We start from the raw sequence: 55,642 nt of genomic DNA, 5'->3' as shown, positions 1-55,642 counted from the left end.
GGTAGACGCGCGGCAACCGCGTCATGATCGTCTCGCGCGGCAGGTGGGACACATCCAGCCAGACGCCGCCGTTCGGGGTCCCGCGGCCTTGTTTGATTTCTGTGTACGCGGCCAGCGAGACGCGGTCGCGCGTGGACAACTCCATGCGCTCGGGGTCGTACCGGGACATGAACCGCTCGCCGAGCTGGTTACGCAGGATTCCGCCCTCGCCCCGGGCCGCTTCGGACACCAGGGTGCCGGCCGCGTTCTCGGGTGCGATGAGCCCGGACGGGTGGAACTGCACCAGCTCGGCGTCGCGGATGCGGCAGCCGGCCAGGACGGCGAGGCGGAAGGAGTCGCCGGTGTTCTCGTCCCTGCGGGAGGAGGTGCGCCGCCAGATCCGGGTGTGGCCGCCGGCGGCCAGGATCACGGCGTCGGCATGGATGACATAGCGGCTGCCGTCGGTCAGGTCGAACCCGTAGGCGCCGAAGACCGCGTTGTCGCGGACGAGGATGCGCGTGATGTAAACGGTGTCGAGGACCGGGACATCCAGCTGCGCCGCGCGGTTGATCAGGGTGCGCTGGATCTCGAGTCCGGTGTAGTCGCCGGCGTAGGCGGTGCGCCGATAGGTGTGGGCGCCGAAGAAGCGCTGCGAGATGCGCCCATCCTGCTCGCGGGCGAACGGCATGCCCCAGCGCTGGAGGTCTTCGATGCCCCGTGCGGCCCCCTCGGTGACGATTTCCACGGTGTGCGGGTTGGCCAGGAAGTAGCTCTCCTTGAGGGTGTCCGCCGCGTGCTGTTGCCAGGTGTCCTCGGGGTCCATCGTGGCGAGTGCCGCATTGATGCCGCCTGCCGCGAGCGAGGTGTGCGCGTCCGCCTTCGGCCGTTTGCCGACCGCCAGGACGCCAACACCGCGCTCGGCGAGTTCGATGGCGGCCCGCAGCCCGGCTCCTCCCGTACCGATGACCAGGACCGACGTGGCGATCCGTTTCTCTGGCGGGTGCATGGTGCTCCTTTGGCGACATCGAAGAAGGCGATTCCGGAAACAAGACCGGGTAGCAGCGTGATTTGTGACAACCATGCCGATGTGAGCCTCTGGTCAGCGGAAACGCCGGCCAGGCGCGGCTACCATGTTTGGTCGCCGGCACGGACCAGCATCTCGTTGACGGCGACCCGCCGCTCTCGCGTGACGATGTAGCTGATTGCGTCCGCGATGTCCTCCGGCCGCAGCGCTTCGATTCCGCCGAGCTGTCGGCGGGCCGCGTCCTGGGTGATGTCGCTGAGGTGGTTCACCGGTTCGGTGTCCACGGTGCCCGGCTCCACCACGCTGACCCGGACGCGTTCGCTGAGCAGTTCTTGGCGAAGCGATTCGGTGAACGCGTTCAGGCCGGACTTGGTGAGGCCATAGACGCTGCTCCCCGGCCGGGCGACTCGCCCGGCCGTCGAGCTGACGTTCACCAGATCCGCCACCTGCCGCGGGGATGTCGACGCCGCGTAGATCAGGTGCGGGATGGCGGCGTGCGTGACGCGCAACAACGCCGCCACGTTGAGCGAGATCATCCGATCCCACTCCTCGATGGTGGTGTGCAGCGCCGAGTTGAGCAGCATGATCCCGGCGTTGTTGACCAGGATGTCCAGGCGCCCGAACCGATCCAGCGTGTCCTGCACCATGTCGTCGGCGCGTTCGGGCTCGGTGATGTCGGCCTCCAACGCGACCGCCTCTCCTCCCAGCTTCGCGATGTCGCTCACGACCTGGTCCAGGCGTTTCCGGCGACGGGCGACCAGGGCTACCGCCGAGCCCTCACGGGCGAGGCGGCGCGCGGTCGCAGCGCCGATTCCGCTGCTGGCGCCGGTGACGAGCGCGACGGCTCCGTCCAGCGGCCGATCGTACATGTCTGCCTCATTCCCTTGGGTCGAGGACGACGCGGAAACGGGCGTCGCCGCGGATCATTTGCTGAGGGGCGGAGCCGCTCACGACGGCAGTTCGGTTCCGGCCTGTTCGCTCGCCATGTAGCCGGCGTACCAGTCCGGCCAGTTCGGGTCCTCCGCACCACTGCGCCTCTCGTGCTCGCCGTGCGCGGCCGCGGCACGGCGCAGCGCGGCCGCGAGGTCCGACGTCGTGGCGAACGTGGTGACCGACGGGTCCAGCCGTCCCGGGCGCCGGGCGGTCACCTCCTGCAGCACCCAGCCGTTGCCGTCCGGGTCGCTGAACGACAGGAACGAGCCGTAGCTTCTGCGCTGCGGTGCCGGGCCGGGCACCCGGGCGTCGGTCCCGGCGTGATGGAAGACGCCGCCGGCATCGTGGAACACCTCACTCGGGTCGGCGCCGAGCCGCTTGAGCTCGTCGTACGCGGCGTGGATGTCGTTGACGACCAGGTGCAGGCCCTGAGCCGTGCCCGGCACCTGAGACGTGACCGACGTGCCGAAGGTGATCGACGCCGACGAGCCGGGCGGGGTCACCTGCACCACCCGGAAGTCCTCGCCGGTGGTGATGTCGACATCGAGCCGCCAGCCCAGCGCCGTGTAGAAGTTCTTGGCTCGGTCGACGTCCGAGACCGGCACCACCACGACTTCAAGCTTCATGTCCATGACCGCTCCTCCTGCGTTCCGACGAAATGCCGACACGCGAGAATCGCGTAGCCGGCTGCCGGATCGCACCAGGGAGTGTCACTGGTCAACCAGGACCAGGGACTGCGTCATCGCTACTGTCCACGGGACAGGGCGTCGCCGAGCTCCCTTCTGGAGCTGATCCCGAGCTTGGCGAAGACCTTGCGGAGGTGCCACTCGACCGTACGCGGGCTCAGGAAGAGACGAGCCCCGATCTCCGGGTTGGACAGGCCGTCCCGCACGAGCAGGGCGATCTGTTTCTCCTGCGCCGTCAACTCGTCACTCGTCGAGGTGCCGTTCTTGCGCTTGCGGACGGTCTCGCCCGTGGCGAGCAGCTCGCGGCGGGCCCGCTCGGCGAACGCCTCCATCCCGATCGACACGAACATCTCGTACGCGGTACGCAGGTGAGCCCGCGCCTCGGCCCGCTGACGGTTCCTGCGCAACCACTCGCCGTACAGCAGGTGAGCGCGCGCCAAGTCCGGACGCAGCAGCGTCCGTTCCAACCGCTCGATCGCTTCGCGGTAGAGGCCGTCCGCGGCGGCGGCGTCGCTCAGCAGTGCCCGGCAGCGAGCCAGCAAACCCTGAGCCCAGTCGGTGTCGCACGGCTCTGCCGCGTCCGCTATACCGTCGAGCGCACCCTGTGCGACCGTGTGGTCTCCGACGCGCGCTGCCGCCTCGACGAGCTCGGGCAGCATCCACTGGGAGAGAATCAGGTTGGCGGTCCCGGCGCCGGCCTGGGCCGCCGGCAACGCTTGCTCATATCGGGCGAGACCGTTGTAAAGGACCGCGGCCGCCCACTGAGCGCCCGCGACGGCATTCAACTGGCCGTCCGCGCCTGCCTGTTCGATCGCGGCGGCGATCAGCGCCGAGGCCTCGGCCTCCTTTCCCTGCATCGCCGCCAAAAAGAGCTTGGTGTACTGCGCCATGGGCACGCCCGTCTCGGCGTCGACGGCTTCGGATTCGGCGACGATCGCGGCCGCGGCGGCGAAATCGCCGTTCAACACGGTCATGGTGCCCAACCCGGAAAGATAGAGGGGAAGCTCGGTCAGGGCGCCGGCCGTGCGCACCTCCGCGACCACCCTGAGGAAAAGCTCGCGCATGCCCCGGTCGTCCCAGAGGATCGGGCTCGCGCTACAGGCCGCCCAGCCCCACTTCAGGAAGTCCTGCACGGGATGGTTCTTGAGCGCGGTCATCGCCTTTTGCAACGGGGGCAGCGCGGCGCTCCGGTCGTCGGTGATGAGCAGCGCGTAGCCCTCGATCACGAGATCGAGGGCACGCGGACCACCGTGCGGAGGGGCAAGTTCGCGCATCGCCCGGGAGATCGCCGTGACGCTGTCCGGATCCGCGGTGGCCAATGCCGCCGTACACCACGCGGTCAGGTAGGTCTCCCGCGCGAGGTCCATGTCGAAGGGTTCGAGCCGCTGCGCGGCCGTCAGCAACATCGGCGGCGCCTCCTTGTTGAGGCCGGCCGCGAACGTGATCATACTTCGTACCAGATGTGATCGAGCGCGCTGATACTCGCTCTGCGCGCCGCCGTCCGCGAAGTCGACGAATCGCCGCGCGGCGTCGAGGTCACCGGCTTGAAGGCTCGCGTCCGCAGCCGCCAGCGCGCGGTCGACGCTCCGCGATGTGTCGATGGTCAGTGTCACGGATCGCTGCAGGAACGCCGCCGCGGCGGCCAGCCCACCGCGCGCCTGCGCCCGGTCGGCGGACCGTTCAAGTTCGGCGGCGACGGCCTCATCAGGTCCGGGCGCGGCGGACGCGAGGTGCCAGGCACGGCGATCCGGGTCGGTTCCCGCGTCGGTGAACTCCGCCAGCGCCAGATGCACCGCCCGGCGATTCGCTGCCGTCGCAGACCCGTACACGGCCGAGCGCACGAGCGGGTGACGGAAGATCACCCGTACGTTGAACTCCAGCAGCCCGTCCGTCCCGCCCGCCAGGGCCGTCGCCGGCGTGATGCCGAGTCGTTCGGCGGCACGCCACACCAGCGAGGGGTCGCCGACCGGCTCGGCGGCGGCGATCAGCAGGAGCAACCGGGTCTGCTCCGGCAAGCCTTCGATCCGGGCCAGGAAGCTCTGCTCGATCCGGCCCGGCAGCGTGTCGGTGCCCAGGAGGCCGAATCCGCCCGCCATCCGGGTCATGGCCAGCTCACGCGGTAGCTCCAGCAAGGCAAGCGGGTTGCCCTTGGTCTCGGCCACGAACCGATCGCGGATCTGCTGATCGATCCGGACGCGCGTCACCGAGCTGAGCAGAGCGTGTGCGTCTGCGGCCTTCAGCCCGGTGACCTCCAGCTCTGGTAGGCCGAGCAAATCCTTGGACCGCTGCCGAGAGCCGAAGACGAGGGCGACAGACTCCGCCAGCAGTCGCCGGGCGACGAAGCCGAGGACCTGCGCCGAGGCCCGGTCCATCCACTGCGCGTCGTCGACCGCACAGAGCAGGGAACCCCCCTCCGAGGCGTCCGACAGCAGACTCAGTACGGCCAGCCCGACCAGGAAACGTTCGGGCGGCGAGCCCCCACGCATCCCGAACACCGTCTCGAGCGCCTGGCGCTGCGGCTCGGGAAGGTTCTCCAGCCGATCCAGCAGCGGCGCACATAACTGATGCAATGTGGCGAAAGCCAATTCCATCTCGGACTCGACACCGACCGCACGCAGCACCCGCATGCCGGCCGCCGCGTTCTCCGCGTACTCCAGCAGCGCCGACTTTCCGACTCCCGGCGCGCCGTGCACCACGAGCACGCGACTCTCCCCCATGCGGACGGCCGCGATCAGCTGATCGAGGAGAGCACACTCCGACCCCCGGCCGAGCAGCCCGACGTTCTCACCGTGCCCGGCGCCCCACTTACGTTGGTCCACGGTCCCCCGCCTTTTTGGCCCAATTACATGACTCTGCATACACCCCAGATACCCGCCAGGCCAAGTAGCTCCCACCGGGGACGTTGGCCCCAGCGAGCGCGGGAGGACACGCATACGTTTGGATGCTCACGACCACCAGCAGGAAGAAGCGAAGTCCTACTCCCCGGAAGACATATGAAAAGACACATCTTCGCAACCGCCATCACCGCGCTGACCGCATCATGTCTCGGAATGCTTCAAGGTCCTTCCCCGGCCGCCGCCGCCCCGGCCGCGGACCCGGCGCGGACGATCATGACCGACGCTGCGACCAGGTGCGCGTCGCTCACGGGATTACGCGTGGACACTGCGGACATAGGCCTGCCCACCCGCGGCGGCGAGGTCGACTCCGCGACGCTCAACAGCGCCGACCCGGCCGCCGGCCGGCCCGAGTTCTGCCTGGCCCGGGGCAGGGTGCACAGCTTCGATACCACGGCACCCGACATCACCTTCCAGGTCAACCTGCCGACCTCTTGGAACAGGAAGTCGGTGCAGTTCGGCGGCAGCGGCTTCAACGGCATCGTCGTCACCGGGCTCGGCGTGGCCCCCGGCTTCATCAATGACGACCCGGCGCAGGGACAGCCGCCGATCAACCGTGGCTACGTCACGTTCGGGAGCGACGGAGGCACCGCCGTGGGCACCAGCCCCACCGGGTCCTTCGCTTTGAACAAGGAGGCGCTCGCCAATTGGTCCGGACAGAGCGTCAAACGCACCCGTGATGCCGTCATCACCATCGTGAACAGGTACTACGGCAAACGCCCCGGTAAGCAGTACTACGTGGGAGCCTCCAAGGGAGGGCACGAGGCACTCATCGCCGCCCAGCGATACGGTGACGATTACGACGGGATCATCGCCTACTACCCGGCCATTGAGAACCAGGCGATGGTGCTCAGCTGGTACCACATATGGCAACAGGCATACGGCCGTCCCGGCGGCTATCTCAACCCCGCAAAACAGCAATTGGTCACCGACGCCGTGTACGGCACGTGCGACAAACTCGACGGTGCCGTCGACGGGGTGATCTCCAATGTCCGGGGTTGCGACGATGCCTTCTCCGTCGAGTCGCTCCGCTGCCCCGGCGGAACCGACAGCTCAGACACCTGTCTGTCCGAGACCCAGATCCAAACCCTGCGGACAGCGTCCTCCCGCTACAACCTCGCGTTCTCACTGGCGAACGGAGTCACCGGGATAGGCCCCTATCCCGTCTTGCGGGGCGCCGATCTCGCCCCCCTGATGCTCGACAGCGCGGGAAATGGTGAAGCCACCGGCTACCACACGCTCTTCGCTCCGGTGATCCGTTACTTCATTCAGCAGGACGCCGACGGCTCCTTGGTGAATTTCGACTATCGCCAGTACGAGAAGCGCGTCAAGGAACTGTCCGGGCTCCTCAACACGACGAACCCCGACATCGACCGTTTCGCACACCACGGGGGCAAGCTCATCATCGTCCAGGGCACCACCGACATGGCGGTCCCGGAAGCATTGACCAACGCCTACTACGAACGGATGGCCGAACGCTACGGCCCATCGATCCGCCGCTTCGTGCGCTACTACGTGGTGGGAGGCTACGCCCACGGGACCGGCCGCTTCGACCTGGCCTGGGACTCTCTCACAGCCCTGGACGACTGGACGAGCCGAAACAACCCTCCGGCCAACCCAGTGGCGACCGACGCCAACCCCGCCACGAAGAACCGCACCCGCCCGTTGTGCGAATACCCGCTGTGGCCGAAGTACAAAGGCCATGGTGACGTCAGCCAGGCCAGGAACTTCTCGTGTGTGGGCCAAGGGCAACGCTGACTCCACCCACGCGCGTTCATCGTTCCCGAACATGAAGAGACGACTGGGCGGCCGCACCGCGCGGCCGCCCATCGTCACGTGTTGTGATCAATTCCGAGGGCCGCCAGCGCCGTTTTCAACTCGTCAAGCGAGCTGGCCCCCCAAACTCTGTACTTATCCTCCAGCTCGATCGCCCGCGTCAGGTGCTCGCGGGCTTCGCTGGTCACACCGAGCCCGGCATATGCCCGGCCCAGCGCCCAGCGCATGTTCATGGTCCAGATGCTGCCCTGCTCGATGCTCTCGGCCAAGGCCGGCTCCGCCACGTCGATGGCCTCCTGCCAGCGCTGCGCAGCGAGCAGAGTTCTGGCCAGGCCCTGCAGGGCAGCTATGCGTGAGTGCTGTGCCGCAGCAGAGGCGACCGGTTGTTCGTCAATTTCCCTTACCACGCCCCGATACGCCTCAATGGCCTCGTCCAGCCTGCCGAGACGGGCAAGCGTGCGCGCCCGTCCGCTGGCGGCCCAGTAATAGGTGTGGTGGTAACCGGCGGCTTCGGCCAGCTCTTGCCCCCGGGTATACGCCCACAGCGCCTGATCGAAGTCGTGGAGGACCCGCCAGGCCTCGGCCGCGTTGCACACAGCGTCGGCCTGCTCTCTGACGGCGCCGAGGCTTTCGGCGAGCCGGTAGACCTCCATCGCCCGCTCCGCGCATTCCCTGAACGCCGCGTCTCCGCGGGGTCCGTAGGCGACGAGGAACGCCCAGACATGGCGGTTCCTGTGCCATAGCTCCCGGCGGCGGTCGGACAGCCGGGCGGCGGCGGCACGCGTCAGCCCGAACACCTCCAGCCAGTCGCTCAACCAGTGCGGCGTGTGGGCGGCGAACCAGCGCATCGCCTCACCGAGTTCGGCCACCTGCTCGTGCCGGTCGGCGGCGGCCGCCATCCGCAGCGCGGCCAGCCAGGTGTCCCTTTCGACCTCAAGCCAGGCCCGCGCCTCCTCCTGGGTGGCGAGCGGAACCAGGCCCTTGTAGTCGGGCGGTGGTGCTCCGTAGTCGGGTTCGAACCATCGCCCGGCCACGGTCGCGATCTCCAGCAGCCAGTCGGCCATGCGCCGCGCGGCCGCCGCATTGGACTCGGCGGGTTCCTCGTCGCGCAGCCGGTGGCTCGCATACAGGCGGATCAGGTCGTGGAAGCGGTAGCGGTCCGCGCCTTCGTGCTGCAGCAGGCCCAGCTCGACCAGCCGATCGAGCTGATCCTCGGCGGCGAACAACTCGGTCTGGGTGAGCACCGCGGCGATCGGCGCGGCGAAATCCACCGCAGGAACAAGGGCCAGCCGCCGGAAGGTCACCTTCGCCCACGGCGACAGCACCGCGTACGACAACGCGAACGCCGCCTCCACTCCCAGATCGCCCACCGCCAGGTTCGCCAGCCGGCGATCCTCATCCGACAGCCGCTCCGCCAGGTGCCGCATCGTCCATCCGGGCCGGGATGCCAGCCGGGTGCCGGAGATCCGCAACGCCAGCGGCAGGTGTCCGCACAACCGCGCCACCTGCGCTGTCTCCGCTGCCGCGTGATCGGCGGCCTCCCGCACAATGGCCTGCAACAGCTCCGCCGACTCCTGCGGCGAGAACGGCGCGAGCGCGATCCGCGTCACCCCTTCCAACCCGCCCAGCGTGCGGCGGCTGGTCACGACCACCATCCCCGCTCCAGCGCCCGGCAGCAGGGGCCGTACCTGGGCCTCGTCGGCGGCGTTGTCCAGCACCAGCAGGCACCGCCGCTCCGCCAGGATCGCCCGCAACTGGCTGGCCCGCTCCTGCTCCTCCTCGGCGATCGCGCGCGGGTCCAGGCCAAGCGCCCGCAGCAGCCGGCGCAGCGCCTCCGCCGCCGGCATCGGCTCGGCGTCGATGCCCCGCAAGTCCACGTAGAACTGCCCGTCCGGGAACACCTCCCGCAACAACTCGGCCGCCCGCACCACGCACGCCGTCTTGCCCAGCCCCGCCTGGCCGTGCACCACCACGACCGGTGTGGGGCCGTCCGCGGACGCCGCCCGCCCTTGCTCGCACAGCAGCTCCAGCTCCGCCACCCGGCCGACGAAGTCGCCGAGCCCGCGCGGCAGCTCATACAGCCGCGGCCGCCCCACCTGGTTCTCCGACCGCTCCGCCCCCGGGCCACCGGGCCGCGGCCGGCCCGCCCTGGCGGCCTCGGCCAGCTCCGCCCGCTGCTCGTCATCGAGCCGCAACGCTTCGGCCAGCGCCTGCACTGTTCGCCGTTGTGGGCCACGGCTGATGCCGCGTTCCATGTCTCCGATGGCTCGCACGCTCACGCCGGAGGCGTGGGAAAGCTCTTCGATCGTCAATTGCGCGGCCTGGCGCAAGCTCCGCAGGAGCGGGCCGAACGAGTTGGCCATCCATCCTCCTCGCTGCCTGCACAACCTAGCGGGCGGCGTCGGCGGCGAGCAGGTCTTCCAGGTCGGCGAGGTCGCCGTTCTGCGCGGCTGCGAGGAACGCCCGTACGAGGCGCCGGTGTGCGGCGGTGCTCACCTGGTGGCGTCGCTCGTTGGCGAGGTGATCGCGGGCGCGTCGCACGAGTTGCCGCGCGTGGTCTTCGCCCAGGTCGAGGATCTCGGAGATCCGGCGGTAGGGGTATTCGAAGGCTACGCGTAGGAGATAGACCGCTCGTTCGGCGGGGGTCAGTCTCTCCAGCAGCAGCCGGATCACGGTGTCGACCGCCTCGCGTCGTTCGGCTGCCGTCTCGGGGCTGACATCGCGGTCCGTCGTCTCGGGAAGCCAGGGGCCGGCGGAGGTCTCGCGGCGCCAGCGGGCGGACTGGGCGACATTGATGGCGAGCCTCGTGGTGGTCAGCGCGAGGAATGCGGGCGGGCTGACGACGACCGAGCGGTCGGCGCGGGCCCATCGCAGCCACGTCTCCTGCACCACGTCCTCGGCCTCGCCCACGTCCTGCAGGACGCGCAGACCGATCGCGAAGAGCCGGGGCGCTGCGCTGACGAACACCGAAGTGGCTCCGTCGCCTCTTCTGATCGACCGGTCATCGGTCTGCTCCACGTGGTCTCTGTACGACTCCAACACGTTCATGGTCACGATCGGCTCCGTTCGCCCCCAGCATCCGGCGATGCCACTGTGACCACGGTCGTTTCCCTGGCCCCTCTGTCGCGCCCTGGGGAGAGCCTGGTGGGTACCCTGGTCCGGAGACTGGGGTCCCGTGGTGTGTGCCGTTCACGGCAGGTGTCAAGGGCAAATTGCCCGGCTTAACATCAGAACGGTAGGCTGCCCGTCGATCCAAGACGTAGCGCCGGTAGCCTCCTATGTTCGGCAGTCATCGATCAACGGGCAGACGGTCGGCGGGGGGCAGTGCCCATGGCAAGCAGGGATCCCGGGTTGCAGCTTCGTGGGCGGCAGCTCGAGTGCGAGACACTGGACCAACTCGTGGCGACGGTGCAGGCCGGCCATAGCTCGGTCCTCGTCCTGCGCGGCGAGGCCGGCATCGGCAAGACGGCGCTGCTGGAATACACGCGGAGCAGCGCGTCCGGCTGCCGGATCACGAGGGCGGCGGGCGTCGAGTCCGAGATGGAGCTGGCCTTCGGCGGCCTGCATCAGCTGTGTGCCCCGTTTCTGGATCATCTTGATCACCTGCCGGAGCCGCAGCGCCACGCGCTGGAGACGGCGTTCGGCCTGAGCGCGGGGACTCCACCGGACCGCTTCATGGTCGGGCTCGCGGTGCTCAGCCTGCTCGCCGACGTGGCCGAGAAAGAGCCGCTGATCTGCCTCGTCGATGACGCCCAGTGGCTGGACAAAGTCTCCGCGCAGACCCTCGCCTTCGTCGCCCGGCGCCTGCTCGCGGAGCGGATCGGGCTGGTGCTCGCGGTGCGCGAGCCCTGCCTCGAACCCGAGTTGACGGGGTTGCCGCAGCTCGAGGTGGGACGGTTGAGCGACAGCGACGCCCGCGCCCTGCTGGACTCCGTGATTCCTGGACGACTCGACGAGCGGGTCCGGGACCGGATCGTCGCCGAGACGCGGGGAAACCCGCTGGCCCTGCTCGAGCTGCCTCGGGGATTGACGCCGGCGGAGCTGGCGGGTGGGTTCGGGCGGCCCGACGCGCGGCCGCTGGCCAGCCAGATCGAGCAGAGCTTCCTGCGACGGATCCGATCGCTACCGGCCGAGACGCAGCAGCTGCTGCTCATCGCGGCGGCCGAGCCGGTGGGCGATGTGACCGTGTTGACGCGAGCGGCAGAGCTGATGGGCATCGACGTGGCCGCGGCATCGCCGGCCGAAGCGGCGGGGCTGATCACCATGGGAACCCGGGTGCGTTTCCGTCATCCCCTCGTGCGCTCGGCGGCCTATCGCGTGGCGGCCTCGCAGGATCGGCTGAGCGTGCACCGCGCGCTGGCCGACGCGACCGACCCCCAGTCGGATCCCGACCGCCGGGCGTGGCATCTGGCCGGCGCGACGGCCGGCCCGGACGAGACGGTGGCCGCCGAGCTGGAGCGCTCCGCCGATCGGGCGCAGGCGCGCGGCGGAGTCGCGGCGGCGGCCGCGTTCCTCGAGCGGGCGGCCCAGCTGACCCCCGATCCCGCACGCCGCGGAGCCAGAGCGCTGGCGGCGGCACGGGCCAAGTATCAGGCCGGTGGGTACGACACCGCACTCCAGCTGCTGGACGCGGCGGAACTCAGCCCCCTGGACGCACGCGGACTCGCCCAGTCCAAGCTGCTGCGCGGTCAGATCGTGTTCGCCTCCACCAGTGCCGGCGCCGCCTTGCCGCTGTTGCTCAGAGCCGGCAAGCAACTCGAGCCGCTGGACCCCGGACTGGCCCGCGAGACCTACCGTGACGCACTGAACGCGGCGATGACGGCCGGCCGGCTGCCGAGTGGCGCTCAATTGGTGGACGTCGCCAAGGCGACGCTCGCCGCACCGCCGGGGCCGCCACCGGCGCGCAACGATCTGTTCCTGAAAGGCGTGGCCGTGGTGGCCACTGAGGGTTACGCGGCGGGCGTGCCGATGGTGCTGCAGGCCCTGAACGCCTTCCGCGCCGAAGGGGTCTCCAGGGAAGAGGGCCTTGGCTGGCTCTCGTTCGCATGCCGCATGGCCCATAACGTCTGGGACTTCGACAACTGGTCGGTGCTCTCGGCGAGGCTGGCCGACCTGGCACGCGAGACGGGGGCTCTGTCGGTGCTGCCGTTGGCTCTCCACATGCTCGTGTCGAATCGGGCACTCGCCGGCGAGCTTGCCGCCGCCGATGCGCTGCTCGCTGAGGCGGTGACGATTGGCGAGGTGACGGGCAGCCGCTTCTTCGCCCAATACGCAGCCCTGGTGCTCGAGCCCTGGAGGGGCCGGGAATCCGCGACACGTCAGGCGATCGAAGCGCTCACGCGAGAGGCGGCCCTGCAAGGGGAAGGCAAGGTGGTGACCGCTACCCAATGGGCGAGCTCGGTGCTCTACAACGGCCTTGGTCGCTACGAGGAGGCGTACGCCGCGGCCGAGCGAGGCGCCGAGCACCCACAGGAGCTCGGAGGCCCGTACATCAGGTCCTTGATCGAGCTGGTCGAGGCCGCGGCCCGGAGCGGAAGGCCGGCCCGCGCTGCCGAAGCCGCCCAGCGACTCGACGAGATGGCACAGGCCAGTGGCACCGACTGGGCCCTCGGCACCTCGGCGAGCGTGCGTGCCCAGGTCAGCGACGGCCCGGCCGCCGAGGCTCTCTACTGTGAGGCGATCGAGCGGCTCAGCCGCACCGAGGTCAGGGTGACGCTGGCCCGCAGCCGGCTGCTCTACGGCGAGTGGCTGCGCCGGGAGAACCGCCGCGTCGACGCACGCGAGCAACTGGGCATCGCCTACGAGATGTTCAGCCAGATGGGGGCCGAGGCTTTCGGGGAGCGCGCCCGGCGCGAGCTTCAGGCCACCGGCGAGACGGTACGCAAGCGCACCGCCGAGGAGCGCGTCACTCTCACCGCCCAGGAAGCGCAGATAGCGCGCCTGGCCGGTGAGGGGCTGACGAACCCCGAGATCGGTGCCCAGCTCTTCATCAGCCCGCACACCGTCGAATGGCACTTGCGCAAGGTCTTCGCGAAGCTCGGCATCGTGTCCCGCAAACAGATCCGCACCTCGCAGATCGAAGGCACGGCGGCCACCGCCTGAGGCTCTGCGCCGACCAGAGCGATCCATTCCATCTTTCTCGATTCCCCGCTGTCACGGATTCAGGGGGCTGCCCTGTCTAAGTGGGCGAATCACTCCCAACCCTGGTGAGTGAGATGGAATGGAGAATTCCGCATGAATGACTACATCCTGGAGCCGGCGGCGCAGGAGCTCGCCGACGCGACCTCCAAGCCTCCCTTCCTGTACGAGCTGGGGACCGACGGCGCCCGCAAGGTGCTCGATGACCTGCAGGCCGCCCCGATCGACAAGCTCGAGGTGGACGAGAAGTGGATCATCGTCCCGGCCGAGGTCGGCGACGTGCGCGTACGCATCGTCAAGCCCGCAGGAACGACAGGTGTGCTGCCCGCCGTCCTGTACGTGCACGGTGGCGGGTGGGTTCTCGGCAACGCCGGCACCCACGACCGGCTCGTACGCGAGCTCGCCGTCGGGGCCGGCGCCGCGGTGGTCTTCGTCGAATACGACCGCTCGCCCGAAGCCCGCTACCCGGTCGCGATCGAGCAGGCCTACGCCACCGCCCAATGGATCACCAAGCGCGGCGCCGAAGAGGGCCTGGACGCCTCCCGGCTGGCGGTCGCCGGTGACTCGGTCGGCGGCAACATGACCGCCGCGCTGACCATCATGGCCAAGCGGCGCGGCGACGTGACCTTCGTGCACCAGTCGCTGTACTACCCGGTCACCGACGCCGCCCAGGACACCGACAGCTACCGCGAGTTCGCTAACGGCCCGTACCTGACCGCCGGGGCGATGGCCTGGTTCTGGGACGCCTACACCACCGACCCCGCCCAGCGGGCGGAGATCACCGCCTCGCCGCTGCGTGCCAGCCTGGAAGAGCTGGCCGGACTGCCGCCCGCGTTCGTCATCGTCGACGAGAACGACGTGCTGCGTGACGAGGGCGAGGCCTACGCCCGCAAGCTCACCGCGGCCGGCGTCCCCACCACCAGCGTCCGCTACAACGGCACGCTGCACGACTTCATGATGCTCAACCCGCTGCGCGACACCCAGGCCTCCCGCGGTGCCACCGCCCAGGCCATCGCATTCCTCAAGACCGCCCTGAACACCGGAAAGGCCACCTCATGAGCGAGCAGCCCGTCATCGTCCTGGTCCACGGCGCCTTCGCCGAGTCCGCGAGCTGGAACCGCGTCATCCAGCGCCTGCACACCAACCAGCTCACCGCTGTCGCCGTCGCGAACCCGTTGCGCAGTGTGGAGGGCGATGCCGCGTACGTGCGGGACGTGATCTCCGGCATCGGCCGCCCGGTCGTGCTGGTCGGCCACTCCTACGGCGGCTTGGTGATCACCCAGGCCGCGGCGGGCAACCCGGCGGTGCGCGCCCTGGTCTACGTCGCCGCCTTCGCCCCCGAGCCAGGCGAGAGCGCGTTCCTGCTGTCCGGCAAGTTCGAGGGCAGCACCCTGGGCGGCGCGCTGGAGGCCTACCCGGTCGCCTCCGGCGGCAACGAGTTCCGCATCGCCGCGGACAAATTCCACCATCAGTTCTGCGCCGACCTCGAGGCCGGCGAGGCCGCGCTGATGGCCGCGACTCAGCGGCCGGTCACCGAGCAGGCGCTGACCGACGCCCTGACAGCGGACGAGCCCGCCTGGCGCACCACACCGTCCTGGTTCGTCCACGGCGAGCGCGACCTCAACATCCCGGCGGCGGCTCTGCGCTTCATGGCCGAACGCGCCGGCTCCCGAGGCACCCGTGAGGTCGCCGGCGCCTCCCACGCGCTCGCCGCCTCCGAGCCCGACGCCGTGACCGCCGCCATCCTCGACGCCGTCCACCACGCGCAGGAGTGACACTCCCATGCCCGCGATCCTCATCCACGGCGTCCCCGCCCGACACCCACCGCGTCTGGGCAGGCGTCCGCCGGCACCTGACGCGCACGGACGTGGAAGCCTGGGACCTGCCGGGCTTCGGCGCTCCACGCCCGGACGGCTTCGGCAGCACCAAGGAGGAGTACGCCGAGTGGCTGATCGGCCGTCTGGAGAGGATCGGCGAGCCGGTCGACCTGGTCGGCCACGACTGGGGCTGCATCCTCACCGCCCGGGTCGCGTCCTTGCGTCCTGACCTTGTACGCACCTGGGCCGGCGGCAACGGCCCCATCAGCGCCCGGTACGTCTGGCATCCGCTGGCCAAGGTCTGGCAGGACCCGGTCGAAGGGGACCGCTTCATGGCCGAGCTGACGCCGCAGGGCTTCGCCGACGACCTGATCACCGGCTTCGAGGTGCCAGATGACCTGGCCCAGGAGATGGTGCGGCACGTGGACGCGCCGATGAAGGACAGCATTCTCAAGCTCTACCGCTCCGCGGTGCGGATGGGCACCGAGTGGGAACCCGAGCTGGCGAAGATGACCGCGCCCAGCCTCGTGTTCTGGGGCGCACGCGACCCCGCCTGTCAGGTCGAGTTCGCCGACGAACTTGGCCGGGCCATCCGGGCGGAACGTGTGATCAAGCTCGACTGCAATCACTGGCCGGTGCTGCAGCGGCCGGCGCAGGTCGCCGCCGCCCTCGAAGAGCACTGGCAGCGCCACCAAGCCGCCTGATCCGGCGGCTCTCTTGGGCCGGCGCCTGATCCGGCGCCCCCTTGGGCCGGCAGCCGCGCCGATGAGACCCATCCGGCCCCGGCTCGCCTGCCGGCCCCACGCGCTTCACACTCCTTCGCCCGGTGAGGCGAACCATCGGTGAGAACGGCTCCCTGTTCCGGCCCGCCACCGAAGGCAGGCGCACACCTGAAATGACCACACCGACCCATCGCTCATGAGGTGGAGATCATGACCGTCCATCAGATTCATCAGCATCGAGAGCCTCGATCCCCTCTGCGCTGGATGGCCCGTGCGGCCTGCCTGGATGCGGACCCCGGCCTCTTCTTCCCGATCACGTGGGACGACCATCCCGGTCAACGCGAGGAGCAGGCACGGCACATCTGCCAGACCTGCCCCGTACGAGCGGCCTGCCTCGATTGGGCCGTACGCACCGGCGAGGCGGACGGTATGTGGGGCGGCACCACTCCGGAGGAGCGCCGCCGGATACGCGCCCGCCAACGGCTGGCCACGGCCTGACGGTGGCCGATGCGGAACTCATGGATGTCAAGGAAATCCCCGGGAGCTGTCACGCGTGCGGAGGGCTGTCCGGTCTTAGCTGGCGACAATGGAGGTAGGACTCTGATGAAGAATGTGGAACCACAGGGGACTGTCGCTGTTCCCGGGTCAGCACGGATCGACACCCTCGACAGCCTGCGTGAGCATCTGCAGTGGGCGGTCGAGCTGGAACACGCGACCTTGCCACCGTACTTGTGCGCGTTGTACTCCCTGGACCCCGAGCGCAACCCCGAGGCAATGGAGGTGGTGGGCAGCGTCTTCGCCGAGGAGATGCTGCACCTGGCTCTGGTCGCGAACCTGCTCAACGCCGTCGGCGGGCGGCCGCGCCTCGACATGCCGGGGATGTTGCCGCCCTATCCCCGGCCGCTGCCCCACAGCGATTTGGAACTGTCGCTGCTCCCGTTCGGCCCGGAGGCCCTGGAGATGTTCCTGCGCCTGGAACGGCCTGCGCCGCCCGGCGCCCCGGCGGAAGGCGACGGCTACGAGACGATCGGGCAGTTCTATGACGCGATCGAACAAGGGCTGCGCCACCTGTGCAAGAAACTCGGCGAGCGGGAGGTCTTCGGCGGCGACCCGGCCCGCCAGGTGAGCGGCAGCCATTTCCGGCACACCGCGGGGTCGCTGTTCGCGGTGGAGGATCTGGAGTCGGCGCTGGGGGCGCTGGAGGAGATCGTCGAACAGGGCGAGGGCACGGCCCGGGGCGAGGTCTGGGACGGCGACCAGGACATTTTCCACCCTGATCGGGACGAGGTCGCCCACTACTACCGCTTCCAGGAGCTCAAACTCGGCCGGCGCTACCGGCGTGGCGACAGCCCGCAGTCCGGGCCTACCGGCGAGCCGATTTCGACGAACCTCGCCGCCGTGCGCCCGATGCGGCCCAACCCGCGGCTGTCCGATCACGCCCCGGGCAGCGCGATCCGTACCGCGCAGGAAGAGTTCAACCGCACCTACTGCACCTTGTTGAACCAGCTGGAGCAGGCCTTCAACGGCGACCCGAAACTGCTCGGGTCCGCTGTCGGCACCATGTACACGCTCAAGGGCCAGGCCAACGCCCTGATGCTGATGCCCGACGAGGACGGCACCATGGCCGGCCCCACCTTCGGCTACGTGCCACCCGAGCAGCGCTCATGAGCCTCGAGCTCACCGCCTTCTCCCTGCGCGACGTGGACAACCCTCTGAGGATCGGCGCCGAACTCGTCGACTATGCGCTGATCTTCGTCTACTTCGCGGTCGTCCTGCTGGTCGGAGTGGCCGCGCGCCGGAGGATCTCCAGCAGTCTCGACTTCTTCCTGTCGGGGCGGTCGCTGCCGGCCTGGATCACCGGGCTGGCCTTCATCTCGGCGAACCTCGGCGCCGTCGAGGTCATCGGAATGTCGGCCAACGGCGCCGAGTACGGCATGCCGACCATGCACTACTACTGGATCGGCGCGGTCCCGGCCATGCTGTTCCTCGGCATCGTGATGATGCCCTTCTACTACGGGTCCAAGGTGCGCAGCGTCCCCGAGTTCATGCGCCGCCGCTTCGGTCCGGGCGCACACCTGGTGAACGCGATCACCTTCGCGCTCGCCCAGGTGCTCATCGCGGGGATCAACCTGTTCCTGCTGGCCACGGTGGTCAACGGCCTGCTCGGCTGGCCGCTGTGGGTGGCCCTGCTCCTCGCCGCCGCGATCGTCCTCAGTTACATCACCCTCGGCGGGCTGTCCGCGGCCATCTACAACGAGGTCCTGCAGTTCTTCGTCATCGTCGCCGCGCTGCTGCCGCTCACCCTTATCGGGCTGCACCGCGTCGGCGGTGTCAGCGGCCTGGTCGACAGGGTGCGGACGGCCGTAGGGGGCGGCGCTGAGCAGCTCAACTCGTGGCCGGGCAACGAACTGGCCGGGTTCGGCAACTCGGTCCTGTCCGTCATCGGCATCGTCTTCGGCCTGGGCTTCGTGCTGTCCTTCGGCTACTGGACGACGAACTTCGTCGAGGTCCAGCGCGCGATGGCCACCAGCTCGATGTCGGCCGCGCGCAGCACGCCGATCATCGCCTCGTTCCCGAAGATGTTCATCCCGTTCATCGTGGTGATCCCCGGGATGATCGCGGGGGTGCTCGTGCCCGAGGTGGTGCGGCTCAAGGCCGGCGATCAAAGCTCGGGCATCACGTACAACGACTCGATCCTGCTGCTCATGCGCGACGTGCTCCCCACCGGGCTGCTGGGCATCGCCCTGACGGGCCTGCTCGCCGCGTTCATGGCCGGCATGGCGGCCAACATCTCGGCCTTCAACACCGTCTTCAGCTACGACCTGTGGCAGCAGTACGTGAAGAAGGGCCGCTCCGACGGCTACTACCTGAAGGTCGGCCGGTGGGCCACGGTCGGCGCGACGCTCCTGGCCATCGGCACCGCGTTCATCGCCGCCGGCTACGGCAACCTGATGACCTACCTCCAGACCCTGTTCGGCTTCTTCAACGCTCCGCTGTTCGCCACCTTCATCCTCGGCATCCTCTGGAAGCGGATGAGCGCGACCGCGGGATGGGTGGGACTGGTATCCGGGACTCTGGGCGCGGTCACCGTATGGCTGCTCAACGAGCTGGGCGTCATCGACCTGCCCGGACAGGGAGCGGCCTTCGTGTCCGCGGGAGTCGCGTTCGTCGTGGACATCGCGGTGAGCGTCCTGGTCAGCCTGATGACCTCACCCAAGCCGGCGAGGGAGCTCAGCGGGCTCGTCTTCTCCGAGACGCCCAAGGCGGTGCGCACCGATCCGGCGGCGAGCCGCCTGCCCTGGTACCAGGCGCCGGCGAAGCTCGCGGGCATCTCCCTGGTGCTCGTCACCGCCCTCAACGTGATCTTCCGATGACCACCCTTCTTCACCGGAAAGGAGCCGCTACATGACCGACGACCAGCTCGCCACGAGCCGGCACGGCGCCGCGAGTGAAAACGCCGGCCCCCGCAAGGCCGGCGCCTTCGACATCCGCGTCGTCATCGCCGGACTGATCAGCTTCTACGGCACCGTGCTGATCATCATGGGGCTCGTCATGGACTCGGCCGCGAACCGGGCCAAGACCGGCGACGTGAACGCCAACCTGTGGGCCGGCATCGGCATGGCAGCCGTCGCCGCCGCTTTCGCGATCTCGGTACGCCTACGCCCTGTCATCATCGAATCCCCCGCACAACCGATGGAGTCCGTTGGGCCGCCTCGGTGAACCTCGCGCGCATGGGCTATCCGGTGCCCGGCGCCGCGTGCTCGAGCTCCGCGAGCGCGGTCTTCAGCTCGGCGCGCCCCCTGATGCCGAGCTTCATGAAGACCTTGCGCAGGTGGTACTCGGCGGTGCGCGCGCTGATGAACAGCCGCGCGCCGATGTCCCGGTTCGTGAGTCCTTCGCGCGCCAGGCGCGCCACATTGAGCTCCTGGTCGGTGAGCTGCGCCGCCGACGCATGCACGCGCACGCGCAGGGTCTCGCCGCTCGCGCTCAGCTCGCGTGCGGCGCGCTCGGCGAAGCCGTTCAAGCCGATGCCCGACAACAGCTCGTACGCGGCCCGGAGCTGCTCGCGCGCATCGGCGTGCCGGCCCTGGCGGCTCAGCTCCTCCCCGTACAGCAAGCGACAGCGCCCCACCATGATGGGAATCCGCTCGTACTCGAAGCGCTCGATCGCATCCCGATACAGGGCCTCGGCTTCGTCGCCTTCGCGCAGCTGCGCCTCCGCCATCGTCAGCACAGTCAACGCCCAGTTGGTCCCCACCGGCCGCGTGACGCTCGCCAGTTTCTCGAACGCCTCCTCGGCGAGCGTGCGCTCGCCGGTGTGCGTGGCCGCCTCCACGAGCTCGAGCAGCGTGCGCATCGCGTGGCTAAGCTCGTGCGTGTACGGCAGCTCACGGCGACCGGAGGTCACCGCCTCGGCGAAGCGGCCCAGGCCGTTGTAGAGGATGGCCTCCCCGAAATTGATCGCACTCAGCCCGTACCCCTCGCCCCGCGCCTGCGCGTCGGGTCGGATCTGCTCCGCCAGGCGCTCCGCCTCGTCGGCCTGCCCTCGGTATGCCGCGAGGAAGAACCGCCCGTACTGCGGCAGCGGGTGGCCGGTGACGTCCTTGATGGCGTCGATCTCGTCGCAGGAGGCTTCGGCCGCGTCCAGCTCGCCGTCGACCGTCTGCGCCACCATCAGCAGGCTCAAGGCGATCGGCAGCACTGTCACGACGCCTTCGGCGCGGGCGAGCTCGACCTGCCGATCGGCGAGCGCACGGAGCCCGCGGGCGTCCCAGAGGTCCTGCGCGGCGCGGGAGGCGAACCACATCCAGTGCAGCTCAAGAGAGTCCGGGGCCTGCTCGAGGAACGCGCGCTGCGCCCGGCGTAGGGTCTCGAGCGCGGCCTCCTGCCCTTTGGCGGCGAGCAGCGCCTGGCCGCGCAGGATCAGGTCCCGCGCACGGTCGGACTCCTCATCGGCGGTCGCCTCCAGGATCGCGTTCGAGACCGCGGCCACCTGCTCTGCGTCACCGAGCCGACCGCCGTAGATCGCGGCCGACAGCGCCTCGATGTAGGTGTCGCGGGCGAGCACCGGGTCCAGCCCTTCGAGACCCTGCGCCGCGGCGAGGAGGAGCCGCGCACCGCTGCTGTCGCGCCGCAGTGCGTATCCGGCGCGAGCGCGCAGCCGGGCGACGAGCGCCTCTTGCAATGCGGTGAGGGGATGGTCGCGGGCGGCGTCGAGCAGGCGCAGGGCGGCTGCGGGCGCGCCCGCCTCGTGCTTGGCCTCCGCGGCCGCGATCAGCCGCTGCCCGCGGCGGACCGGCTCAGGCGTCAGCTCCGCCGCCCGCTCCAGAAACGCACCAGCGGCGGCCGCGCCGCCGCGGGTCCGCGCACGCATCGCGGACCGATCGAGGTCAGCGGCGACCTCTTCGTCCGGGTGCAACGTCGCGCTGGCGCGATGCCATGCCCGGCGATCCGGGTCGTGATCGACGCTGGTGACGTCGGCCAGCGCGGCGTGGACGCGCCGCCGGTCCTGCGGCGAGGCAGACCGGTAGACCGCCGACCGCACGAGCGGATGGCGGAAGCCGACGCGCGTGCCGACGACGAGCGCGTGGGCGTCCTTGGCAGCGTCGAAGTCCTTCAGGCCCAGTCCCAGTGCCGCGCTCGCACGCCACAGCAGCCCGGGATCGCCGGTCGGGTCTGCAGCCGCCAGCAGCAACAACAGGCGCGCCGACTCGGGCAGCGGCTCGAGCTGCGCGACCAGGCTCTGCTCGATACGGCTCTCCAGCGGCATCGCGCCGATGAGAGCGAACCCGCCGGCGATCTCGGCCGGGCTCAGCGACCGGGGCAGCTCCCGCAGCGCCAGCGGGTTGCCGCGTGCCTCCTCGATCAGCTGGTCGCGTACCCGCCGGTCGAGGCCGCCGGGGGCCGAAAGGCGCAGGAGCTCGCGCGCGTCGTCGTCGCCCACCCCTTCGACGACCAGCCGCCCAAGCCCGGCGAACACCTCGTCGACCGTGCGCATGGCGAGCACGATGGCGATCCCCTCGGCGTCGAGACGCCGGGCGGCGAACGCGACAGCGCGCGCCGATGCCTCGTCGAGCCACTGCGCGTCGTCGACGATGCACAGCAGCGCCCGGTCGCCCGCGGCCTCGGTGAGCAGCCCGAGCAGTGCGAGCCCGACGAGGAACGGGCTGGGGGCCGAGCCCTGGCGCAGGCCGAACGCCGCCTCGATCGCCTCACGCTGAGGGGCAGGCAGGCGCCCGGCCGAGCTCATCATGTGCCCGCACAACTGCTGCAGGCCGGCGTAGGCCAGCTCCATCTCGGACTCCGACGCGACGATGCGCTCGACCCGGACGTCCGTCGCGGCGTGCGCCGCCATGCGGTCCAAGAGCGCGGTCTTGCCGATGCCGGCCTCGCCGGAGAGGACCAGCGCGCCGCTACGACCGGCGCCGGCCCGTTTCACCAGCGCGTCCAGCTCCGCCAACTCTCGCTGCCGTCCCCGCAGCGGCGCGGTCTCTGTCACGGTGCCACCTTCGCTGGGGTTTACCGATATATATGCGTTTGGCGGCCAGATCCTATCTGAGACATTGGCTGGAGGACGTCTCCGCCGGCGGCAAGCCAGTCGAATGACCTTCGGGCAAAGCAGAAGGCGGGAAACCGAACCCGGTTCCCGCCTTCTTTGCTTTTAACGTGCGGTGGTGAACAGGAACGCGCAGTCCTCCACGGCCTCCACACGGTGGCGGCGTTCGGGCATGACCAGCAGATCACCCGGCAGCCCGTCCCAGGTGTCAGGCCCGGCGACCAGCCGCACCCGCCCGTGCAGTACGTGCACCGTGACCTCACCAGGATGCTCGTGCTCGTGGATGTGCTCGCCCTGCCGCAACGCCATCACGGTCTGCCGCAACGAACGATCGTGTCCACCGTGGACAGTGGTGGCACTGCGACCACTGCCCGCCTCACGGGCAAGCGCGAGAAGGTTGCGAACGTGCGCAGTCAACGAAACCTTGGTCACGACTGCACCCGGAGGTCTCGCCGAGCCTCCAATTCCTCCGGGCTGACCACGGTCAACATCGGCTGCCCGGGCGCGCAGAACATCGTCACCACGAACGCCGACTCATCGTCAGCGAGGTGGTTGCCGTCCTGGTAGTGGATCACGTCCCCGCCAGGCTCCCAGAACGCCTCACCGGCCCGGACAACCCGTACGGGTTCGCCTTCGAGCTCGAAGTTGATGGCGCCCTTGATCACGTACCCGTACGCGGGCCCGGAGTGCCGGTGAGGCGGCGCGCCAGGGCTGTTCGGTGGCAACGTGACCAGGATCGTCATCGCCTCGGCCCCCTGCGGCGCAGGCGGCGCCCCCGGCACGGTGGCGACTACGTCGATCTTCGGCGGCGGCCCGCTCTTGTCGGGGTTCTCGAGGTGGTGAGCGTGCGCGGTGCTCATCAGGCTTCCTTCGCGAAACGGTGGCCGGCTCGGATCCGGCCGTGCACCAGCTAGGACCGGACAGCGCCCCGATCTGTGACAACTCCCTGAACAGTGCGCCCGACGCCGGGCCGTGCTACTCGACGACGCGCAGGTACACCGGGAGTTCCTGGTGACCGTTGCTGATGAGAGTGGGTACCGGCCGCAACGCGTCGGCCGGTACTGCGAGTGACATGGCGGGGAAGCGCTCGAAGAGCTGACGCAGGGCCTCTGTGACTTCGAGGCGGGCCAGCGGAGCGCCGAGGCAGAAGTGAACGCCGTAGCCGAACGCCAGGTGGTCCTTCACCTTGCGAGTGACGTCGAAGGTGTCGGCGTCCGGCCCGTGCCAGTCCGGGTGACGGTTGGCGGCCCCATACGCGGCGAGGATGGGGTCTCCCGCAGCGATGACCTGTCCGTCGGGCAGCTTGATGTCGGTGACGGCGAAGCGCAGCGGCAAGTACTTGATGGCGGGCTCGGCGCGAAGGGTTTCTTCCACCACGTCTTCCCAGGTGGCCTGGCCAGTGCGGACGAGGCGGAGCTGGTCGGGGGACGTCAGCAGCGCGAAGGCGGCCTGGTCGATGACGTTGACGGTCGTTTCGTACCCGGCGTTGATCATCAGAATCATCGTGTCGCGCAGTTCGACATCGGTGAAGCCGGTGCCGTCCGACTCCTCGTCGCGTGCCGCGATGAGGAGGGAGGTCATGTCGTCGCCGGGGTTGCCGCGCTTGGCGGCGATCAACTGGTCGGTGGCCTCAAAAAGACGTGCGGTGTTGGCCTGGGCCTGCTCAGGCGTGAGCGTGCTGTCGAAGACGTTGTCGACGAGCTGCCGGAAATCGTCCCGCTGGTCTTCCGGTACGCCCATCAGGTGGCCGATCACGGCGATGGGCAGCGGGAAGGCCAGCCGCTCGCGCAGGTCCACTACCTGGTCGGGGGGCACCGTGGCAAGGTCGTCGATCAACTCGGTGACCAGGGATTGGATGGTCGGCTTCAGCTCGGCGATGCGGCGTGCGCTGAAGGCGGGGGCGACCATCCGCCGTAACCTGCGGTGGTCGGCGCCGTATGCAGTGAGCATGCTCTGCACCTCGATCCACAGGGCGAGCGGCCACGTTCTGATCGTCTGCTGAAAGGCCGGGTAGTGAGCGCGGCCGTTCTTGGAGACGTCAGGGCTGGTGAGCAGGGTCTTGAGCAGGGCAGGGTCGGTGACTGCCCAGGCGCGCAGGCCGAGGATGTCCACGGGCGTGGCCGGACCACGAGCCCGCAGGGCCTGGTATTCAGCATGCCGGTCGGCACCCGTGGGATCGATCACGAACGGGAGAGGTTGGGACATGTGTCTTCTCCTTAGGGTCGCAACAGGGCGATCTGGTCCTAGCCGAACTGGCTGCTGATTGATGACGGCGACGAGGGCGAGGGCACTCCACACGGTTGACCGGGTAGCGCGGGCTATGCGTGACAGGAAGCTCGCTGTGACGTGCGTCTCATCAACTGTGTCAATCCCCTGGAATCACGCCCTGGCGCTAGGCACATCGCACGCGATGACCTCTCGCGATGCCGCGGCCCAGCTGCCGCAGGTGGCGGCGCTGCGGGCCGTGGTGCCCGGTGCCGATCGTGCTGCACGGGTCCTCCGGGCTTGACGACGCCAAGCTCGCCGCGGTGGGACGCACCGGGATCATCAAGGTCAACGTCGGCACCCGGCTCAACGTCGCCATGACCGGCGCGGTACGGCGACTGCTCACCGAAGACCCACGGATGAGCCGACGGCGACCTCCGTCGGCTGGCCGGCCCGTTGCTGGTCGCCAAGGCCGCCTGTCACCTGGCCCGTGGTCGGTCGCCCTTTTACGACTGAGCGGCCGTGTTCGGCAGCCGGGACCCGAGATGGCGGGCGATCTCCTCCTCCCACGACTGCAGGAAGTCCGGATAGCGCTCGGCGAACTCGCGCAGAGGCCCCTGGCCCTCTGGCGTGAGTGCGGTCAGGCCGTACGTGACCCGTACCGTGCTGCCGCCCTGCCCGTCCGCGTCCACCTCGACGGTGACGGTCCCGGCCCGGGAGCCGGGCGTTACCCTGGCGTACGAGACGCGCCGTCCAGGCTCGCGCTCGACCACCACCCAGATGGTCCGCTTGCCGTGCGCGCCGGTCTCGAAGACCGTGCCGGGGACGGAGTCGTCACTGGTCTTCACAGGGAAACGGGGCCGCCACCCGGCCACCCACTGCTCCTCGCCGCGCGGCGTGAAGAGCATGAATGCTTCCTCGGGCGGCAGCGCGACCGCTAGCCGTTCGGTGAGCGTGTACTGCGCGCCGCTCATCGCTCTGTCAGCCGGTGCGCATCGGCGGATGTCAGTGTCAAGCCGTACACAGCCTTGAGTTGCTCGATCTTGGCCAGGGTTACGGGCGTGAATGGCGCCTTGCCATCGAAGGAGTGCAGCGCGATCCCCTCGACCAGGTCACCGAGCGAGATGTCGAGGTATTCGGCCAGTCCCTTAAGCACCTTGAGCACGTTCTTCTCGAGCCGCAGGCCTGTCTGTGTGCGTTCAACTGTTACCATGGTAACAATGTACCGCCTGCTAGTGATGCGTGTTTGCTTGTTAGACGCTTCTGACTCTTCAAGAAGCAACATCGGTCGGTCGGCCCAGGATGTAGCACCCTGCACGGGCCGACCCTGACGACACCAGCTCAGGCCGGGGCGGGCAGATGGATCGAGGCGAGTTTGGCCGGGTCGATGACGATGTGGATGGCGGCGACCCGGCCTTCGGTGACCGTGAAGGCGATGACGGAGAGAGGCGTTCCGTCGGGGCGCCAGGACATGTGGCCGGGGATGCCGTTGACCAGCACGGGTCGTTGGCGGGCGACCTCGCCGGAGAACATGCGGGCGCCGGCGGCGACCTCAGTGGCGCCGAGGGTGACGACCATGCCGTCCGGGGTGTCGACGGTCAGCTTCACGTTCGGGTCGAGGACACGCAGGAGCGCTTCGAAGTCGCCGCTGAGCGCGGCGGCGCGGAATGCCTGGACGACCTCTTGGTGCTCGCGGCCGGGGCCCGCCGGCCGGTCCGTGGCTTGGACCTTGCGGCGGGCGCGGCTGGCGATCATCTTGGTGGCGTCGGCGGATTTGCCCAGGATCTGACCGATTTCGCGGAACGGGACCGCGAACATGTCGTGCAGGACGAACGCCAGGCGCTCGCTCGGGGTAAGCGAGTCGAGCACGACGAGCAGGGCGAGGCCGACCGAATCGGCCAACGCCACCTGCTCGTCCGGCGCGGGGTCGTCGGCGGGCGTCACCACGAGGTCCGCAAACTCGTGCCCGTAGGCGGTCTCGGGGTGGGCTTGACGGGATCTCAGGAGGTCCAGGCTGATTCGGCCGACCACCGTGGTCAGCCAACCCGCCAGGTTGCCGATGGTCGCCTCGTCCTGGCGGACCAGGCGCATCCAGGCTTCCTGGACTACGTCCTCGGCGTCGGCGTGCGAGCCCAGCACGCGGTACGCGAGGGCGCGCAGCCGATCGCGCTGGGCTTCGAACGCCTCGGTCACGAGGCCGGACGGGTGGGTGGTCACGGCTTTCGCTGCTGACGGAGCGAGACCCGGTTACCGTCCGGGTCCACCGCCTCGATACGGACCCCGAACGGATAGTCCACGGGTTCCCACTCTTCGAAGGTGACGCCGCGCCGGCGCAGGATCTCGAAGTCCTTTCGCAAATCATCGGATTCGAGGATCAGCGGACCGGGCGCGCCAGCCTGGCCCACGTCGCCCGGCTGACCCGCGGCCGCCGCATGCGACCACAGGAGGATCTGCACCGGGCTATCGGGAACGCCGACGGTGAGGAACCGGCCGTCGGGCCCCGAGAAGTCGATCCGCTTGTCCAGGCCGAGTCCCTGGGTGTAGAACTCCAGCGCGCGGTCCTGATCGGTGACGTAGATCGTCACGTACATGAGGTTGGTCAGCATCCTGCTCTCGATTCACTCGTCGGTGTGACGACCGTTGTATTCGGTCGTCGCACCTATGACGAGTGCCGACGGGAGAAGGTAACAGGTCCGGTCCGCCAGACCGGTTGCCGGGCGCATGTCGGTGTGGCTCGGCAGCGCGCGTCCAGGCCCATCACATGACAAACGCTGTCGCTACTCCCCTACCGACCCCAGGCCCGAAGAGCGTGGGTCAGTACCGCTCGTCCACAGAGAATCCCCAGGACCCGGAAGCCGGAGGATTGGCCGTGTAGTAGTAGCACGGCCTCGGCGTAGTCCACGACGACTTGTACTTGGGTCGCTCCCGTTCACAGGCGGCCTTCGTCTTGAACATTCCGACGAAAAAGTCCGCGTGCGCCGGGCCGGCCAAGGTGACCGCACCGATCGCCGCCGTTGCGGCCGCGAGAGCGATCACTCCGGTGCGGCGCAAACCGGGCCGACGGATGACCATCATCATTTGACTCCACTTTGTCGAGGTTCCTGCGGGAGATCTAAGCACCCGGCGGTACACGGCCGGAATACTCAGATCATGTACCAGAAATGTTCCGCCAGTATTCCAGTCAGATTCATAATCAGGACGCGGCAGAGCTCATTTTCCACCCACCGTTCGAAAGGAACTGATGAAACTCAAATCCAGTCTCATGGTGGTTGTGGCCGCCGGTGCGACGATAGTCGTGACTCCCGGTGCGGCGTACGCCGATTACTACACGACATACAAGAATAGTTCGGCCAGGGCCGGCACCCTCTACCTCCACGCGGCGATGGGCCCCAGGAGCGGCGGCCGAACCAGCCTCGACCGCGGCGTCGCCCGTCTGTATGCGAACACCTACAACGGTGCGGACGGTGGCTTGTACGCCACCTCCAACAGCGCGAGCGGAATCGTCGTTCTCAGTCACCCGCGCTACGACTATGGCCGCAGCGGCTGCAAATGGGTTCTCGCGGGCTCGACCGGCAGCAGGCCCCTGAACTGCCAATCACGCATTGCTTCATAGTCGCGACAGCAGTAGAGAGGATTTCGTCATGAGAAAATCGTTGATCCTGGCGGCTGCCGCTGGTGTCGCGGCCACTACGATCGGCCTTTCCCTGCTCGCTACGGCGCAGGCCGACACCGCGACGTCGAAGGGCGCGGCCGAGCACATGTCGCTGATGTCCGAGAGGCAGACTCCGGCGGACCACCTGCCCGAGTTCATCTCCTCCGGGACCGAGGTCGGTGAACTGGTCGCCCCGGCCACGACTCGGCGACTTGGTTCCTCCGGCGCCGGCACGTACTGGTCCGGGACCGATGCCAACGGTGAGCTCTGCCTGATCACGGTCATCGGTGACACGGAGGCCGACTTTGTCGCCGGCGCTTCGTGCGCGCCGCCGTCCGATTTCACCAAGAAGGGCGTAGGCCTACAGGTGGCCGGCCCACCCGGCGCAAGTGAGGCCTATCTCCTGCCGGATGGCGTGCCCGCCTCTCGACTGGGCGACGGGTACACCGTGGTGTCACCCAACCTGGTGCTGTCCGATCCCGCTGCGGAGCCGAACGCGCCTCGAAGCGTTACCGGCACGAGCGGGACCTTCACACTCTCCGACCTGGCCCCCACCCCGGTGCGATGAAGGCCTCCGAGACAAGGAATCAGGCCATGCCCATCCGCAAGAGGCCTCTGCACCTCATTCTGACCCTCCTCCTATCGCTTCCGGCATTCGCCGGTACGACCGGGACCGCGCACGCCGCTCTCATCACGTACTGCAACCGCGACATCGGCCAGGGCAGGGAATGTGGTAGTGCTTCCTACCTATCGATCACGGGAGGCACTGTCGAGTCCGGAACATGGACGACCGTGTACCTATATTCCGACTCGAACCTCACGAACGCGTCATATAGCTCGAGGGGTTCAACTGGGCATACCACGATGACGCATCCACGGCTCAGCCCTGCGTACAGCACATGCAAGTGGACCGGCATCAGGGGATCCGCACACATCAACTGCAAGTACCGCAACTAACGGTCCCGGCCACGCCCAAGATCGGTCGAGCGCCGGCGCGTCCCTCAGCCGATCTTGGCGCGCAGGATCTCTTCGGTGCACCACTGCGGGATCATGAGCAGGTTCGGCCCGCACCCATCCCGGTCGGACCGTCATCGCCGACCGGTTGTTCCGCTTCTACGACCGCTGCGCCGCCTCCCGTCTGCCCGAGCTGGAAGGCCTGGCCACCACGATCGAGACCTGGTGGCCAGAGATCACCGCCTTGATTCAGACCGGCCTCAGTGATACTCGTCCGAGGATCTGCAGGTCATGATCGCGTCCAGGGCCATGCCCCCGCTCAGCACGCCTTCTACATACCCACATCCTGCGAGGTAGCTACCTCGCCTGGCGGTCGCAGCAAAGACCGCTCCGGAGAACAACTGCCTGCCGGTGGGATTAGAGATCCGTGGCTGGACGCTACACCTGGTGGCGTTGTCACAGGTCTTCAAACTGCGCTCGGTTTTCATCGGGATAGTGTGGCGGTTGACGTCCGCCGAGACGATGATGCGGTCCTGGATCCGGTCGCATACGACAACGTACGAGGCGACGACGGCAGAGCCGCTCGTGTAGATGCTGGAGACGGCTCCGCGGCAGTTGTCGCGGTTGGCGGCCTGTGCCGGCGCCGCTCCGACGAACAAGGATCCCGTGGCGACCATTGCCACGAGGGCCACACTCATGCATTTGTTCATGGAAAACCCTTTGCGATCGGGGGCGGACCGGCGCGGTGATCTACTGCCGGCCGACGTGCCTTGTCGGATGCGGACTCCCCGTATGCCGTGCAGGTGGTGGACGGGGAGTCCGCCTTGCCGGGACGGTCAGGTAGTGAAGTAGAAAACCCCACGTATTGGGGTGCCCCGCCCTTCCCAGTAGCTCCGGTATACGGCCTGGTAGGTGACGTTCTCAGGAACGTTGAGGACCCTGCAGGTGGCGCCCGGATGACCGACGTTGTCGTCTCTGATGACGATGGGTGTTCCGCCCCCGCCCTGGCGGGACACGGCCACTTCCACCCAGGCCGTCCCAAAGGTGTTGTCCGCCTGGAGGCACATCTGATTGGTGTCGTCGGTGTAGCGGACGGTCCCGTCGCCGATGTCTCGGATGAAATTCACAGCGAGGGCCGGTTGTGCGAGAACAACGCTCGCCGCCACAACGCCAATGCCGACGGTGACCGCTTTGATCAGATTCTTCATTGCTCCTCATCCGGAAAGAGAAAGGTTCCCCGTACGCCGCCCGGTGCACGGGAACCCGGCCATGTCAGAAAGCGATTAGCGGTAGAAGGTCTTGGACCCCCTGGACACCCAGGTGCCACGCTCGCCCCAGTAGGACCTGACGTACATGACGATCCTCGTGCCCTCGGGGAGCTCGCGGCCCCCCACGATCCCGCAACTGGCGCCGCGGTCACCGTAGTAGTAGTTTTTGTCGTCCCAAAATAGGTTCGTGTCCACCTGACGGGCACCCTCGGTGTCGTAGGCGCGTATACAGAGCGTGTTGGAGCTGTCGGTGTAGGTGATGACCCCGTCGCCGACATTCCAGCTGTAGTCGGCAGCGGACGCGGGCTGCGCGAGAACGACGCTCGCAGTCACGGCGCCAAGGCCTACCGCGGCGAATTTGGCCAGCTTGTTCATGGGCTTTCTGTCCCTTCCGAACCAGATCATTTTTGCTGGCGGATCGACCTAAGCCGATTTGTGAGTTTTGAGGGGTAATGTCGGCCGTCGCGACAACAGGCGTTCGTGCGGCCGTTGCTCACAACTCCTGGCTGGATCCTTGCGTACGCCGGTGGCAGCCTGGAATACGCCGGGAATATCCCGTGGTCACCGAGCTTTTCCGGTCTTCCGAGGGGCCTAACGATCTTCGGTCTTGAGCTTCTGGACGTTGGTGTCAAGGTGGCAGCCGGTTGTAGACCTTGGTGTAGCCGGCGGATGAGCCCGTTGAGACGCAGCCGCCGCGGCCAGGCGCGTTCGACGCCGATGCCGTCGGCGGATCGAGGGCCGGTCGCGAAGAGTTCGCAATGGTTTCTTGACCGAGTGGACCGACAAAACAGGCCGTCCAGGTTTACAGTGCGTCCCAGCCGAGGGGGCACGATGAAGTTTGGGATACTAGGTCCGCTGGCGGTGTGGCGAGAGGGTCAGCAGCTCGATCTCGGCACGCCCAAGGCGCGGGTGCTGCTAGCGGTTCTGCTGTGCCAAGCGGGTAACCCGGTTTCGGAAGATCAACTGGCCGTGGCGCTGTGGGGGAACACCCCTCCGAAGAGCGCCACCAAGAATGTGCAGACCTACGTCCACCGACTCCGGCGGCACCTGGGCGACCGGGCTCGCGTCGTGCGGCAGGGCCCCGGCTATCTGGTACGGGTGGCCCGGGACGAGCTGGATGCGGCGAGGTTCGAGAACTTGGCCGGCTCAGGGCAGGCGGTGGAGGCCGCCGGCGAGCCGGAGGAGGCGACCCGCCGCCTGCACGAGGCGCTGAGTCTCTGGCGCGGGCCCGCGTTCGTCGGCATGACCGATATCCCGATGCTGGCCGCGGAGGCCGCGCGGCTGGACGAGGTCCGCCTGTCGGTCCTGCAGTCGCGGATCGCCGTGGACCTGAGGCTGGGACGCCACGCCGGGCTGTTAGGCGAGCTGACCGCGCTCACCAGGCAGTACCCCCTGCGGGAGCGGCTGCGCGCGCAGCTGATGCTGGCGCTGTACCGCTGTGGCCGGCGGGCGGACGCGCTCGCCGAATACACGCGTGCCCGCAAGATCCTGGTCGAGGAGACCGGTCTGGACCCGGCCGAAGAGTTGCACGACATGCATCAGAGAATCCTCACTCAGGACTCCTCACTCGACCTCGTTCCTCACGTCATGGCGACGATCACGGGCTCCCCTGCGGAGGCCACACGGGCCCACCGTGACCTTGCCGCACGTCTGTCGGATGATCTGGGCATCGAGCCGAGCGAGAACGTGCAGCACGCCCACATGCGTGCCCTGCCCGCCGACGGTCCCGTCCATGCCACGGCCCCGATGCCTGAACCTCAGGCGGCCCTAACCCCCGCCGAGTTGCCGCCGGACATCGCGGATTTCACGGGCAGAGACGACGAGGTGGCGGACCTCACCGAGGCCCTCACCAAACCGCGGCCGGGCACCGTCGCCATGGCCAGCATCGCGGGTCTGGGAGGCCTGGGCAAAACCACGCTCGCCGTGCACGTCGCGCACCGGATCGCGGGTCACTTTCCCGACGGCCAGCTCTACGCGGACCTGCGCGGCGCCTCCGCCGACCCCGCCCGCCCAGAGGACGTGCTCAGCCGGTTCCTGTTCGCACTGGGCATCAGCACCACCGGCATACCCGGCTCCCTCGAAGAACGCGTGGCCTTCTACCGGAGCTGCCTGGCCGGACGCAGAATTCTCATCCTGCTCGACAATGTCGCCGGGGAGGAGCAGGTGCGGCCGCTCCTGCCCGGAGCTCCCGGCACGGCCGTGCTCCTCACCGGACGTGTCCGGCTGGTCGGTCTCGAGGGCGCGAGCCTGCTGGAACTCGACGTCCTGCCGTCGGCCCAGGCCATGGGCCTGCTGAGAAGGATCATCGGCGACGAACGCGTCCAGGACGACCCGGACGCCGCTCTGGAGATCACCCGGTTGTGCGGCCGGGTACCGCTGGCGGTCCGCATCTCGGCGGCCAGGCTCCTCGGCAGAAGGCAGTGGAGTCTGTCCCACCTCGCCGGCGTCCTCGGGGAGGAACGGCACAGGCTGGACGAACTTGTGGCGGGCGACCTCGACATCCGCGCGGGATTCGAGATGAGCTACCGGACGCTTCCCGCAGGCGCGCAGCGGGCCTTCCGGCTGGCCGGACTGCTCGACGCGCCCGATTTCGCCTCCTGGGCGGTGGCGGCCCTCCTGGACGTGCCGGTACGACAGGCGGAACACGAGATCGAAACCCTGGTCGACGCTCATCTGCTGAACCTCACCGGGACGGACGAGACGGGCAGGCTCAGGTATCGGTTCCACGACCTGATCCGGTTGTACGCGCGCGAGCGGGCGCAGCGCGAGGATTCGGAACCCGAGCGCCAGGCCGCGCTCCAGCGGGCCCTGGGTGCGTGGCTGGCGCTGGCGGAGGTCGCAGTGGAGCACGTACCGGGCCCCTGCTCCGCACGCATGCACAGCCGTGCGCCGCGATGGCGGCTGCCCGCGGCGGTCTCCGGCCCGCTGCTGGCCGACCCGATGGCGTGGTTCGGCGCGGAGCACGCCGCGCTGATGGCGGGGGTCGCCCAAGCGTGCGAGGCGCGCCTGACCCAACTCGCATGGGACCTCGCGGGGTCCACCGAGACGTACCTCAACGTGCGCGGCGTGTATGACGGCTGGCAGCGCATGCACGAGCAGGCGCTCGCGCTCTGCCGTGAGACCGGCGACAAGCGCGGCGAGGCCGTGCTGATGCGCGGCCTCCTGGAGGTCACCACCTGGAACTCACCGCCGGGCCCCGGACCGGCGATGACACGGATGCGGGCCGGCGCTTCGCAGCTCCTCGGCCTGTTCACCATGCTGAACGATCCGGTCGGGATGGCCGACGCCTTGGCGACCCTGGCCTGGAGCATGACGGCCGACGGGAACGGTGGTGCACAAGCGCTCGCCCTTGCGGAGCGCGCTCTGCGGACGGCCACCGACGCGGACTACCTCGGCGGCCAGGCGCGGGCCTATCACGTGATGGCGATCATCCACGGCGAGGACGACCCTCAAGGGGCGCTCTCGGTCCTGGAGGAGGCCACGAAGGTCGCCGAGGCGCTCGGCAACCCTCACTACACCACGACGATCACCCAGTTCCTTGGCGCGGCGAAATCGTTCTGCGGTGACATCGCGGGCGGCCAGGAACTGCTGGAGAGGTCCCTGGAAATGGCACGGCGGTTGAACTACCGCTATCTGGAGACGTTCTCGCTGCTCTACCTCTCGAAGCTGTTCGCCACGGTCGGGGACGAGCGTGCCAGGGCGACCGCCGAACTGACGCTGGCTTACAGCGAGGACGGCAACTTCGGCCATTATCTCGCCGACTCGCTCAGCGTTCTCGGGCAGTTGGACCTGGCCGAAGGAGACCTTCCCGCCGCCATCGCCACCCTCGAACGCTCGGTCCGGATGTGGCGGACCCGCGGCTCGATCCCCTACCTGGCGCGGACGCTCCGCGCCCTCGGCGATGCCCACGACGCCGCCGGCGACCATCAGACGGCCACAACCATTTGGAACGAAGCCCGCGAACTGTTCCGCGGGATCTCGCACGAGAACGACGCGAGAATGCTGGACGACCGGCTCGCGCGTGAAGGGCAGCCTGGCTGTTCGGCGACACGTCGCCGTTGACAACCGCCAACTGACGGTCGGCGGTGCCATCCCCCGCGTGAAAACTCCAGGACCACCTACCGCGTGGCCCACAGCATCATCCCGCACCCGCCGGTCCCTCGAACGGCCCAACCACGAGCCGCATGACCAGCAAAGACAAGATCACGAACGCTCAAACTCCTGCCATTGGGGCCGCACCGAAGACGTTGACGTTGAAGAGGTCCCGGGCCTGCGCGACGGAGCTTTCCTCAACGGCACCGATTGCGCCCATGCCGGCGGGGCGGCGCGGTGCAAGGGACCGTGACCGAGCGCGACGTGCTGGAGGCCGGCGCCCGGCTGCAGCGGCTGGACCTGGATTCCGCGCCAACGCCATCATCCGCCCCCGCACCGTCCGCTGACCCGCGGCGGCGAGAGGGCGGATGATTCGCTACAGCGGGGTGCCAGTCCCGCTCAGCCAGCTGCCATAGAGGGTGCTGGTGACTCGGCAGCGACCGGCGAAACAGACGTAGCTCACCTTGATGGACCGGTGCCTATAAGCCGACGGATTGAACTTGCGGACAATGCGTCCGTTCGTGCAAACGTCGTACACCTTGGCCTGACGTACACCGTTCTGGTTCCAGATCCTCGTCATGCTGGTCGACGTCGTCTCAGTCCTCTTCAGCCGCTTGACGCTGTGCGTGTTCGGGTCGTAGGTCCGCGTCCCGAGGTAGTTCGTCCACACACCACCGCATTGACCCCTGTCCTCCGACCAGTAGAGGTAGGGCCTGACGATGTCGGCGCTGGCGGTCGACATCCCGCTGCCTCCGACCACTATCCCCAAAGCGAGCATCGCCGACGCCATGAACCACGCGAGCCGTTGTCCTTTGCGCATGAACCTTCCCATCTCCGATGTCGTCGCATCCTGTGGAGCCCAGCACGGTCAATTGAGTGACCGCCCCCACAGTGCCGTAGGGCGGTATATGCACAGAACATCTTCGGTACACGTGGCGTATCCCAGCCGGAGACCGGCTCGCTCCTCCTAAATCCGAAAGGGCAGCCCCTCAGCGCCTCGTCTCTGCTCAGCGTTGACCAGCACGTCAATCCGCCCAAACCGCTCGATCACCCGCTGGACCGCGGCGGTGACCGACTTGTCACCAGCCACGTCGAGGTCGAGGAAGGTCACACGGTCGAGCGGGCCTTGGAGGCGGTGCGGTGCTGAGACAACCGCCGGATGGCTGGCCATATTCCAGGAATATTCCGAGCTCCATTACGCTCGCGTAAATTCGGCTCACCACATCGAAAGGGGTTCCAGGATACGAAGCAAATTGCTGAGCGTGGCGCTCGCCACGGGAGTGCTCGTCATCACCCCAGGGAGTCCGTGACACCTGAGGTGTGATTCGCTCAGCACGTGTTATCCAGCGACGTGCACTAGTCGGCCTAGGAAAGGACCGTAAAGATGTCGAAGGCGCAACAGAAAGCTCGTTGGAAGAGCACACGGCAAATCCTTGCCGTATCGGCCACGGCCTTGGCCGCGCTCCTGGCCTTGGCAACTCCGGCACAAGCCTCAACCTTCACCCTGTACTACGACAAGCCCGCCGCCGCGGGCGGCACCTATGGCGGAACCGTGGGCTTCGTGGATCGGTACCAGAGTTCTGGCGGCACGGACAACAATGAAGTGACTGTCCACGATAACCGTGACGGCTATGGGGTGCTGATAACGACCTCGAGCCGGCGGGCGGATGGAACGTGGACGGTTCGGAACTCCCGGTACGTCAATGACGGGACATCACCCGGCTGGAACGTCAGTCTGCTGGACGGCCCAGCGAGATTCCATATCTGCATCTACGTCCAGGGCGGCGACCAATCCTATTGCTTCGACCGATACTTCACCAACGGCTGAGTCGACCACCGGGCCGCCGAGCAGATGACGACCGTGCCCGGGTAGCCACGGATGACGACGTTGAACTTGGTGGCGCTGATCACATCTGGAGTGACCCGTTCGAGTTCGTCGGGGTTCCGTCGGCCGGAGCGGGGCTGACCTCCACGGAGGTAAGCCTCTTGATTACTCCGGTTGAGCGCGGTGGACGCTCGATCGGGTCACCGCGCCGCTGAGCCACGCGCACGTACATCCCGCACGTGCTTGGCCAGGGTCGCGCGGCCGTCGGTCTGGATGGCGGCGATCAGGGCGCGGTCCACGTCGTCCAGCAGACTGACCGACTGGTGGGGGTGTGACACCCCATTCGAGATCCCTAACCTTGACCTCGTGACGACATGGACACCGTTCTTCTTCATTGATGTCTTCGCTGAGCGCCCGCTGACCGGTAACCCGCTGGCCCTGGTGCCGGACGCGGACGACCTGACTGTGGACCAGATGCGCGCCATCGCCCGCGAGTTCAACCAATCCGAGACCACCTTCCTGCTCCAGCCCACCCAACCGGCTGCCGCATGGCGGTTGCGGTCGTTCACTCCGATCGGCGCCGAAGTCGACGGTGCCGGCCACAACGCACTCGGCGCCTGGCTGTGGCTCGCCGATCAGGGACTGACCGGAGATGAACCGTCACGGACGCTGATGCAGGAGATCGGCGCGGACGTGCTGCCGGTCGAGGTCGTCCGCCAGCCCGGGGGAGGTGTCCGGATTGTGATGGAGCAGTCCTCACCCGTGTTCGGGCCCGTGGTCGAGGACGCACGTCGCCTCGCTGCCGCACTCGGACTCGGGCCCGAGAACCTTTCACCTGATCAGCCGACGCAGGTCGTCTCCACGGGAGTTGCCCACTTGCTCGTCCCGCTGGTCGATCGCCCGGCTGTCGACGGCACCGCTGTCGAGCCTCGGGCCTTGGCTGCGATCCTGGCCGAGGCGGGCGCCGAAGGCTGCTACGTCTACACCAGCGCACCCGGGGAGCCAAAGGCGGACGCCTACAGCCGGTTCTTCAATCCCACCGTGGGCATCGTCGAGGATCCGGCCACCGGCACGGCTGCGGGCCCGCTCGCCGCCCTGCTCACTCGAACACAACGGGTCCATGGGGGTCTGGTCGTCATCGAGCAAGGCCATGAGCTCGGGCGGCCCAGCCGGATCCAGGTCGAGGTCAACGGCGACCGGGTACGGATCTCCGGGTCCGGGATCGTCACGGGTCGCGGAGAACTCAGGCTCTCATGAAACCGGGGAGGACCACGATGACCGCCGACAATCTCACATCCACTGACCTCACGCATCTACGCCGTTGCATCGAGCTCGCCACCGAAGCCCTCGAGGCGGGCGACGACCCGTTTGGATCCGTTCTCACGGATGCCGATGGAGCCGTCCTGTCTGAGGACCGCAACCGCGAGGCCACCACCAATGACCCGACCGCCCACCCCGAGATCGCCCTATCCCGGTGGGCGGCAGCGAACCTCACGCCACGGCAGCGATCAACTGCCACGGTATACACGTCGGGTGAGCACTGCCCGATGTGCTCGGCGGCTCATGCCTGGGTCGGGCTGGGCCGGATCATCTACATCCACTCCGCCGCACAGCTCGTCGAGTGGCGCACAGCGCTCGGGCGCCCCGCTTCACCCGTGCGAAGCCTGCCGATCACTGAGATCGCACCCGACATCTCTGTGATAGGGCCGGTGCCACCCCTCGACAAGGAGATGCGGGACCTGCACACCCGGGCAGCCAGACGTCCCGACTGAGCACCGCTCACCCAGGCCGGCAGGCGGGTGGTCGAGCAGGAGCTCGGGCCGTCGCAAGCGGCGCTTACTCGGAAACGGGGAAACGCGGCGCCGGGAACAGGTCGCCGACCAGCAAAGTCGCCGCGTGCATGGCGATGGCGAGGATGTCGTCGTCCGTGGCCTCGGTGCCCCGGGACGCCATCACGGCGTTGTGCACGCTGAGGAGGGCCATGCGGATGCGCAGGCGCTCAGCCAGCGGCGCGTCGGGGCCGAGGAGGAGCCGTGCCGCCCTGTCGACCCGGTCCAGCGGGCCGCCCTGCCGCAGCGGCATCACCGTGCGCAGCGCGGCATGGTTGGCGGCGACGAACCGCATGGTCCGCAGTCCCTCCCGTGCACCCTGGGCGATCCAGCGGCCCAGGAACTCGGCGGACAGCTCGGGAGTCAGCGGCTGGCCTGCGGCCCAGTCCAGCAGGTCGTCGAGCGCGCGCATGTTCTCTTGGAAGAGGCTGAGGACGATCGCCTCTTTGCTGTCGAAATGGTAGTAGAGCGCTGCCTTGGTGATGCCGATCTGCTCGGCGATCTCGCGCATCGAGGTGGCGTCGTAGCCGCGCTCGGTGAACAGCGTCAGCGCGGCCTGCTGGATGTCGGCCCGCGTCTGGCTGCCCTTACGTCGCGGAGCCGTCCCCTGTTCCGTCTCGGTCATCGCTCTTCCTTGCTCCCAAGCTCAGCTCTCCCGAAGTCTACACCCCGTTGCTTACCGGTCGGTTAGCAAGTATCTTACTAACCGACCGGTAGGCACATGCGGCCGCGGCAAAGCTCGTGATCGTGGCCAAGCCCGTTCCCCGATCACTTACCGGTCGACTAGCAAGTACGCTCACCGACCGGCCCGTATCTCTATCCGAATGACTGGAGCACACGTGATGGCAGAAGAGAGCACGAAGGACGCACCAAGTCCCCCGACGCCGGAGCAGCAGGGCGGACTGGGGTTCAGTCATCGCCAGATTCTTGTGACGATGAGCGGCCTGGTCATCGCCATGCTGCTGGCGATGCTCGACAACATGATCGTCGCTCCGGCGCTGCCGACCATCGTCGGCGAGCTGGGCGGCCTGAACCATCTGGCCTGGGTGACCACCGGCTACGTCCTGGCCTCCACCGTGGCCACACCGATCTGGGGCAAGCTCGGCGACCTGTACGGCCGGCGCATCACCTTCGTCGCCGCCGTGGCGCTCTTCCTGCTCGGCTCGGTCCTGTGCGGGATGTCGCAGGACATGGCGCAGCTGATCGGCTTCCGCGCCCTGCAGGGTCTGGGAGCGGGCGGCCTGATGGTCGGCGTGCTGTCGATCATCGGTGAGATGATCCCGCCGCGGGATCGCAGCAAGTACCAGGGTGTGATGATGGCCGCCATGCCGGTGGCGATGATCGGCGGGCCGCTCATCGGCGGCTTCATCACCGACAACCTCAGCTGGCGCTGGGCCTTCTACGTCAACCTGCCGCTCGGCGCCATCACCCTGATCCTGTGCTGGATCACCCTGGCCAAGCTGCCCAAGGGCACCGGCAAAGCCGTGATCGACTGGTGGGGCACCGCGCTGCTGACGGTGTGGATCACCGCGCTGGTGCTCATCACCAGCTGGGGCGGCACCCAGTACGACTGGAGCTCGCCGCAGATCCTCGGCCTGGCGGCGCTGGCAGTGGCCACCTTCGTCGCTTTCGTGATCGTCCAGCGGCGGGCAGCCGAGCCGATCATGCCGCTGCGCGTCTTCAAGAGCCGCAACTTCTCCCTGGCCGGCGCCGTCGCCTTCATCTCGGGTTTCGCGATGTTCGGCGCCATCGGCTTCCTGCCGCAGTTCCAGCAGTTCGTCCAGGGCTCCTCGGCCACCAACAGCGGCCTGCTGCTCATGCCGATGATGATCGCCGCGATGATCGTCAGCCTGGCCGGCGGCGCGCTGATCGGCAAGACCGGGCACTACAAATCGTGGCCCATCGTCGGCTCCATCCTCGTCACCGCCGGCCTGGCCCTGTTCGCCACCGTGGACCTCGACACCAGCACCACGACGACGGCCCTGTACATGGTGGTCCTGGGCGCCGGCATGGGCGCGCTGATGCAGACCAGCACCCTCATCGCCCAGAACAGCCTCGACCTGCGCGACATGGGCGCGGGCACCGGGGTGTCGACCTTCCTGCGCAGCATGGGCAGCTCACTCGGCGTCTCCCTGCTCGGCGCCGTCTACACCAGTCAACTGGCCGACTCGCTGGCCGGTGCCGGGCCGGCCGCGCAGAGTGTGGCCGCCTCCGCCGCCTCGATGACCCCGCAAGCGCTACGTGCCCTGCCCGAAGCAGCGCGGCACCTGTTCCAGCAGGCCGTCACCGACGGCATCACGGCCCTGTTCACCTGGGGCGCGGCCGTGACCGCCGTCGGCATCGTCGTGGCCTTCTTCATCCGCCAGGTCCCGCTGCGCAGCGCCACCCCACCAGCCGCCAGTCCCGATGCCGAGCCGGTCGGGGCCGGCAGGTGAGGCCGTCGGCCCTCAACGGTCAGGGCCGGGGTGAAGAACGCCGTGCCCGGGCTCGTTCGATGCCCAGCGGCCTCCCGATGCGCGGCGACGGCGCGGTACTCAGGTGGGAGCTGGAAGCGGCGCTGGGGGCGTCGTCCCAGTCTGCGAGCAGGGTGGTGACGCGTTCGGCGGGAAAGCCGGTGCGGTGGACGAACTCCAGGAGCTCGGGGAGGGTGGCGCGGGCGTGGCAGACGCCTACCCGGAGGGTGATGTCGGTGGCGTACATGTGCATGAACGGGATGCGGGTGCCGGTGGTGAGGTAGTAGCCGACTGCGGTGCACACGCCGCCGGCAGCCGTTGCGGTGAGCGCTCGGCGCAGGCCTGGGGCGCGTGAGGTGGCTTCGACGACGATGTCGTAGCTGCCGCCGATGGTGGTGGTGAGCGGCCGGGCTTGGGCTCCTTGAGCAGCAGCTCGTCCGCGGACTCCGTCGCCCAGGGCAACCGGACGGCCAGGTCGGGGTGCTGGTCACCGCGGTGATCTCGATCTCGGTATGCGTCATGCGGAGCAACATCAGCCGGAGGGCAGCCGACCCGTTCCGGATGCTGGAGCTCCGAGAGCCGGCGGTGGGAGCCGCCGTGATTCGTCGTGTCAGCCGGCTTCGCTCGCCGCCCTGGCCGCCTCGATGCTCTTGCGCAATGCGGTCGCGATCGGCTCGACGGGCGCGGACAGCTGCTGGATACGGTCCCGGCGCAGACGCGTCTCCCACCAGGAGGGAACCACCGTCTTGAGCCGGGCCGCCGTGGCAAGCGCCGCCAGGACGCGGACGTCCTCGTCCAGGTGCCCGACCGGCTGGCCACCGCGGATGGCCCGGCCGACGCGCTCGGCCAGCCTGCGCGACAGGTACGCCTTGCGCAGCGTGATCCGCTCGACCGGGAACAGCAGGATCCGGCGCCGCTCCACCCTGATGATCCGGGCGGCCGCCAGCTCGTCGCTTACCACGCGGACCGCCTTGCCATTGTCCTTCTGCACCCACCGCCGCCACGAGCGGGGCGGCGAGTTCGAGATCTGCTCCCAGACCACGGCCCGCAGGGAACCCGGCTCGGCGGCCGGGGCGGTGAGAGCTCGCGCCTTGCCCGACTCGTCCGCCAGGTTGCCCGCCAGCAGCAGCTCGGCGAGGGTGGCCGCGCGCAGCAGGTAGCCCAGCTCGCCCCGCTGGGTCAGCTTCTCCTTCCGCAGGTCGAAGGCCAACAGGAAGGCCGATCGGGTCAGTGACTCACCCTGCTTCACTTGCGTCTCCATCCGCCCGCTCCTCTTCTTCTTCCTGATCTGTGTCGTCCCCTGAGTCGTCCTCCGGCGCCTTCCTCGGCCGTCCACGTGGGCGCATCCGCCCCACCCCGTCGGGCAGGCGTCCGGCCTCGGAGAGGGCCCTGCGCAGCAGGAACTCGATCTGGGAGTTCGTGCTGCGCAGCTCGTCGGACGCCCACCTGGCCAGCGCGTCGTGAACCACCGGGTCAAGCCGCAGCAGGATCTTCTTCCGCTCCACGGTGATCAGTGGTAGAGCGTGCCCGTGTTGACCACGGGCTGGGTGTCGCGGTCACCGACCAGCACCACGAGCAGGTTGCTCACCATGGCCGCCTTGCGCTCCTCGTCCAGCTCGACCACGTCGTGCTCGGCGAGCCTGGCCAGGGCCATCTCCACCATGCCGACCGCCCCCTCGACGATCCGCTGCCGGGCCGCCACCACTGCGCCCGCCTGCTGGCGGCGCAGCATGGCGTGGGCGATCTCGGGCGCGTACGCCAGGTGGATGATGCGGGACTCGATGACCTTCACCCCGGCGGACGACACCCTGGCCGCGATCTCCGTGGACAGCCGCTCGTTGATCTCGTCGGCGTTGTCCCGCAGGGAAAGCCTGGGCTCGCCGTGCGCGTCGTACGGATAGCTGCCCGCGATGTGCCGCACGGCCGTCTCCGCCTGTATGGCCACGAACTCCACGAAGTCGTCGACCTCGAAGACCGCCTGCGCGGTGTCCTGCACCTGCCAGACCACCACGGTCGCGATCTGGATCGGGTTGCCGTCCGCGTCGTTGACCTTCGTCACGTCCGTCTCGTGGTTGCGGATCCTCGTGGACACCCGCCGGCGCACCGTGATCGGGTTGACCCACTGGAAGCCGGGGGTGCGCAGGGTGCCGACGTACCGGCCGAGCAGCTGCACCACCCGGGCCTCGCCCGGCGCCACGGCGGTGAGGCCGAAGTACATGAAGAACCCGAGCAGGATCATCAGGATGCTCACAATGACCACCCACATGCCGCCCTGCCCGGCCCCCGAGGCGAGCATGACGATTCCCACGACGAGCAGCACGATCCCGGCCAGCTCCAGCGCCGTCGCCACCCCCAGCATCACGAACCCGTTGGCCGCCCGCACCGGGTGCTCGCTCGTGCGGGGTGCGGGCATGTCCACGACGGCGGCCTCAAGTGCGGCCCCGCCCGATGTGTTCGCCATCGTCCGTCCCTTCTCCGTGACTTCATCTTGCTAGCAAATTGATATCACTTTTTTGGTGACGGGGACAGCCCGGTTCTCTGTGAAATCTGCTCGGGCGGGTGCGATGGGCCGCCGCCGGCGTCGGCGCGGCGGTGACGCCGATGCTGGTCGCGCGCCGGCTGCGGCGACGACTGCGGGGCTAGGAGCGAAAGACCTTGCGAAGGAGCTCGCCGAACTCGGCGGGGTGCGTGGTCAGGCCGGTGTGCCCGCCCGGGAAGTGCACGAGCTCCACGCCGAAACGCGCGGCCAGGAAAGCGGCCGGACGGTAGGGCAGCTCGCCGCGCGAGTCCTCGCCGCACGCAAGCACGAGCCGGTCCGACAGCGCCGCCAGCCGGTCGAGGTCCGGGGCATACGACATGAAGCTCGGCACGATGCGCCCGACGAAGTACGGCATGTTGGCGATCGTCCGCTCGGCCCGCGCCGCAGCCTGGGGCGGAAGCTTGATCTCGGCCGGGGGTTCGGTGGTGTCGCCGTCCTTCCTCAGACCTGCCATGAACACGGCCATCGCCGGCATGAGCCCCTCGGTGCGGAACGTCTCCCGCACCCGCGCGATGAGCGCGCGATGTTCGGCGGCATCCGGCAGCACCTCCACCACCGGCGGCTCGTGCGCCACGACGCGTCCGACGCGTTCGGGATGGGCGGTGAGCAGGTGCAGAGAGATGATCGCACCCGAGCTGGCAGCGAAAACGTGGGCGGGCTCGCCGGGCGACAGCAGCTCCAAGATCCGGAACGCGTCGTCGGCGTGCTCCTCGACCCGCTGCTCGGCCTCGGGGTCGTCCAGCGGGCTGCGGGACATTCCACGCGGGTCGTAGGTCACTACCGTGTACTCGGCGGCCAGGTCGTCGGCGACGCCGTCGAAGGAGGCCGCATCGCCCGCCCCGCCGGGAATCAGAAGCAGGAGCGGGCCCCGGCCGCGCACCTCGTAGTGCAGGGTCGCGCCGTTCACGCGCAGGCTGCCGTTGGTCGGGTCGGTCATTTCGGGTCTCCTTCACGGGACGGGGGCCAGTGCTCCAGGAGGACGTGCAGGGCGTCGAGTGCGCGGACCCACGAGTCCTGCGGCGAGCGCTCATGCCCGAACCCGCCCGCCGCCTCCAGGGCGACAAACCCGTGGAACGTGCTGCGCAGCACCCGGACCGCGTCGGTCAGGTCTGGCTCTTCCAGCCCGTAGGCACGCAGCATGCTGTAGGTCAGCTCGACCGCACGCCGCGGCCCGGGCGCCTTTGCGGCCAGCTCCGGGTCGATCTGGATTGGAGTCTGCGTCGCCATGTAGCGACCCGGATGCTCACGGGCGTAATCCCGCCAGGCATTCGCGAACGCGACCAGCGCATCCTTGCCCGCCCGGCCGGCGGTGGCATCCGCTATCTGGACGGTCTTTTCGTCCGCCGCCAACAGCGCGATCCGTCCACGCAGGTCCTCCAGACTGCGGACGTGGGTGTAGAGGCTCGCGTCCTTCACACCGAGCCGCCGCGCCACCTCCGCGATCGTCACCTGGTCGAGCCCCACCTCGTCCGCCAGCTCGGCACCCGCGATCGTCACCTGCTCCGCCGTCAGCCTGGCCCGTGCCATGCATCCTCCTTGCATTTCCTAGGATTCCTAGATTTATCCTAGGACTCCTAGGCTGTCAAAGAGGAGGCTTGTTAACGCAGGCGGCACGGCTCGGTGCGCCGTGACGACCGGTGGAGGCAACACGGCAGGCGCCGCGCCGGTGACGTGTCTTGCCGAGCGTGCTGATCACTGCTGCATCCTTGGATCGTGCGTGGGGTCGGCGTACATGGGCGGGCAGCCGTCATCGATGGCTTCGGGGCGCAGTTCGTAGTGCCAGGGTTCGTTGCGGTAGATCTGGCACAGCCCGTACTCGGCGCCGTGCTTGGACAGCCACGCCGTGGCATCGGAGGGCCCGAGGTCGACCGCGTCCCCCGACACGTGAAGAGACTTGTCCGCGGTGGCCACCCATCGGGCGGCTTCCTCTTCTGAGCCGTACTCCGAGACCGCCTCATGGAGTAGTTGTTCCTGGTACGCCGGGGAACGCCAGCCGCTATTGACGAAGAACTCGACCCCGTCGTGCGCGGCATCAGTCGCAGCTTGGCGCAGGGCGGCGAGCAGCTCGTGGTCGAGGTTGGCCACGGCCGGAATTTCGTCATCGAAGACCGTCACGCCGTCGGGGACGGCGCCATCTGCCTCGCCAAGTGCACCATGGCGGTCGCCCTGAAGAATGTCGATGGGTGATGCCGCCGAGGAGGCCAGGGTCCGGTAAGCGAGGACACCGATAAGCGCCGCGCTGACGACTACAAGGGCAGCGAGGATGGTCGATCGGGTACGGCGGGCTGCTCTTCGTGCTGGTCCGGTGCAGGTCATGCCTGCAGTCAAGGCAGCGTGGCGTTGTCAGCACGTATGGGGTTTTCGATATGCCGACGATATGCTCCGGCTCATACCCTCGAGAGCATGCGTGTGTTGGTCGTCGAGGACGAGCCCTATTTGGCAGAAGCCATCCGCGATGGCCTACGGCTGGAAGCGATCGCCGCCGACCTCGCCGGTGACGGTGACACCGCTCTGGAACTGCTGAGCATCAACGCCTACGACATCGCCGTCCTCGACCGCGATATCCCCGGTCCCTCCGGCGACGAGATCGCCAAACGTATCGTCGCCTCCGGCAGCGGCATGCCCATCCTCATGCTCACCGCCGCCGACCGACTCGACGACAAGGCCTCCGGGTTCGAACTCGGCGCCGACGACTACCTCACCAAGCCCTTCGCACTCCGAGAGCTCGTGCTCCGTCTCCGAGCACTCGACCGCAGGCGCGCCCACAACAGACCACCCGTGCGAGAGATCGCAGGCCTGCGTCTGGATCCGTTCCGCCGCGAGGTCTACCGCGACGGCCGCTACGTCGCGCTCACCCGGAAACAGTTCGCCGTGCTCGAAGTCCTCGTCGCCGCCGAAGGCGGTGTCGTCAGCGCCGAAGAACTCTTGGAGCGAGCGTGGGACGAGAACGCCGACCCCTTCACCAACGCCGTGCGCATCACTGTCTCGGCACTGCGCAAACGGCTCGGCGAACCCGGGATCATCGCCACCGTGGCCGGCGTCGGCTACCGCATCGACACAGCACCCGGCACCGGACGTGAGGGAGTGAGCCGTGGATAGGACGCCTGGTTTGAGCGTTCGCCTCAAACTTACTCTCAGCTATGCCGGGTTCGTCATGCTTGCAGGTGCCTTGCTGCTCGCGACGGTGTGGGTATTCCTGCTGCGTTATGTGCCCGACGGTCCGATCCGGGTCCTCGGTCCTTTTGTTCCCAACCAATCCGACCTCCTGAGCGCTTTCGCTCCGCGGGCAGCCGCAGTTTGGGCGTTCCTGCTGGTGTTCGGTCTCGTGGGAGGATGGATTCTCGCCGGCCGCATGCTCACCCCTCTGACTCGCATCACACAGGCCACACGCATGGCCGCGAACGGATCACTGTCCCACCGAATCCGGCTACAGGGCCCCAGAGATGAGTTCCGCGAACTCGCCGACGCCTTCGACACCATGCTCATGCGGCTCGAAGCACACGTCGCCGAACAGCAGAGATTCGCAGCCAACGCCTCCCACGAACTGCGCACCCCACTGGCGATCTCGCAGACACTTCTCGACGTGGCCCGCAACGATCTGAACCGGGACACCGGCGAACTCCTCGACCGCCTCCACGCCGTCAACACCCGAGCGATCAACCTCACTGAAGCATTGCTCCTGCTCAGCCGCGCCGACAAACGGTCCTTCATCCGGCTACACGTCGACCTGTCCCTCATCGCGGAAGAAGCCACCGAAACGCTCCTCCCCCTCGCGGAAAAACGCGGCCTCTCCATCGAGACCTCCGGCGACATGACCCCCACCATCGGCTCACACGAGCTCCTGCTGCAGATGACGACGAACCTCGTGCACAACGCGATCATCCACAACCTGCCTGAACAGGGCACCGTGTGGGTCACGACCAGCGTTCAGCCCAAGGCTGTGGTGCTCACTGTCGAGAACACCGGCGAGAAGCTCGCCCCACAATTGGTTTCCACGCTTGTCGAGCCGTTTCAGCGCGGCACCAAACGCATACGCACCGACCACGCCGGTGTCGGCCTCGGCCTGGCAATCGTCAAAAGCATCGCCCAAGCACACGACGGAACCCTCACCCTCACCCCCCGCCCCGCCGGCGGGCTCCGCGTCACGGTGCGACTACCCGCGTACCACCCCTCCAGATCGCGGAGCGCGTCCTGGCCATCGTCGTTCCCGAACGGAGCCCGTGAGTCACCCCCGTCGTAGCCCTCGGCCCGAGCCGCCCGCGTTGTTTCGAAATCAAAATCTCTAAACTTTGTTTTTGAGACAACGGTGGATCGTCGCCCGAGAGACAGCTTCGAGCTCGCTTAGAAGAGCGCAGCGCTCATAACACACCTCCAAGACTTACCCTTGGTCAGTGGATCGGCTACGCTACCGACCAAAGGTCGGTCTAAGGCTTGGGGTGATCGGGATGTTTGAACGAGTCAAGGCGTCCTTCACTTCGGCCGGCATCCGCTGCGCGGGCTATCTCTACCTGCCTGCCGACCGTCCAGGGCGAATGCCGTGCGTGGTGCTCTGCCACGGGTTCAGCGGGACGATGGACCGCCTGTTCCCGTACGCCGAGCGGTTCGCCGCCGAGGGGATTGCGGCCTTGGTGTTCGACTATCGCAATTTCGGCGAGAGCGACGGTGAGCCGCGGCAGTTGGTCGATATCGAGGGTCAGCAGGACGACCTACGCGCCGCTGTCGCCTTCGCCCGCGGCCATGAGCACGTCGACCCCGGTCAGGTGATGATCTGGGGCAATTCACTCGGTGGAGGCCACGCCGTGTCCGTGGCAGCCGACGATCCCGCGATCGTCGCCGTGGTTGCGCAGATTCCGTTCAACGGATTCCCCAAAAAGGTCGAGGGCCGCTCCATGGGGCAGACCCTCCGCCTCGAGGCCGCCATCCTCTGGGACGCCGTACGTGGCAAGCTCGGCCTGTCGCCCTACTACATCCCCATGGTGGGAAAGCCGGGCGAGCTCGCGGTCACCGCCACCGCAGAAGCGGACCAGCACATCAGGACCCTCACCGGCGAGCACGGCACCACCCTCTGGCGTAACAGCGTTGCCCCCAGGGCGTTCCTCGCCATGGCGCGTTACCGGCCAGGCGATGCGGCCGAGCGGCTGAGCATGCCGCTACTGGTCTGCATAGCCGCCGATGACCGGGAGACGCCGCGAGAAACGACACGAGCACTCGCCGATCGCGCGCCGCGCGGTGAGCTACGGATCTACCCTGGCACTCATTTCAGCTTCTACAACGACCCCGAGACCAGGGAACACGTGCTCACCGACCAAGTCGCCTTCCTCCGACGCCACCTTCCCGCGAGCTGACATTCGCCGTCCGCGAGGGCGCACCCGCCGGGTCGCCGACGGTTGTCGACACGGCGTCTCCTCCGCGCCGAGCTGGCCAGACTCCCAGGACTGGCCTGAGGGCAGGTCACACCCGGCGGTCGATGATCGGCTGCGCGGCGACGCCGTTGGCCTTGAAGTTGGCCAGCACAAAACTGCGGAAGGTAGGCCGCAAGATCAGGCTGGGCAGAAAGGTCCGCCAGTTCGGCCAGCTCGCGTGGTTGACGAGCCCGTAGTCCGCAGACTCGCCCTCCAGCGGCTGCATCAAGGCGGAGTTGGGCAGCGCGGTCTTGGCCTGGAACCACCCGGCGGTGTACTCCCACACCTTCAGCAAGGTCTCGCGGTCATCGGCGTAGAAGTAGTTGAACAGGAAGCAATGGTCCTGGCTGTGATCCACATTGCCGAGCCGGCGGATCAGCACGACGACGTCATAACGCGCCGGCCGGATGCCTCGGGCGGCCAGCAGCTCGTCGCCCTCACCTGGTGTGCGCAGGACGGCGCGGAACACGTTCGCCTCGCGCGCCTCGATGCCCGTGGCCAGGGCCTTGAGATGGACGGGCAGCTGTGCGGGAGGGAGGCGAAGTAGCTGCCGCGCCAGGTGCCGACCTCGCCTGCCAGCATGCTGACGGTGATCGTCTCCTCACCTCGATCCCCGGACAGAGTGATCGACAGCCGTCCATGACGAACACCTTCTCCTCCGACGAAGCGGCCGAGATCGGCCTGGACGGTGGCGACCGGCGGCAGAGCGTGGCCCGTGCGGGCCGGCGTGGTCGGCCTGCAAGGCGGCATCGCCTCCGTCAAGGTGACTGATGTGCCCCGGGCCTCGATCAGTCATCTGACAGAGGCGACCGATAGCGCCATCTTCCTAGGGTTTCGGCCATGACCAAACGACCTGAACCCTACTCGGCGACCGTCATGGCGATCCTGGCCGCCGCCTTCTGCACTTGGGCACTGCTGACCCTCCCCATCCAAGGTGCCATCATCCTCGTGGTCGCCAGCGTGCTGGGCTGGAGCGGGTGGATCGCCTTCAGCTACACCCGCCCGGTGAAGTCCAGGAAGGTGATCGCCATCTACCTGTGTGCGGTGGGCTTCCAGCTCATCCACATGGCCGAGGAGTACACCGGCGGCTTCCCGCACGAGATCGTCGAGCTGTTCGACTCGCCGCGCGACTGGCCGGAGAAGGAGTTCCTGCTCGTCTTCGTCTTCGGCTTCGGCGCGCTCTACTTCTTCGCCGGCGCGGGCGCGCTCTACCGGATCCGCGTGGCCAACTTCTTCCTGTGGTGGTACGCCCTGGGCGCGGGCCTGCTCAACGGCATCGCCCACTTCGTCTTCCCGATCATCAAGGGCGGCTACTTCCCCGGCCTGTACACCGCCGGCGGCCACTTCATCATGAGCGGACTGCTGATCTACTTCCTCGTCAAGGAGAACCGCCAGCTCAAGACCGAGGAGCAGCAGGCTCACCCGCCGGTCAGGTAACGGGCCGCTCGATCAGCTCCCTACCTAACCAGCCGGTGGGAGCCTCGCAAGACTTCAGCCACCATGACTGATTCGGCCGGAACCGACGGGCCGTACGGTCGTGATCAGTCTGGACGCCACCGGAATGGGCGACCGAGCTGATGCGCGCCTCCTACTGACCTGGACCCGGAAGGACCACTCATGTCGAAAACCGTCCTGGTGACCGGTGCTTCCACCGGAATCGGGCGGGCCACCGCCCTTCTGCTGGCCCGCGAGGGCTTCACCGTCTACGCCGGAGTTCGTAAGGAGGCCGACGGCCAGGCGCTCGGCCCGACGGTCACCCCGATCACGCTGGACGTCACCGACCCCGGCCAGATCGCGGAGGCGGTCAGGACGATCGATCGCCTGGACGCCCTGGTCAACAACGCCGGCATCGGCGTCACCGGCCCCCTGGAGTTCGTCTCCCTGGACGCGCTGCGCCGGCAGTACGAGGTCAACGTCTTCGGCCAGGTGGCCGTCACCCAGGCCATGCTGCCGAAGCTGCGCGCCTCGAAAGGCCGCGTCGTCACCGTCGGCTCGGTCGGCAGCTGGATCACCCTGCCCTTCGGCGGCCCCCTGTGCTCCTCCAAACACGCCATCCGCTCCCTCAACGACGCGCTGCGCATGGAGGTCAAGCCCTGGGGCATCCGCGCGGTCCTCATCGAACCCGGCTCCATCCACACCGCCGCCGTCGACAAGCTCGAAGGCGAGGTCGAACCCCGCCTGGCCGCCATCGGCGAGGAAGGCAGACGCCTGTACGGCGCCGCCTACCGGACCATGGTCACCAGCGGCCTGAAGGAAGAGCGCTCCGGCTCCAGCCCCGACGTGGTCGCCCGCGCCGTCTTGCACGCCCTGACCGCCCGCAAGCCGCGCTCGCGCTACCCGGTCGGCAAGAAATCACGGCTGATGAGCACGCTCGGCCGCATCCTCCCCCAATACACCCTCGACGCCCTGCGGCTGCGCGCATTGGGCCTGTCCTGACCCTCGACCTGTCCTGAACGGAGCACCCATGACCCAGCTCGCCGGAGCCGACGCCCTCGTCGCGCTCGACCCCGTCTTCGCCCAGCTCGCGGTCGGCGCGGGCCACAACCTGTGGGGCCTGACCCACCTGACCATGCGCGAGAAGGCCTTCGTCTGCCTGACCGCCGACCTGTGTCACCCGCATCTGGACCTGCCCCTGGCCATGCACGTCCAGATGGCCCTGTCCAACGGCGTCGACCCCGAGGCCATCAGGGAGCTCTACCGCCACCTGGCCCCCTACGTGGGCTACCCCATCCTCGTCCCAGCCTTCCAGCGACTGACCGAACTCGGCCTGCCCCCGGCGCAGGACACCGACCCGATCAAGCCGGTGCCGCTGACCGGAGCGCTGGCCCGCGCCATCCACGGTCTCGAGGCCGTGGACCCGGGACTGGCCGCCTTCACCGAAGACCAGCTGGCCCAGCGCTGGGCCCGCCCGCACCTCAGCATCCGCGAGCGAGCCATCGCCTGCCTGACCGTGGACGTCTTCTACCAGACGCTGGGCCAGTCGATGCGCCTGCACGCCGCCTTGGCGCAGGCGGACGGGGCCACGGAGGAAACCTTCCGCGACCTCATCCGCGGCCTGGCCGAGTTCGGGCTCGCCCGGGCTTGGACCGCCGCGGAGGCCCTGCTTCATCAGCGGGGCTCAGGCACGGAGAACGCGACATGAACGTCGTCAGCGGCGGCGGTAGACCCGGGACTCGAACGGGCGCAGCCGCCAAGAGGTGGGCACGCCCGGATAGTTCATGAGCAGGAGCTCGGCCTCCAGCCAGCCGAGAGCGCCGGGCAGCGATCCGGCGTTGGCCTCCATACCCGTGAGGTTGGTCACGACCAGCACCTCGGTCCCCTCATGACGGCGCATGAAGGCGTACACCTGCTCGTGCGACGGCAGCAACAGGGCGAAATCTCCCCTGGAGACGGCCGGCTCCTCATGCCGCAGCGTGATGAGCCTGCGGTAGTGGGACAGCACGGAATCCGGGTCGTCCAGCTGCCGTGCGACGTTCACCTCGGCATGATCGGGGTGAACGCTCAGCCATGGGGTGCCGGTGCTGAACCCGGCGTTCGGCGAGGCGTCCCATTGCATCGGCGTGCGGGCGTTGTCCCGGCTCATCCGGCGCAAGGTCTGCAGAACCGTCTCGGGATCCTCGCCGCGTTCCACCCGATCGCGGTAGTGGTTGAGCGACTCGATGTCGCGGAACTCGCTCGCCTCGCGCCAGGGGTAGTTCGTCATGCCGAGCTCATCCCCCTGGAAGATGAAGGGCGTGCCGCGGTGCAGGTGCAGCATTGTGGCGAGCGCCTTGGCCGAGGGGACGCGCAGCTCATCCGCATCACCGAACCTCGACACCAGCCGCGGCTGGTCGTGGTTGCCGAGATAGAGGGTGTTCCATCCGGTGCCGGCCAGCCCCTCCTGCCACCGGCTGAGGGATGCCTTGAGGTCCGCCGGGCGCAGCGGGAGCAGGTCGAACTTCCCTCCCGGCCCTTGGTCCACCTGGACATGTTCGAACTGGAAGACCATGTCGAGGCGCGGCGAGTGGCGATCGGTGATCGCGCGGGCCTGCTCCAGCGTGACGTTCGGCATCTCGCCGACGGTCAGCACGTGATCGCCGCGGCCGGCGAACACCTCCTGGCGCATCTCCTGGAGGAACTCGTCCAGGCGTGGACCGCAGAGGTAGAACGGGCCGCCGTCGCCGAAGTCCTCGCCCGGGATCGGCGGGCCGTCGGGCAGCTGGACGCCCTTGGAGATCATGTTGATGACGTCCATCCGGAAGCCGTCGACACCGCGGTCCAGCCACCAGCGCATCATCTGGTGGACGGCCTGGCGGACCTGGGGGTTCTCCCAGTTGAGATCGGGCTGGCGGCGTGAGAAGAGGTGCAGGTAGTACTCCTGCGTGTCCTCGTCGAACTCCCAGGCCGAGCCGGAGAAGGCCGCCCGCCAGTTGTTCGGTTCGGAGCCGGGCTTGCCAGGAATGGTCCCGGGGCGCGCCGGACGCCACCAGTACCAGTCGCGGTAGGGGCTGGATGGGTCCGATCGGGAGGCTTTGAACCACGGGTGCTCGTCCGAGGTGTGGTTGACGACGAGGTCGATGATCAGCTTGATGCCTCTGGCGTGCAGCGCGGAGAGCAGTGCGTCGAAGTCGGCGAGCGTTCCGAAGAGCGGGTCGATGCCCTGGTAGTCGCTGACGTCGTAGCCGCCGTCGTCCTGAGGGGAGGGGTAGATCGGGGACAGCCAGACGACGTCGATGCCCAGATGGCTCAGGTAGTCCACCTTACTCAGCAAGCCGCGCAGGTCGCCGATTCCGTCACCGTCGGAGTCGGCGAAGCTGCGCACATAGACCTGGTAGACGACGGCCGAGGTCCACCAGGGCTCCTCGTGCGGCTGGGCAGGGGGTGGTGTGGGCATGAGGATCTTTCTCTCAGGTCACGGGAAGGAGCTGCGGGTACGGCGGAATGTCAGCCTTTGACGGACCCGGCGGTGAGGCCGCGGACGAAGAAGCGCTGCAGGGCGAGGAAGAACAGGATGGGCACCACCATCGAGATGAAGCCGCCGGCGGTGACCAGTTGCCAGCCCTGGCCCTGCTGGCCCATGAGCGATTTGACCGCGATCGTGATCGGCTCGTTCTCGCCCGGCCCGATGAAGACGAGGGCGATGAGCAGGTCGTTCCAGACCCACAGGAACTGGAAGATCGCGAACGACGCGAGCGCCGGCACGCACATGGGCATGATGAGCCGCCAGAACATGGTGAAGTGGCTGGCGCCGTCGATCCTGGCCGATTCGAGCACCGCCTGCGGCAGCGTCGCCATGTAGTTGCGCAGGATGTAGATCGCCAGCGACATGCCGAAGCCGATGTGCGCCAGCCACGCGGCCGGGAAGGTCCCGTTGATGCCGAAGTCTCCGTAGAGCTGCAGGACCGGCACCAGCGCCACGTAGTTCGGTACGACGAGCAGGCTGACGATCACGATGAAGAGCGTGTTGCGCCCGGGGAACCTCATGAACGCGAACGCGTACGCCGCGAACGCCGCGATGAGCAGCGGGATGAACGTCGCCGGCAGCGCGATCGCGAAGCTGTTCACGAACGCCTGGTCGAGGTTCGCCTGCGCGATGACCTCGCTGTAAGCCTGGGTCGTGAGGCGACCCAGTGACGCGGGGTCGGTGAAGATCGTCCACCAGCCGAGCGCGTTGGCGTCGTCCTTGGTGCGGAACGACGTGATCAGCAGCCCCAGCGTCGGGATCACCCACAGGGTGCAGACGAAGATCACGGTGGCCTTGGCCACCGGGGTGGCTTCTCCCTGGTGGCGCGTCCGGCGGCGCGGGGCGGTCTGCCGGTGGGCGGGGGACGAGCCCGCGGAACGGGTCTCGGGTCGCTCGGTGATGCTCATCGCCCGGCCTCCTCGGTACGGAACTGGCGCACCTGGTAGATCATGATCGGAATGATGGCGATCATCAGCATGACCACGATCGCGGCCGCGTGGCCGTTGTTGAAGTTCGTGAAGAGCTCGTTGAAGAACTGCACGCCGATGACGTTGGTGTCGAAGTCGCCGTTCGTCATGACGTAGACGATGTCGAACAGCTTCATGACGCCGATCGTCACCGTGACGAAGACCGTGATGATGGTCCCGCGGATCTGCGGAACGATCACCTTGAAGAAGATCTGGCGTTCCCTCGCCCCGTCGATCCTGGCCGCCTCCAGCGTGTCGGCCGGCACGCCCTTGATGGCCGCCGAGAGCAGGACCATGGAGAAGCCGACCTGCGCCCACAGCAGCATCACCATGAGCTCGAGGCTGTTGAACTTGAAGTCGGTGATCTGCAGCCAGTTGACCGGATCGAACCCGAGGGCGGTGACGATCGCGTTCTGCACGCCGATCTGCGGCTCTCCGGGCGGGTTCGTCGCGTAGACGAAGCGCCAGATGGTCCCGGCGCCGACCGCGGAGATCGCCATGGGCATGAAGATGGCCGTCTTGGCCAGCTTCTCGGCGCGTGGCCTGAGCCGGTCGGACAAGACGGCGATGCCGAGCCCCAGCGCGATGGTCACGGCGGGCACGATGACGATCCACAGGAGCGTGTTGACCAGGGTGGAGCGGAAGCCGGCCGACCCGAGCAGCGAGGTGTAGTTGTCGAGCCCGACGTAGGCGGTGCTGTCGGCGTTGGCGAAGCTGAAGTGGATCGTCTGGATCGCCGGGTAGATCAGGTAGAGGCTGATCGCGAGGAAGGCCGGGCCGATGTAGACGTACGGCTTGAGGCGGTCCTCCCACTTGCCGGGCAGCAGCCCCACCAGCCGGTTGAGCACCCAGAACAGGACCAGGGCGCCACCCACTCCGGCGAGGACGGCGAGGACGGCGTTGATCGTCTTGATCAGCATGGCTCTGCTTCTTTCCCGGGCATACCCGTTGCGCCTGAGGGGCGGTGCGCGCGGCTGCGTCCGCCGCG

The 55,642-nt window shown here is 68.1% G+C and carries 54 protein-coding genes and 1 pseudogene (1 of these 55 cut by a window edge); 23 read left to right on the top strand and 32 right to left on the bottom strand.

Annotation, left to right across the window (positions count from 1 at the left end):
* The 4 genes from Q9G87_RS45510 to Q9G87_RS45495 form a co-directional block, all read right to left on the bottom strand.
* On the bottom strand, window positions 1-985 hold the 5' portion of the coding sequence (locus Q9G87_RS45510) for an L-aspartate oxidase (protein WP_305922875.1). The gene continues 746 nt to the left of window position 1, outside the view; only the first 985 of its 1,731 coding nucleotides appear in the window; it begins with the start codon at window positions 983-985; its stop codon lies off the left edge, out of view.
* 119 nt (window positions 986-1,104) lie between these two features.
* Window positions 1,105-1,872, bottom strand: a complete 768-nt coding sequence (locus Q9G87_RS45505) for an SDR family NAD(P)-dependent oxidoreductase (RefSeq protein ID WP_305922874.1) — start codon at window positions 1,870-1,872, stop codon at window positions 1,105-1,107.
* Between the two features lie 78 nt (window positions 1,873-1,950).
* Entirely contained in the window at window positions 1,951-2,568 is a 618-nt protein-coding gene (locus Q9G87_RS45500; RefSeq protein WP_305922873.1) for a VOC family protein, read from the bottom strand.
* A gap of 113 nt (window positions 2,569-2,681) precedes the next feature.
* Complete coding sequence (locus tag Q9G87_RS45495) at window positions 2,682-5,441, bottom strand: ATP-binding protein (protein WP_305922872.1); 2,760 nt, start codon at window positions 5,439-5,441, stop codon at window positions 2,682-2,684.
* A gap of 336 nt (window positions 5,442-5,777) precedes the next feature.
* Here Q9G87_RS45495 and Q9G87_RS45490 point away from each other — a divergent pair, with 336 nt between their 5' ends.
* Window positions 5,778-7,274: a tannase/feruloyl esterase family alpha/beta hydrolase gene (locus Q9G87_RS45490; protein ID WP_305922871.1), complete on the top strand. Its 1,497-nt coding sequence runs from the start codon at window positions 5,778-5,780 to the stop codon at window positions 7,272-7,274.
* A 74-nt stretch (window positions 7,275-7,348) separates the two neighbouring features.
* On the opposite strand, the gene Q9G87_RS45485 is transcribed toward Q9G87_RS45490, so the two are convergent.
* Together Q9G87_RS45485 and Q9G87_RS45480 are read right to left on the bottom strand one after the other, a co-directional pair.
* Window positions 7,349-9,655, bottom strand: coding sequence for a helix-turn-helix domain-containing protein (locus Q9G87_RS45485; RefSeq protein ID WP_305922870.1), 2,307 nt, complete (start codon window positions 9,653-9,655; stop codon window positions 7,349-7,351).
* A gap of 25 nt (window positions 9,656-9,680) precedes the next feature.
* Complete coding sequence (locus Q9G87_RS45480; RefSeq protein WP_305922990.1) at window positions 9,681-10,340, bottom strand: sigma-70 family RNA polymerase sigma factor; 660 nt, start codon at window positions 10,338-10,340, stop codon at window positions 9,681-9,683.
* Between the two features lie 282 nt (window positions 10,341-10,622).
* On the opposite strand from Q9G87_RS45480, the gene Q9G87_RS45475 reads away from it, so the two are divergent.
* The 8 genes from Q9G87_RS45475 (at window position 10,623) to Q9G87_RS45440 (ending at window position 19,689) form a co-directional block, all read left to right on the top strand.
* Window positions 10,623-13,394, top strand: a complete 2,772-nt coding sequence (locus Q9G87_RS45475; protein WP_305922869.1) for a helix-turn-helix transcriptional regulator — start codon at window positions 10,623-10,625, stop codon at window positions 13,392-13,394.
* Window positions 13,395-13,526: 132 nt separating this feature from the next.
* A complete protein-coding gene (locus Q9G87_RS45470; protein WP_305922868.1) occupies window positions 13,527-14,489 on the top strand; it encodes an alpha/beta hydrolase in 963 nt (320 codons plus the stop codon).
* Window positions 14,486-15,205, top strand: coding sequence for an alpha/beta fold hydrolase (locus tag Q9G87_RS45465; protein ID WP_305922867.1), 720 nt, complete (start codon window positions 14,486-14,488; stop codon window positions 15,203-15,205). Before Q9G87_RS45470 ends, Q9G87_RS45465 begins: the two co-directional genes overlap by 4 nt.
* Entirely contained in the window at window positions 15,202-15,951 is a 750-nt protein-coding gene (locus tag Q9G87_RS45460) for an alpha/beta fold hydrolase (RefSeq protein WP_305922866.1), read from the top strand. Before Q9G87_RS45465 ends, Q9G87_RS45460 begins: the two co-directional genes overlap by 4 nt.
* Window positions 15,952-16,179: 228 nt before the next feature.
* A complete protein-coding gene (locus tag Q9G87_RS45455; protein WP_305922865.1) occupies window positions 16,180-16,467 on the top strand; it encodes a WhiB family transcriptional regulator in 288 nt (95 codons plus the stop codon).
* 105 nt (window positions 16,468-16,572) lie between these two features.
* A complete protein-coding gene (locus tag Q9G87_RS45450; protein ID WP_305922864.1) occupies window positions 16,573-17,637 on the top strand; it encodes a ferritin-like domain-containing protein in 1,065 nt (354 codons plus the stop codon).
* On the top strand, window positions 17,634-19,343 hold the full coding sequence (locus Q9G87_RS45445) for a sodium:solute symporter family protein (RefSeq protein ID WP_305922863.1): 1,710 nt from the start codon (window positions 17,634-17,636) through the stop codon (window positions 19,341-19,343). The genes Q9G87_RS45450 and Q9G87_RS45445 overlap by 4 nt, the downstream gene beginning before the upstream one ends.
* Window positions 19,344-19,374: 31 nt before the next feature.
* Complete coding sequence (locus Q9G87_RS45440) at window positions 19,375-19,689, top strand: hypothetical protein (RefSeq protein WP_305922862.1); 315 nt, start codon at window positions 19,375-19,377, stop codon at window positions 19,687-19,689.
* A gap of 16 nt (window positions 19,690-19,705) precedes the next feature.
* Here Q9G87_RS45440 and Q9G87_RS45435 read toward each other — a convergent pair whose 3' ends face one another.
* The 4 genes from Q9G87_RS45435 to Q9G87_RS45420 form a co-directional block, all read right to left on the bottom strand.
* Window positions 19,706-22,468, bottom strand: coding sequence for an AAA family ATPase (locus tag Q9G87_RS45435; protein ID WP_305922861.1), 2,763 nt, complete (start codon window positions 22,466-22,468; stop codon window positions 19,706-19,708).
* A 162-nt stretch (window positions 22,469-22,630) separates the two neighbouring features.
* On the bottom strand, window positions 22,631-22,849 hold the full coding sequence (locus tag Q9G87_RS45430) for a cupin domain-containing protein (protein WP_305922860.1): 219 nt from the start codon (window positions 22,847-22,849) through the stop codon (window positions 22,631-22,633).
* A gap of 104 nt (window positions 22,850-22,953) precedes the next feature.
* The gene (locus Q9G87_RS45425; RefSeq protein ID WP_305922859.1) at window positions 22,954-23,385 is read right to left on the bottom strand and encodes a cupin domain-containing protein; all 432 of its coding nucleotides are present in this window, start codon (window positions 23,383-23,385) and stop codon (window positions 22,954-22,956) included.
* 115 nt (window positions 23,386-23,500) lie between these two features.
* On the bottom strand, window positions 23,501-24,730 hold the full coding sequence (locus tag Q9G87_RS45420; RefSeq protein ID WP_305922858.1) for a cytochrome P450 family protein: 1,230 nt from the start codon (window positions 24,728-24,730) through the stop codon (window positions 23,501-23,503).
* Window positions 24,731-24,948: 218 nt separating this feature from the next.
* On the opposite strand from Q9G87_RS45420, the pseudogene Q9G87_RS60970 reads away from it, so the two are divergent.
* Window positions 24,949-25,134 (top strand): annotated as a pseudogene (locus Q9G87_RS60970) (class II fructose-bisphosphate aldolase); the annotation flags it as partial.
* A gap of 102 nt (window positions 25,135-25,236) precedes the next feature.
* Here Q9G87_RS60970 and Q9G87_RS45415 read toward each other — a convergent pair.
* The 4 genes from Q9G87_RS45415 to Q9G87_RS45400 all read right to left on the bottom strand — a co-directional run bounded on the left by Q9G87_RS45415 (window position 25,237) and on the right by Q9G87_RS45400 (window position 27,315).
* Complete coding sequence (locus Q9G87_RS45415; protein WP_305922857.1) at window positions 25,237-25,704, bottom strand: SRPBCC family protein; 468 nt, start codon at window positions 25,702-25,704, stop codon at window positions 25,237-25,239.
* Window positions 25,701-25,943: a hypothetical protein gene (locus Q9G87_RS45410; RefSeq protein WP_305922856.1), complete on the bottom strand. Its 243-nt coding sequence runs from the start codon at window positions 25,941-25,943 to the stop codon at window positions 25,701-25,703. The genes Q9G87_RS45415 and Q9G87_RS45410 overlap by 4 nt, the downstream gene beginning before the upstream one ends.
* Window positions 25,944-26,071: 128 nt before the next feature.
* Window positions 26,072-26,947, bottom strand: a complete 876-nt coding sequence (locus Q9G87_RS45405) for a sigma-70 family RNA polymerase sigma factor (protein WP_305922855.1) — start codon at window positions 26,945-26,947, stop codon at window positions 26,072-26,074.
* Window positions 26,944-27,315 carry a VOC family protein gene (locus tag Q9G87_RS45400; protein WP_305922854.1) on the bottom strand — a complete coding sequence of 124 codons (372 nt, stop codon included), beginning with the start codon at window positions 27,313-27,315 and terminating at the stop codon, window positions 26,944-26,946. Before Q9G87_RS45400 ends, Q9G87_RS45405 begins: the two co-directional genes overlap by 4 nt.
* Window positions 27,316-27,971: 656 nt before the next feature.
* On the opposite strand from Q9G87_RS45400, the gene Q9G87_RS45395 reads away from it, so the two are divergent.
* Together Q9G87_RS45395 and Q9G87_RS45390 are read left to right on the top strand one after the other, a co-directional pair.
* A complete protein-coding gene (locus Q9G87_RS45395; RefSeq protein WP_305922853.1) occupies window positions 27,972-28,343 on the top strand; it encodes a hypothetical protein in 372 nt (123 codons plus the stop codon).
* A gap of 28 nt (window positions 28,344-28,371) precedes the next feature.
* Entirely contained in the window at window positions 28,372-28,950 is a 579-nt protein-coding gene (locus Q9G87_RS45390) for a hypothetical protein (RefSeq protein ID WP_305922852.1), read from the top strand.
* Between the two features lie 646 nt (window positions 28,951-29,596).
* On the opposite strand, the gene Q9G87_RS45385 is transcribed toward Q9G87_RS45390, so the two are convergent.
* The 3 genes from Q9G87_RS45385 to Q9G87_RS45375 all read right to left on the bottom strand — a co-directional run bounded on the left by Q9G87_RS45385 (window position 29,597) and on the right by Q9G87_RS45375 (window position 30,979).
* Window positions 29,597-30,034 (bottom strand): hypothetical protein, encoded by a 438-nt coding sequence (locus Q9G87_RS45385; RefSeq protein WP_305922851.1) that lies wholly within the window; start codon window positions 30,032-30,034, stop codon window positions 29,597-29,599.
* Window positions 30,035-30,172: 138 nt separating this feature from the next.
* Window positions 30,173-30,544 (bottom strand): hypothetical protein, encoded by a 372-nt coding sequence (locus Q9G87_RS45380; RefSeq protein WP_305922850.1) that lies wholly within the window; start codon window positions 30,542-30,544, stop codon window positions 30,173-30,175.
* A gap of 75 nt (window positions 30,545-30,619) precedes the next feature.
* Window positions 30,620-30,979 carry a hypothetical protein gene (locus Q9G87_RS45375; protein ID WP_305922849.1) on the bottom strand — a complete coding sequence of 120 codons (360 nt, stop codon included), beginning with the start codon at window positions 30,977-30,979 and terminating at the stop codon, window positions 30,620-30,622.
* 456 nt (window positions 30,980-31,435) lie between these two features.
* On the opposite strand from Q9G87_RS45375, the gene Q9G87_RS45370 reads away from it, so the two are divergent.
* Window positions 31,436-34,666, top strand: a complete 3,231-nt coding sequence (locus Q9G87_RS45370) for an AfsR/SARP family transcriptional regulator (RefSeq protein WP_305922848.1) — start codon at window positions 31,436-31,438, stop codon at window positions 34,664-34,666.
* A 406-nt stretch (window positions 34,667-35,072) separates the two neighbouring features.
* Here the strand turns inward: Q9G87_RS45370 and Q9G87_RS45365 are convergent, their stop codons facing one another.
* Window positions 35,073-35,516 (bottom strand): hypothetical protein, encoded by a 444-nt coding sequence (locus Q9G87_RS45365; protein ID WP_305922847.1) that lies wholly within the window; start codon window positions 35,514-35,516, stop codon window positions 35,073-35,075.
* A gap of 147 nt (window positions 35,517-35,663) precedes the next feature.
* Complete coding sequence (locus Q9G87_RS45360) at window positions 35,664-35,807, bottom strand: hypothetical protein (protein WP_305922846.1); 144 nt, start codon at window positions 35,805-35,807, stop codon at window positions 35,664-35,666.
* A 273-nt stretch (window positions 35,808-36,080) separates the two neighbouring features.
* Here Q9G87_RS45360 and Q9G87_RS45355 point away from each other — a divergent pair, with 273 nt between their 5' ends.
* A complete protein-coding gene (locus tag Q9G87_RS45355; RefSeq protein WP_305922845.1) occupies window positions 36,081-36,524 on the top strand; it encodes a hypothetical protein in 444 nt (147 codons plus the stop codon).
* A gap of 197 nt (window positions 36,525-36,721) precedes the next feature.
* Here Q9G87_RS45355 and Q9G87_RS45350 read toward each other — a convergent pair whose 3' ends face one another.
* The gene (locus Q9G87_RS45350; RefSeq protein WP_305922844.1) at window positions 36,722-36,859 is read right to left on the bottom strand and encodes a hypothetical protein; all 138 of its coding nucleotides are present in this window, start codon (window positions 36,857-36,859) and stop codon (window positions 36,722-36,724) included.
* 28 nt (window positions 36,860-36,887) lie between these two features.
* Here Q9G87_RS45350 and Q9G87_RS45345 point away from each other — a divergent pair, with 28 nt between their 5' ends.
* Both Q9G87_RS45345 and Q9G87_RS45340 read left to right on the top strand, forming a co-directional pair.
* The gene (locus tag Q9G87_RS45345; protein WP_305922843.1) at window positions 36,888-37,778 is read left to right on the top strand and encodes a PhzF family phenazine biosynthesis protein; all 891 of its coding nucleotides are present in this window, start codon (window positions 36,888-36,890) and stop codon (window positions 37,776-37,778) included.
* 17 nt (window positions 37,779-37,795) lie between these two features.
* A complete protein-coding gene (locus tag Q9G87_RS45340) occupies window positions 37,796-38,293 on the top strand; it encodes a nucleoside deaminase (protein ID WP_305922842.1) in 498 nt (165 codons plus the stop codon).
* 64 nt (window positions 38,294-38,357) lie between these two features.
* Here Q9G87_RS45340 and Q9G87_RS45335 read toward each other — a convergent pair whose 3' ends face one another.
* Window positions 38,358-38,975 (bottom strand): TetR/AcrR family transcriptional regulator, encoded by a 618-nt coding sequence (locus tag Q9G87_RS45335; protein ID WP_305922841.1) that lies wholly within the window; start codon window positions 38,973-38,975, stop codon window positions 38,358-38,360.
* Between the two features lie 310 nt (window positions 38,976-39,285).
* On the opposite strand from Q9G87_RS45335, the gene Q9G87_RS45330 reads away from it, so the two are divergent.
* Window positions 39,286-40,785 carry an MDR family MFS transporter gene (locus tag Q9G87_RS45330; protein ID WP_305922840.1) on the top strand — a complete coding sequence of 500 codons (1,500 nt, stop codon included), beginning with the start codon at window positions 39,286-39,288 and terminating at the stop codon, window positions 40,783-40,785.
* 19 nt (window positions 40,786-40,804) lie between these two features.
* On the opposite strand, the gene Q9G87_RS45325 is transcribed toward Q9G87_RS45330, so the two are convergent.
* From Q9G87_RS45325 to Q9G87_RS45295, 7 genes are all read right to left on the bottom strand, one after another.
* Window positions 40,805-41,107, bottom strand: coding sequence for a hypothetical protein (locus Q9G87_RS45325; protein ID WP_305922839.1), 303 nt, complete (start codon window positions 41,105-41,107; stop codon window positions 40,805-40,807).
* Window positions 41,108-41,413: 306 nt separating this feature from the next.
* Complete coding sequence (locus Q9G87_RS45320; protein ID WP_305922838.1) at window positions 41,414-42,064, bottom strand: GPP34 family phosphoprotein; 651 nt, start codon at window positions 42,062-42,064, stop codon at window positions 41,414-41,416.
* A complete protein-coding gene (locus Q9G87_RS45315; protein WP_371825928.1) occupies window positions 42,039-42,308 on the bottom strand; it encodes a hypothetical protein in 270 nt (89 codons plus the stop codon). The genes Q9G87_RS45320 and Q9G87_RS45315 overlap by 26 nt, the downstream gene beginning before the upstream one ends.
* 5 nt (window positions 42,309-42,313) lie before the next feature.
* On the bottom strand, window positions 42,314-43,264 hold the full coding sequence (locus tag Q9G87_RS45310) for an SPFH domain-containing protein (protein WP_305922837.1): 951 nt from the start codon (window positions 43,262-43,264) through the stop codon (window positions 42,314-42,316).
* 178 nt (window positions 43,265-43,442) lie between these two features.
* Entirely contained in the window at window positions 43,443-44,279 is an 837-nt protein-coding gene (locus tag Q9G87_RS45305; protein ID WP_305922836.1) for an alpha/beta fold hydrolase, read from the bottom strand.
* On the bottom strand, window positions 44,276-44,869 hold the full coding sequence (locus Q9G87_RS45300) for a TetR/AcrR family transcriptional regulator (RefSeq protein ID WP_305922835.1): 594 nt from the start codon (window positions 44,867-44,869) through the stop codon (window positions 44,276-44,278). Before Q9G87_RS45300 ends, Q9G87_RS45305 begins: the two co-directional genes overlap by 4 nt.
* Before the next feature lie 165 nt (window positions 44,870-45,034).
* Window positions 45,035-45,658, bottom strand: coding sequence for a M15 family metallopeptidase (locus Q9G87_RS45295; protein ID WP_305922834.1), 624 nt, complete (start codon window positions 45,656-45,658; stop codon window positions 45,035-45,037).
* A gap of 87 nt (window positions 45,659-45,745) precedes the next feature.
* Here Q9G87_RS45295 and Q9G87_RS45290 point away from each other — a divergent pair, with 87 nt between their 5' ends.
* The 3 genes from Q9G87_RS45290 (at window position 45,746) to Q9G87_RS45280 (ending at window position 48,687) form a co-directional block, all read left to right on the top strand.
* Window positions 45,746-46,441: a response regulator transcription factor gene (locus Q9G87_RS45290; RefSeq protein ID WP_305922833.1), complete on the top strand. Its 696-nt coding sequence runs from the start codon at window positions 45,746-45,748 to the stop codon at window positions 46,439-46,441.
* 10 nt (window positions 46,442-46,451) lie between these two features.
* The gene (locus Q9G87_RS45285) at window positions 46,452-47,582 is read left to right on the top strand and encodes a sensor histidine kinase (protein ID WP_305922832.1); all 1,131 of its coding nucleotides are present in this window, start codon (window positions 46,452-46,454) and stop codon (window positions 47,580-47,582) included.
* 205 nt (window positions 47,583-47,787) lie between these two features.
* On the top strand, window positions 47,788-48,687 hold the full coding sequence (locus Q9G87_RS45280) for an alpha/beta hydrolase (protein ID WP_305922831.1): 900 nt from the start codon (window positions 47,788-47,790) through the stop codon (window positions 48,685-48,687).
* Between the two features lie 106 nt (window positions 48,688-48,793).
* Here Q9G87_RS45280 and Q9G87_RS45275 read toward each other — a convergent pair whose 3' ends face one another.
* The gene (locus Q9G87_RS45275) at window positions 48,794-49,213 is read right to left on the bottom strand and encodes a hypothetical protein (protein WP_305922830.1); all 420 of its coding nucleotides are present in this window, start codon (window positions 49,211-49,213) and stop codon (window positions 48,794-48,796) included.
* A gap of 371 nt (window positions 49,214-49,584) precedes the next feature.
* Between Q9G87_RS45275 and Q9G87_RS45270 the strand changes: the two genes are divergently transcribed.
* The 3 genes from Q9G87_RS45270 (at window position 49,585) to Q9G87_RS45260 (ending at window position 51,886) form a co-directional block, all read left to right on the top strand.
* Window positions 49,585-50,181, top strand: a complete 597-nt coding sequence (locus tag Q9G87_RS45270; RefSeq protein ID WP_305922829.1) for an HXXEE domain-containing protein — start codon at window positions 49,585-49,587, stop codon at window positions 50,179-50,181.
* 180 nt (window positions 50,182-50,361) lie between these two features.
* On the top strand, window positions 50,362-51,180 hold the full coding sequence (locus tag Q9G87_RS45265; RefSeq protein WP_305922828.1) for an SDR family oxidoreductase: 819 nt from the start codon (window positions 50,362-50,364) through the stop codon (window positions 51,178-51,180).
* Window positions 51,181-51,208: 28 nt separating this feature from the next.
* The gene (locus Q9G87_RS45260; protein ID WP_305922827.1) at window positions 51,209-51,886 is read left to right on the top strand and encodes a carboxymuconolactone decarboxylase family protein; all 678 of its coding nucleotides are present in this window, start codon (window positions 51,209-51,211) and stop codon (window positions 51,884-51,886) included.
* 6 nt (window positions 51,887-51,892) lie between these two features.
* Here Q9G87_RS45260 and Q9G87_RS45255 read toward each other — a convergent pair whose 3' ends face one another.
* From Q9G87_RS45255 to Q9G87_RS45245, 3 genes are read right to left on the bottom strand one after another with little or no spacing between them, the layout of a single operon-like run.
* Window positions 51,893-53,617, bottom strand: coding sequence for a glycoside hydrolase family 13 protein (locus tag Q9G87_RS45255; protein WP_305922826.1), 1,725 nt, complete (start codon window positions 53,615-53,617; stop codon window positions 51,893-51,895).
* Window positions 53,618-53,667: 50 nt separating this feature from the next.
* A complete protein-coding gene (locus Q9G87_RS45250) occupies window positions 53,668-54,594 on the bottom strand; it encodes a carbohydrate ABC transporter permease (RefSeq protein WP_305922825.1) in 927 nt (308 codons plus the stop codon).
* The gene (locus Q9G87_RS45245; protein ID WP_305922824.1) at window positions 54,591-55,574 is read right to left on the bottom strand and encodes a carbohydrate ABC transporter permease; all 984 of its coding nucleotides are present in this window, start codon (window positions 55,572-55,574) and stop codon (window positions 54,591-54,593) included. The genes Q9G87_RS45250 and Q9G87_RS45245 overlap by 4 nt, the downstream gene beginning before the upstream one ends.
* Window positions 55,575-55,642 lie beyond the last annotated feature (68 nt).

Source organism: Nonomuraea turcica, from assembly GCF_030718205.1.
GTDB lineage: Bacteria > Actinomycetota > Actinomycetes > Streptosporangiales > Streptosporangiaceae > Nonomuraea.
The sequence above is the reverse complement of the archived record's forward strand: the minus strand, read 5'-3'. Positions and strand labels throughout refer to the sequence as shown.

What these genes read in the sequence shown, in the direction of transcription:
- Q9G87_RS45505 (WP_305922874.1), bottom strand. Translation starts at nt 1,872, where the DNA reads ATGTACGATCGGCCGCTGGACGGAGCCGTCGCGCTCGTCACCGGCGCC.
- Q9G87_RS45500 (WP_305922873.1), bottom strand. Translation starts at nt 2,568, where the DNA reads ATGGACATGAAGCTTGAAGTCGTGGTGGTGCCGGTCTCGGACGTCGAC.
- Q9G87_RS45485 (WP_305922870.1), bottom strand. Translation starts at nt 9,655, where the DNA reads ATGGCCAACTCGTTCGGCCCGCTCCTGCGGAGCTTGCGCCAGGCCGCG.
- Q9G87_RS45480 (WP_305922990.1), bottom strand. Translation starts at nt 10,340, where the DNA reads ATGAACGTGTTGGAGTCGTACAGAGACCACGTGGAGCAGACCGATGAC.
- Q9G87_RS45475 (WP_305922869.1), top strand. Translation starts at nt 10,623, where the DNA reads ATGGCAAGCAGGGATCCCGGGTTGCAGCTTCGTGGGCGGCAGCTCGAG.
- Q9G87_RS45470 (WP_305922868.1), top strand. Translation starts at nt 13,527, where the DNA reads ATGAATGACTACATCCTGGAGCCGGCGGCGCAGGAGCTCGCCGACGCG.
- Q9G87_RS45465 (WP_305922867.1), top strand. Translation starts at nt 14,486, where the DNA reads ATGAGCGAGCAGCCCGTCATCGTCCTGGTCCACGGCGCCTTCGCCGAG.
- Q9G87_RS45455 (WP_305922865.1), top strand. Translation starts at nt 16,180, where the DNA reads ATGACCGTCCATCAGATTCATCAGCATCGAGAGCCTCGATCCCCTCTG.
- Q9G87_RS45450 (WP_305922864.1), top strand. Translation starts at nt 16,573, where the DNA reads ATGAAGAATGTGGAACCACAGGGGACTGTCGCTGTTCCCGGGTCAGCA.
- Q9G87_RS45445 (WP_305922863.1), top strand. Translation starts at nt 17,634, where the DNA reads ATGAGCCTCGAGCTCACCGCCTTCTCCCTGCGCGACGTGGACAACCCT.
- Q9G87_RS45440 (WP_305922862.1), top strand. Translation starts at nt 19,375, where the DNA reads ATGACCGACGACCAGCTCGCCACGAGCCGGCACGGCGCCGCGAGTGAA.
- Q9G87_RS45425 (WP_305922859.1), bottom strand. Translation starts at nt 23,385, where the DNA reads ATGAGCACCGCGCACGCTCACCACCTCGAGAACCCCGACAAGAGCGGG.
- Q9G87_RS45420 (WP_305922858.1), bottom strand. Translation starts at nt 24,730, where the DNA reads ATGTCCCAACCTCTCCCGTTCGTGATCGATCCCACGGGTGCCGACCGG.
- Q9G87_RS45415 (WP_305922857.1), bottom strand. Translation starts at nt 25,704, where the DNA reads ATGAGCGGCGCGCAGTACACGCTCACCGAACGGCTAGCGGTCGCGCTG.
- Q9G87_RS45410 (WP_305922856.1), bottom strand. Translation starts at nt 25,943, where the DNA reads ATGGTAACAGTTGAACGCACACAGACAGGCCTGCGGCTCGAGAAGAAC.
- Q9G87_RS45395 (WP_305922853.1), top strand. Translation starts at nt 27,972, where the DNA reads ATGAAACTCAAATCCAGTCTCATGGTGGTTGTGGCCGCCGGTGCGACG.
- Q9G87_RS45390 (WP_305922852.1), top strand. Translation starts at nt 28,372, where the DNA reads ATGAGAAAATCGTTGATCCTGGCGGCTGCCGCTGGTGTCGCGGCCACT.
- Q9G87_RS45385 (WP_305922851.1), bottom strand. Translation starts at nt 30,034, where the DNA reads ATGAGTGTGGCCCTCGTGGCAATGGTCGCCACGGGATCCTTGTTCGTC.
- Q9G87_RS45380 (WP_305922850.1), bottom strand. Translation starts at nt 30,544, where the DNA reads ATGAAGAATCTGATCAAAGCGGTCACCGTCGGCATTGGCGTTGTGGCG.
- Q9G87_RS45375 (WP_305922849.1), bottom strand. Translation starts at nt 30,979, where the DNA reads ATGAACAAGCTGGCCAAATTCGCCGCGGTAGGCCTTGGCGCCGTGACT.
- Q9G87_RS45370 (WP_305922848.1), top strand. Translation starts at nt 31,436, where the DNA reads ATGAAGTTTGGGATACTAGGTCCGCTGGCGGTGTGGCGAGAGGGTCAG.
- Q9G87_RS45365 (WP_305922847.1), bottom strand. Translation starts at nt 35,516, where the DNA reads ATGCGCAAAGGACAACGGCTCGCGTGGTTCATGGCGTCGGCGATGCTC.
- Q9G87_RS45355 (WP_305922845.1), top strand. Translation starts at nt 36,081, where the DNA reads ATGTCGAAGGCGCAACAGAAAGCTCGTTGGAAGAGCACACGGCAAATC.
- Q9G87_RS45340 (WP_305922842.1), top strand. Translation starts at nt 37,796, where the DNA reads ATGACCGCCGACAATCTCACATCCACTGACCTCACGCATCTACGCCGT.
- Q9G87_RS45335 (WP_305922841.1), bottom strand. Translation starts at nt 38,975, where the DNA reads ATGACCGAGACGGAACAGGGGACGGCTCCGCGACGTAAGGGCAGCCAG.
- Q9G87_RS45330 (WP_305922840.1), top strand. Translation starts at nt 39,286, where the DNA reads ATGAGCGGCCTGGTCATCGCCATGCTGCTGGCGATGCTCGACAACATG.
- Q9G87_RS45320 (WP_305922838.1), bottom strand. Translation starts at nt 42,064, where the DNA reads ATGGAGACGCAAGTGAAGCAGGGTGAGTCACTGACCCGATCGGCCTTC.
- Q9G87_RS45310 (WP_305922837.1), bottom strand. Translation starts at nt 43,264, where the DNA reads ATGGCGAACACATCGGGCGGGGCCGCACTTGAGGCCGCCGTCGTGGAC.
- Q9G87_RS45305 (WP_305922836.1), bottom strand. Translation starts at nt 44,279, where the DNA reads ATGACCGACCCGACCAACGGCAGCCTGCGCGTGAACGGCGCGACCCTG.
- Q9G87_RS45300 (WP_305922835.1), bottom strand. Translation starts at nt 44,869, where the DNA reads ATGGCACGGGCCAGGCTGACGGCGGAGCAGGTGACGATCGCGGGTGCC.
- Q9G87_RS45295 (WP_305922834.1), bottom strand. Translation starts at nt 45,658, where the DNA reads ATGACCTGCACCGGACCAGCACGAAGAGCAGCCCGCCGTACCCGATCG.
- Q9G87_RS45290 (WP_305922833.1), top strand. Translation starts at nt 45,746, where the DNA reads ATGCGTGTGTTGGTCGTCGAGGACGAGCCCTATTTGGCAGAAGCCATC.
- Q9G87_RS45280 (WP_305922831.1), top strand. Translation starts at nt 47,788, where the DNA reads ATGTTTGAACGAGTCAAGGCGTCCTTCACTTCGGCCGGCATCCGCTGC.
- Q9G87_RS45270 (WP_305922829.1), top strand. Translation starts at nt 49,585, where the DNA reads ATGACCAAACGACCTGAACCCTACTCGGCGACCGTCATGGCGATCCTG.
- Q9G87_RS45265 (WP_305922828.1), top strand. Translation starts at nt 50,362, where the DNA reads ATGTCGAAAACCGTCCTGGTGACCGGTGCTTCCACCGGAATCGGGCGG.
- Q9G87_RS45260 (WP_305922827.1), top strand. Translation starts at nt 51,209, where the DNA reads ATGACCCAGCTCGCCGGAGCCGACGCCCTCGTCGCGCTCGACCCCGTC.
- Q9G87_RS45255 (WP_305922826.1), bottom strand. Translation starts at nt 53,617, where the DNA reads ATGCCCACACCACCCCCTGCCCAGCCGCACGAGGAGCCCTGGTGGACC.
- Q9G87_RS45250 (WP_305922825.1), bottom strand. Translation starts at nt 54,594, where the DNA reads ATGAGCATCACCGAGCGACCCGAGACCCGTTCCGCGGGCTCGTCCCCC.
- Q9G87_RS45245 (WP_305922824.1), bottom strand. Translation starts at nt 55,574, where the DNA reads ATGCTGATCAAGACGATCAACGCCGTCCTCGCCGTCCTCGCCGGAGTG.